Origin of the sequence: Enterococcus sp. HMSC061C05 (assembly GCF_001814765.1) — a bacterium.
GTDB classification, from domain to species: Bacteria; Bacillota; Bacilli; order Lactobacillales; family Enterococcaceae; genus Enterococcus_B; species Enterococcus_B lactis.
Genome location: NZ_KV817733.1, coordinates 74,707 through 132,377, shown reverse-complemented (window position 1 = coordinate 132,377; position 57,671 = coordinate 74,707). Strand labels below are relative to the sequence as shown.

Genomic DNA, 57,671 nt, shown 5'->3' with positions numbered 1-57,671 from the left:
ACGATCGTATCAAAGTCTATGTTTCTAGAGTAGAAAATACGTCTAAAGGTCCGCAAGTATTTGTTAGCCGCAGCCATCCGGATCTATTGCGTCGCTTATTTGAGCAAGAAGTCCCAGAAGTTTATGATGGAATCGTTGAAATCGTCAGCATTGCTCGTGAAGCCGGCGATCGATCAAAAGTAGCTGTCCGTTCAAACGATCAGAACATCGACGCAGTCGGTACATGTGTTGGACCAAAAGGACAACGTGTCCAAGCAATCGTCAATGAATTAAAAGGCGAAAACATGGATATCGTTGAATGGAATGAAGATCCAGCTGTATTCATTGCAAATGCATTGAATCCTGCACAAGTCATGGATGTGATTTTTGATGAAACCAATCCTAAAGCTTGCACAGTTGTCGTTCCAGACTATCAATTATCGTTAGCAATCGGTAAACGTGGACAAAACGCACGTTTAGCTGCTAAATTGACTAACCATAAAATCGATATCAAATCAGAATCTGATATGGCGGAATTTTATGAAAAACAAGAACAACAAAACGAAACAGAAGAATTGCATGACGAAGCAATCGTTCAGTCAGATTTGACAGACGATGAGTATGAAACAATTGCGTTCAATAATGAAACGGTCGAAGAAAAGCCAGAAGCTTAACTTTAGTAAGGAGGCAAAGAGATGAAACAAAGGAAAATTCCTTTACGCAAATCCGTGGTTTCAGGTGAAATGAAACCTAAAAAAGAGATGGTCCGAATCACCCGTTCAAAAGAAGGGGAAGTATCGATCGATCCAACTGGAAAAATGCCTGGACGAGGAGCGTATGTCTCACTTGAGCCGGAAGAAGTACAACAAGCTTGGGATAAAAAAATTCTCGATCGAGTACTCGAAACAACTTTAACAGATGAGTTTTATCAAGAACTACTTGACTATGTCACTCACCAAAAAGCACGTAAAGAGTTATTTGGAAAATGAACACAGTCAATCGGCAAAAAGCCATGAATCTCATGGGTCTGGCGATGCGCGCGGGAAAACTGATCACGGGCGAAGAACTGACCATTGCTGAAATCCGCAAACAAAAAGCAAAATTGGTGTTTGTGGCAACAGATGCAAGTGAGAATACAAGAAAAAAGATAAAAGATAAGAGTTCATACTATGAAGTTCCTTGCTTTGAGCTATTTTCTGAAGCAGAAATCACGCAGATGATCGGAAAACCTCGCAAGGTATTCGGAATAATGGATGCCGGATTTGCGAAGAAGACCAAGGAGCTAATTGAAGGTTAGGAAGGTGATTGCATGGGCAATAAAAGAATCTATGAATTAGCAAAAGAACTCAAAAAATCTAGTAAAGATGTCGTGGAAAAAGCACAACAACTTGGCATCGATGTGAAAAACCATATGGGTGCGATTACTAGCAGTGATGAGAAGAAATTGCAACAAGCGTTCAAAAACCCAAGCACGAAACAACAAGCTGCACAACAAGCAAGCAGAAAACCAGCCAATCAACAGCCGAACGATCAACGTAAAAAAGAAGCAACAAATAATCAACAAAAAAATAAAAATAACCGCAGTTATCAAGATCGCGGTCAAGGGAGCGGTCAAGTGAATCAAGGAAAAAAACCAACAACAAACCAAAATAATACGGGGAATACTAGCAGTCAAAATCGTCCAGGAACGAGCCAAGGCGGCAATCAAAACCGTACCAACAACAAACCAAACAATAACAATCGCGGCAAATTTAATAATAACAACCGTAATCGTTATAATAAAAAGGGTAAAAAAGGCAAACAGCAACAATCAACTAAGCCAGCTGTACCACCACGCAAATTCCGTGAATTGCCAGATGTATTAGAGTATACTGAAGGCATGAACGTAGCAGACATCGCGAAAAAAATTCATCGTGAGCCAGCAGAAATCATTAAAAAATTATTTATGCTTGGCGTCATGGTCAATCAAAACCAAGCACTGGATAAAGATACGATTGAACTGTTAGCCACGGACTATGGTATGGAACCACAAGAAAAAGTCCAAGTTGATATTGCAGATATCGATAAATTCTTCGAGTCAGAAGAAGTTGATCCAGACAAATTAGTCTCACGTCCGCCAGTAGTAACGATTATGGGACACGTAGACCACGGGAAAACAACCTTATTGGATACATTGCGCCATTCACGTGTAACAAGCGGCGAAGCCGGCGGAATCACACAGCATATCGGTGCCTATCAGATTGATATTGATGGCAAACCAATCACTTTCTTGGATACACCAGGACATGCGGCCTTTACAAGTATGCGTGCACGTGGAGCAAGTATCACAGATATCACGATTTTAGTTGTCGCTGCAGATGACGGTGTCATGCCGCAAACCGTTGAAGCAATCAACCATGCCAAAGCAGCAGGCGTTCCAATTATCGTCGCTGTAAACAAAATTGATAAACCAGGTGCAAACCCTCAACATGTTATGCAAGAATTAAGTGAGTATGAGTTAATTCCTGAAGCATGGGGTGGCGAAACGATCTTTGTTGAGATCTCAGCGAAATTCGGCCAAAACATCGAAGAATTGCTGGAAATGATCCTGTTAGTCGCAGAAGTAGAAGATTTAAAAGCAGATCCAACACAACGCGCAATCGGAACAGTGATCGAAGCACGTCTTGATAAAGGTAAAGGTCCTGTGTCAACCTTACTTGTCCAAGAAGGAACACTTCATGTGGGTGACCCAATCGTTGTCGGTAATACTTACGGACGTGTCCGTGTAATGACAAACGATCTTGGCCGTCGCGATAAAGAAGCAGGACCTGCAACGCCAGTAGAAATCACTGGCTTGAATGATGTACCTCAAGCAGGTGACCGTTTCGTAGTCTTCGAAGACGAAAAGACAGCACGTGCAGCGGGTGAAGAACGCGCAAAACGTGCATTATTGGAAAACCGTGCTGCAAGCAGCCGTGTAACCTTGGACAACTTGTTTGAAAGCTTGAAAGAAGGCGAGTTGAAAGAAGTTAACGTCATTATCAAAGCCGACGTTCAAGGTTCAGCAGAAGCATTAGCTGCCTCGCTGAAAAAAATCGAAGTTGAAGGCGTACGTGTGAAAATCGTCCATTCAGCGGTAGGTGCAATCAATGAAAGTGACGTAACACTTGCAGCAGCAAGTAATGCGATCATCATTGGATTTAACGTCCGTCCTACACCTCAAGCAAAAGCGCAAGCAGAAGCTGAAGAAGTAGACATTCGTTTACACCGTATCATTTACAAAGCTATTGATGAAATCGAAACAGCGATGAAAGGAATGCTAGATCCTGAATTTGAAGAAAAAATCACTGGTCAAATGATTGTACGTGAAACATTCAAAGTATCCAAAGTCGGCACGATCGCTGGTGCATATGTAACAGAAGGCTATATCCGCAGAGACAGCGGTGTCCGTGTGATCCGTGACGGTATCGTTATCTACGAAGGCCAATTGGCAAGTTTGAAACGTTTCAAAGATGACGTAAAAGAAGTCAAAATGGGCTATGAATGCGGTGCTATGATTGAAAAATTCAATGACATCAAAGTAGATGACGTAATTGAAGGATTTATCATGGAAGAAGTCAAAAATGACTAAAAACTGATAAAAGGAGGCCAATCATTATGGCTAACTATCGTGACCGCCGAGTCGGTCAAGAAATCTTAAAAGAAGTCAATGCGATTCTACGTAAAAAAGTAAGAGATCCTCGTGTGCAAGATGTAACGATCACTGATGTACACGTAACAGGCGATCTTCAACAAGCAACAATCTATTACAGCATCCTTTCTGATTTAGCATCTGAAAAGAAAAAAGCACAAGAAGGATTGGATAAAGCATCAGGATTGATTCGTCGAGAGCTAGGGCACAATCTAAGTATTTACAAAACACCTGAGTTGTCCTTTGAATTAGATGAATCAGTTGTCTATGGCAACCATATCGATGAATTGCTTCGTGACTTGAACAAAGACTAATCAAAAAATCCTGCAAATCCTGTGAAATCAGGGGTTGCGGGATTTTTTTGTTTTCATTAAGACGTATTACTTAAGAGTTCCATGACTTTAGTCTTGCGGCGTGTCAGTTAACCAAAAAAGAGAAAAAGAAAAGTAAAAAATTCGACTTTCTTTTTTCTATAGTATATAAATTTTTGCATATAGATAAAGATCAAGATACCGATGACGGAAGCTAGATTGTAATCCATTGTAGTGACAGTCAGGTTATATAGCCAAGTAACTAGAAGATCAGTGGAACCTGCACCATAAAAGTTTGAATTTGTCGGTCTGCCGCCAGTTAAAAGAAAAATCACGTTGGAGTTATTGACAAGATATAAAATCCAAGCAAATGAACAGAAGTGCTTATTAGGTTTCAATTAGGAGTATCTGCGCTAGAATAAGAGTAATAATGAAAAGGAGTGTTACGTATGGATTATTCTAGTAAAGAATACTTTGATAAAATGACGGCTTGGTGGCGTGCTGCCAATTATCTTTCTGTCGGGCAAATTTATCTTAAAGATAATCCCTTACTGAGACGTACATTGAAACCAGAAGATGTCAAAAAACATCCAATCGGTCATTGGGGAACGATTCCTGGCCAAAATTTTATTTATGTCCATTTGAACCGAATCATCAATAAATATGATTTGAACATGTTTTATATCGAAGGGCCAGGACACGGCGGACAAGTCATGGTATCGAATGCTTATTTAGATGGAAGTTACACAGAGATCTATCCAGAAGTAACGGAAGATGAGACAGGAATGCAAAAATTATTCAAGCGATTTTCATTTCCTGGAGGCATTGCTTCTCATGCAGCACCAGAAACACCAGGTTCTATCCATGAAGGGGGAGAGCTTGGATACTCTCTTTCACATGGAGTCGGAGCTGTATTAGACAATCCTGAAGTAATCTCTGCTGTCGTGATTGGTGATGGTGAAGCAGAAACCGGTCCTTTAGCTGGAAGCTGGTTCTCAAATGTCTTTATCAATCCGGTGATAGATGGAGCTGTTTTACCAATCCTTCATTTAAATGGTGCTAAAATAGCCAACCCAACGATCTTGGCACGTAAATCAGATGAAGAATTAGCAAATTACTTTAACGGACTTGGCTGGGAACCTTTCTTTATTGAAGGAAATGATCCAGAAAAATTAAATCCTGTTATGGCTGAAAAAATGGATCAAGCAATCGAGAAAATCAAATCCATCCAAAAAGAAGCTCGCCTGAAGACAGCGACAGACGTCGTGATGCCAAAATGGCCAGTATTGATCGTACGCACACCAAAAGGATGGACCGGTCCAGAAGAATGGGACGGGGAGCCAATTGAAGGAACCTTCCGAGCACACCAAGTACCGATTCCTGTAGATCAAGAACATATGGATTATGCAGATGCTTTACTCCGTTGGTTGAAATCCTATGAACCAGAAAAATTATTTGATGCACAAGGACGTATTTTAGAAGAAATCAGAGAAATCGTGCCCACTGGTGACCAAAGAATGGCAAAAAATCCTATCACCAATGGCGGAATTAATCCGAAACCGCTTATTATGCCAGATTGGAAAAAATATACTTTGCAATTTGAACAACCGGGCTCCGTTAAAGCAGAAGATATGACTGAACTTGGTAAATTCGTTCGCGAGATCATTGAGAAAAATCCAGAAAATTTCCGTATATTTGGACCAGATGAAACAAAATCAAACCGATTGAATCAAGTTTTCAAAACGACAAATCGCCAATGGATGGAAAAAATCGAACCAGAAAATGATGAATGGCTTTCGCCATCTGGTCGCGTCATCGACAGTCAATTATCGGAACACCAAGATGAAGGGTTCTTAGAAGGGTACGTTCTGACTGGACGGCATGGTTTTTTTGCAAGTTACGAATCATTCTTGCGAGTGGTTGACTCTATGTTGACTCAGCACTTCAAATGGATGCGGAAATCACATGACCTTTCTTGGCGAAATGATTATCCTTCGCTGAATCTCATTGCAAGCTCAACAGTCTTCCAGCAAGATCACAATGGATATAGCCACCAAGATCCAGGAATATTGACACATTTGGCAGAAAAGAAGGCGGAGTTCATCCGTGAATATCTGCCTGCGGATGCAAATACATTGCTCGCAGTCATGGATAAAGCATTCCGCTCGTCAGAAAAAATCAATTTGATCATCTCTTCCAAACATCCGCGTGCTCAATTTTACTCAGCAGAAGAAGCAGCCGTCTTAGTGAATGAAGGCTTGAAAATCATTGATTGGGCTTCGACAGCAAAAGAGGAGGAACCTGAATTGGTCATTGCTGCTGCAGGAACGGAATCTAACTTAGAAGCATTAGCAGCTGTGACTTTGCTGCTGGAAGAATTCCCAAAACTAAAAATCCGGTTCATCAATGTCGTAGATTTATTGAAATTACGTCATCCAAGTCAAGATCCGCGTGGGTTGAGCGATGAAGAATTTGACCAATATTTTACAAAAGACAAACCGATCTTATTTGCTTTCCACGGTTATGAAACATTGGTCCGCACGATTTTCTTTGATCGTCATAACCATCATTTAATGATTCATGGCTACAAAGAAAACGGAGATATCACGACACCATTTGACATGCGTGTGGTAAATGAACTTGACCGTTATCATTTGGCAAAAGATGCAGCTTTAAAAATCAAAGGAAGTCAAGCAGAAGATTTTGCAAAAAAAATGGATCAGAAATTACAAGAACATCAAAACTATATTCGTGAAAATGGTATTGATCTGCCAGAAGTATTGGATTGGAAATGGAAAAATCTTGACCAATAAAGTGATAAAATCGACCCCGAAAAACAGATTTTTTTACATTGATCAAGAAACTGAAAAAATAAATAAAAAAAACGGAAAAAAGACTGGAAGAATGGCCAGTCTTTTTTTTTTCGTTTTTGGGAAGTGAAAACCAATCTATTTACCTGTAAGCCACCCATAAATCCAATCAAATGGTGCAAAGAAAAAATCTTCCATTCTATTCCCTCCTTTAAAAAAAGCATAACATGGTTTCTATTTACATGAGCATGAATTTTGTTACGTTTTTATTGCCGAAAAATAAAAACCGTTCATTATGATGTCAAATTCGTCAGTAATAGATGCAATGTGTTATAATAATTCAGTTAAATCAAAAATGAAATGGAGAAAAGACATGGACGGGTTATTACCTTTATGGAAAGAACGCGGAATGACAAGTCATGATTGCGTATTCAAATTAAGAAAAAACTTACATACGAAAAAAATCGGACATGGGGGTACGCTTGACCCGGATGTAGACGGTGTATTGCCTATTTGTATCGGAAAAGCCACAAAAGTTATCGAATATTTGACAGATTCTGGGAAAATTTATGTGGGCGAGATGACTCTAGGTTTCAGTACAACGACGGAAGATCGATCCGGAGAACGAGTAGAAACAAAACCAGTGGATATGTCTTTATCTGAAGAAAAAATAGATGAAGTGATGGCTTCATTTATTGGTGAGATCACCCAGATACCGCCAATGTACTCAGCGGTAAAAGTAAACGGTAAACGGTTATATGAATATGCACGGAATAATGAACCAGTGGAGCGGCCTGTTAGAAAGGCTCAAATTTACCGTTTTATCCGAACAAGTGAACTGACAAGAGACGAAGTGGCAGGAACCATTTCTTGGCGTTTCGAAGTAGAATGCGGGAAAGGAACCTATGTCCGTACATTAGCTGTGGATACAGGCAAGAAACTTGGTTACCCTGCACACATGTCTGATCTCACTCGAACAGCAAGTGCCGGTATGACCAAAAAAGAAGCGTTAACATTAGAAGAAGTAGCTCAAGCTGTAGAAAAAGGTACGATTGATGAGTATTTGCTGCCAATTGAAAAAGGAGTGGAACGGTTCAAACGAGTAGATATTACTGATGAGGTATGGCAGAAAGTAAAAAACGGTATGAGACTTGATTATACTGTATTTGCGCTCCCAGAAATGCCTTCAGAGGAAATTGCCTTGTTTTATAAAGAAAAAGTCGTAAGTATCTACCAGCCAAACCCAAAAGAAAAAAATAAACTAAAACCTAGTAAAGTATTGAGAAATGAGGAATAACGAATGAATATCATCAAGATCAGACATCCTTACCAACCAGAACAAATTCCAGAAGACGATGTCGTTTTAGTACTGGGATTTTTCGACGGCGTGCATATCGGACACCAGAAAGTCATAAAGACAGGTATGGAAATTGCACAAAAAGAAGGATTGAAATTAGCATTGATGACTTTCAATCAACATCCATCGATTGTTTTTAAGAAGATCGATCCTAGCAGTGTGAAGTATTTGACTAGCCTGAAGCAAAAAGAAGAAAAAATGGCAGCTTTGGGTATCGATTATTTATATGAAGTCGATTTTACTTCTTCTTTTGCTCATTTAGCGCCACAAGAGTTTGTTGATCAATATATCGTAGGATTACATGCGAAATATGCTGTTTCCGGTTTTGATTACACCTATGGACCAAAAGACGTTGCAGATGTCGCTCATTTTCCTGAATATGCTAAGGGAAGATTCAAAATCGTCACAGTCTCTAAAGAAGAAGAACAAGGCGAAAAAATCAGCTCTACACGTATTCGAGGATTGCTAGATAGCGGTCAAGTAAAAGAAGCGGCAAAACTATTAGGTTGCATATACGAGGTGGAAGGGGTAGTTGTTCATGGCGATGCACGAGGCAGATTATTAGGATTCCCTACAGCAAATGTCAAAGTAAAGAGCACAGTCCATTTACCTAAAGAAGGTGTTTATGTATCGGAAATAAAAATTGGGGAAACTTGGTATCCAGCCATGGGTTCAATTGGACATAACGATACATTCGGTGAAGGACGGGAGCTGACTGTAGAGCTGTATATTTTGGACTTTAATCAAGATATCTATGGCGAGCACGTCAAAGTACGTTGGAATCAATTTTTAAGAGATCAAGTGAAATTTTCAAGTGCAGAGGAATTGATTCAACAACTCAAGGAGGATGAACAAGCAACAGCTGAATATTTTTCTCAGCAATAAAATAATGTCCGTGAGAGCTAATCTTTATGCATAACTAGCAATTACAACGAAATGGTTGATAAATAAGTGCATGAAAGGGCTGTGGCAAAAGTCTTGTCACAGCCCTTTTTCCGAATAAACGGTGTTCCAGAAGTAGCTTCTTCGGAAATAAGCCGAAATTTCACAAAAATTTGAAAAGCAATTTTCGTCAATTCCTTCTTATTTCTTGAAGCTGACCACTTCTGTCACAACCTCTTTCTTTATAAAAATAGAAGGATGCTACCAATTGATGAAAACGATTACTAGAGCGTATCATTTGCTTTAGACTATATATATTGGTGTACACTCACTTTAAGGCGGAAATAAAAGTTATCCGTAATAACAGGTTTAGGTATAAAAAAGGAGTGGGTACTATGTATAAGGAATTAGAAAACAAAGTCGCAGTAGTAACTGGCGGATCAAAAGGGATTGGAACAGCGATTGCTCAACGATTCGGTAAAGAAAAAATGAATGTAGTCGTCAACTATAATTCGGATAAAGAAGGGGCAGAAAAAGCAGTCAAAGCAATCGAAGAAGCAGGCGGAAAAGCAGTCTCTGTACAAGCAGATGTCAGTTCCGAAGAAGGAATACAGCGTTTACTTGATACGGCTTTAGAAAATTTTGGGACACTGGACATTTGGGTTAATAATGCTGGGATGGAAAATCAGCATCCGACCCATGAACTTAGCCTTGAAGATTGGGAAAGAGTATTAAAAGTCAATTTGACTGGCGTTTTTATCGGAACGAAAGCAGCTTTGAATTATTTTACAGAGAATGATAAAAAAGGAAATATCATCAATATGTCTTCTGTTCATGAACAAATCCCATGGCCAACATTTGCTCATTACGCTGCTTCAAAAGGCGGGGTAAAATTATTTACCGAAACGGTAGCAATGGAGTACGCACCTAAGGGAATCAGAATCAATAGTATAGGACCTGGCGCTATCCGTACACCTATTAATGCGGCAAAATTTGATGATCCTGAACAAAAAGAACTCTTGGAAAGTATGATCCCGCTAGGACGCGTAGGTGAACCAAAAGAAATAGCAGCGGCAGCTGCATGGTTGGCTTCAGACGAATCCAGTTATGTTACAGGTATTACACTATTTGCAGATGGTGGGATGACTTTATATCCTTCTTTCCAAGGTGGAAAAGGATAAGGGTGAATAAAAATGGGTTTATTGATTGCATTGATCCCGGCAGTTGGGTGGGGGATCCAGCCACTGATTTTGAAAAAGATTGGCGGCAGACCAACAAATGAGATATTAGGAACTGGTATTGGAGCGGTGCTCGTTGGCTTACTCGTTCAATTATTCGCTTCTCCAGCTGGTATTTCAGTGACTACATTTTTGATTAGTTTACTTTCTGGTGCATTTTGGGTTATTGGACAAACAGGACAGTATACATCTTTCAACTTGATTGGTGTTTCTAAAACGATGCCTATCTCGACTGCATTACAGTTAGTCGGAACCTCGTTGATTGGTGTCTTCGCTTTTGGAGAATGGTCTGGAAGTATGGGGAAAATCATTGGTGCAGCAGCGATCATTCTTCTTGTATTTGGTTCTGCTTTAACGGCAATCAGTGATGATCCTGGAAAAAAAGGCGGTATCACAAAAGGAATCAGTCTATTAGCATCAACAAGTATTGGTTATTGGGTTTACAGTGCATTGCCCAAACTAGTTGATGCAAGCGGACTTTCCATTTTCTTTCCGCAAATGATCGGTGTCTTTTTAGGGGCAGTTATTTATGTGATTTTCCGAAAACCAACTGCATTTTCTGAAGATAAGAGTTGGAAAGCAACAATAGTTGGAGCCATCTTCAGTGTGTCAGCGTTGGCTTATATTTTTTCAGCGAATGAAAATGGGGTTGCTACTGCATATATCATTACACAGCTAAACGTAGTTATCTCTACATTAGGCGGTATGTACATCCTGCATGAAAATAAGACACCAAAAGAAAAAAAATTAACGATTATCGGCTTGTTGCTGATCGTAGTAGGAAGTATGGTCACGGTCTTTATTTGAGGACAAAGAGAGCAAAAGATTACTTATAAAACGTGCTAGAATTTCCAACACCATTGGAAATTCTAGCACGCTTAATCGTCTAAGAAACAAGTGAAATATCTGTCTGCATCAATAATTTTCCATTGATCCATTGACTAAAGTTCGTTACATAATTAAAATTACCACCTATAAGTATCTCCGCATGATTATCTTTATAAAGATCGTATTGTAAAAGACGGTCTTTTTTATTTGCGTAAACATCGTTATGGTACTGGACTAATTGTTCTCGGAATTGATTGATCGCTGTAAAATCACGATACTGAAGGTTGAAACGCATCGTGATTGGTGCATCTAGCATGAATCGCTGCATGTCTTTTGCTGCTTCATCTGCTTGATCTCCGTAAAGAAATTCAAAAAGATTACGTTCAGAAAATTTCCATTGTCCGCCGACCTTTGTTCCTTTTAGTTTTCCTTCATGAAGATAATTTCTGATAGAACGTGTAGTAACACCTAATTGTTCGGCTAATTCATTTACTGAGTAAAAATCTTTCAATGTTCACCCTCCTATGTGAATGATTCTATTGGTTTGGTTGTTAGCTGCTTTATCACGAGATGTAGAAAGAACGATCTCACTTAAAGTCATTGCAAAAAACGAATCAGAAAATTCTAACTTTTCTTTCTCTAAAGAAATTCATTCTCTTCTAAAGTGATATTATATTTAAATATACCTGAAAATAATGGATAGTATTATGAAAGATTGCTGATATTTTCTCGTATTTTTTCCTTATTCAAAAGATTTGCAGGAAAATTGCTGAAAAATAATTTTACTAAGTTGAAAATTCAAGGTCATTCGTATTAGTGATTTTTTTCAGCACAAGAAAGACTCCTTATAAAAACAGCAGATACTTTGCCAATTAAGTGTTTAACCAGTGAGGATAAAAAGGATAGAACAAAGCCTGTACAAGGTAATGGATAGATTCTTCGCCAGTACAGGTTTTGTTTGTATAAAGCTTTATCGCCAAAATTTATCATGATCTTTCTTGTCTTCAATATTAAATGCAATCAATTGGTCAATCAGTTCCCAATTGATTGCACTTTTCCAAGGAACTTTGATGACATTATCCGTATATATGTAACCAATTTCTTGGATAGTCTTTTCAAGGGCACGAATCGCTGCTTTTTCTGGTGCGATGGAAAAATGATTTTTAGCAAAACTGAATGCAATAATAAAGGTACCATGATCAGTAAAGGTAGGCTGGTTCCATTTTACAGTTGTGTCTAGCTGGGGATATGTCTTCGCTATCTTAGAGAAAAGGTCATTGATCTTTTGTTGATTTTCTTTTTCTTTTATTTGATCAATAATCAGCCGGAATTTTTCCATTCTAAAACGCCTCCATTAAGTGGTTTGATTTATTTTACCAGAAAAACAATGGTTATGTATAAAAATAAATTAGAAAACAAGCGATATTGTATCCGGTATATTTTGATGATAAGATGGCTCAAAGACCAAAATAGAAAAGAGGCATAAAAATGATTGACTTGGCAAAGAAATTCTCACACGCAAACATTTATTATGAGTTGTATCATCATCGAGCTATTTATACAAATGAAGATGCCTTGGTGGTAAAGAAAGAGCAAGGATTTACAGGCACAGAGACCAAAAGCTTATTCTTAAAAGATAAAAAAGATAATAACTATGTATATCTGACTTTTACTACGAAACAAACGGATTTCAAGGCATTAGGAAAGATCATCGGTAAAAGGCTTTCTATTGTTTCATCAGAACATATGGAAGAACAAACGGGACAAAAACAGGGCGCTGTTTCTCCATTTGGTTACGAAGAACAGATACCGATTATTATTGACGAAGAACTATTGTCAAAAGAAAAACTTGTTTTTGCACCAGGGAGACCAGATCAAACGATGGTCATCAAAACGATTGACTTAAACAAAATCATCCAGCTACTTAAAATACCGATGTTTTTGATGCCAGCAAATGAAAACAACGACTAAACAAACAAAATAGTGCTTATTAGGAGTGGAAGCATTATGATAAGATATCCGTCATTAGGAAAAAGTACAACGATAGGGATTACTGCACCATCATCGGGCGTACCAGAAGAACACCACCTGTTACTAGAAATGGCTATAAAGAGTATGGAAGAAAAATCTTTTCATGTCGTTACTGGAAAGACGCTGTGGACGCAAGATAAAGAAAAATCAGCTCCAGCAAGAGAACGAGCAGATGAATTCAATCAAATGATGCAAGATGAGAATATCCAAATGATTCTTCCACCTTGGGGAGGAGAATTATTGATTGAGATCCTCGATTCTGTCGATTTCGATGCGCTACAGCCAAAATGGATAGTAGGTTATTCAGATATTAGTACGTTGCTACTCGCCGTCACATTAAAAACAGGGATAGCCACTGCACATGGGACCAACCTTATTGATTTAAGAGGAAATTATTCAGATAAAACGACAGCGATGTGGAAAAGTGTGCTAGAAACAGGCAAAGGAGAATCAATCTTACAGCATTCTTCTGAAAAATATCAAAAAGAATGGCATCATGAGCAACCGTCACCTTCAGTTTTCCATCTTACTGAACCAACAAATTGGCAATCAATCAGCGGAGAGGCAGTAAGGATAAAAGGCCGATTATTAGGTGGTTGTATAGATACAATCAGACATTTAATTGGTACACCTTATGGAGATGTCCAAACGTTTAAAAGAACGTATAATGATGGAAAGCCAATCTTGTGGTTTCTAGAAAACTGTGAGCTATCGTCCGTTGATTTAAGAAGATCACTTATTCAGATGAAACTAGCAGGATGGTTTGAGGACAGCTCGGGTATCATGTTCGGCAGAAGTGCAGCAGAGGATTTGCTAGATTATCGAATGAAGGATGTATATGAAGATCTTTCAAAAGAATTGAACATACCAATCTTGTATGATATTGATTGCGGTCATGTACCGCCACAACTAACATTGATCAACGGTGCCTACGCAGAAGTAGCGGTAGAAGACGGAAAAGCGACTGTTTTGCAAACGTTTATTTAGCAAAAAATATAGGGGATTTTCCACGTGAGGTTGTGAAAAAGCTCCCTTGCATCAAGTAATACGAACAGCCAAATAAAAACAGCTTCTCATGGTTTATGACTATTGTGACTTGTGGCTGAGGATTTGATAGGAGAACAGTTTTTATTTAATGATTTTTTACAAATTTAAGAAAAAATAGTTCTAATTGTGAAGCAATAAAAATAGATGTTTTGCTATCCTTATATAAGTAAGATATATTTTTGATAATGGAGTGAGATTATGGATGTAGTTAACTTGATAAATGACTTCGAAGGTTTTAGTATTTACAAAGAATTTGATCCAAAATTGTTTGCAAAAAGGTTCAATAAGTTGAAGAGACCAAGTGAATTTGAATATTATTTTAATATATTTGAGAAGCAACTCAGAGCAACTGATAACAAAAATTATCTTTTATATCATGAAAATGGATTATCTTGGACCGATGCTTTATTGAAGCTTTGCGAGAAAAAATTGAATAGCCGTGAAGAATTTGATTCTTTTCTAGAAAAATTCCGGTCACCTTACATTAATGAAGTATATATTCAGAAGAAACGTATAGATTATGGACAAGATAAACTAGAAGGGTTTAGTAGATTTGATATCAATCAAGAATATGATCCACGTCTTTTTACAAAAACATTTGGGAATGTAAAAGAATCAAGAGAATTTGTTAACCATTTTTCCGTATTCGAACAACAACTGAAGGCTTCCGCTAATAGCAAAAGTTTAGAAATCTATCATAAAAATGGGCTAGTTTGGACGCAAGCTGTTTTAAATCTATTAAAAAATAGATTAACAGTATCATCTAGATACGATACATTTTTGAAAAATTTGAATTCACCATTTATCAATGACCGCTATATTAAGCAAAAACTTGATGAATTAGTTGCTCCTGCTCTCGCTAAAAAAGAAATAGAAGATACAGGCGTAAAAAAGAAAATTCCACTTCCAGTAAGAAGAGAAAAGAAAAAACAAGTTGTTCAAGCTGCTGGATCAACAAGTCATTTTGAGAAATTTGAGAAACAAGATACAAAGAAAAATCTTTCACAGATAAAATCAATGACACTAAGTCATTCTAATGAACAGCAAGAATTAACCTATGCACAATTACAATTTGATAATAACGTTAAATGTCCTAATAATGCTAGAAGTGTTTCTGCAGAAAAGACTATCTATGCAACCATTCGACACACTAAGGACCAGCCTATCAAAGACCAGCAAAAAAACTATAGAAAAGAAAGTGAAAGAAGCTGACAAAATGCTGTCAGCTTCTTTTTGTATAACATATTAGAAAGTTTAATTATCTATAACTGTCACATCGATTAACTGTTTCACGTCATTTGGGTTGCCTGTAGGAATAACAACCACAGATGCATGATCAATGATTTCTTGAGTTGCTTTTTTAATGAATGCTGGGTCAGAGGCTTGATCTGCAGGCATTTGCCAATGTGAAGGAACTGGATAACTAGTGATCGTCCCGTCGTGGTTACTAGAATACACTAGAATTCCTTGGTAGCCGTATTTCCCAGTAAGCATAACTACGTCTTTTGGATAACCTACGCTCCCTGCATCATAGGGATCGATAGGTGTTCCTGCCGGATAATGAATAACATGTAGTTCAAAATCGCCTGATGCATCTTTAAAAGTATTACCCTTGATAGCCAACCAAATGCGTGCGTACTCAATTTGCAGATCAGAATATCCTGCTAACGGATCTACTGACTGAGAAGACTGTGAGAAGGATGTGTCTGCTGTGGAAGAAGAAAGACTCGTGTCAACCGTATCACTAGATATAGAAGAAGGGTTGGACTCTGAAAGTTTGCTGGTGGTTGAAGATGCATCCGATTCAGAAGAAGCTGATTTCTGTGTACTTGATTTTTCAGCTGAACTAGTTTGTCTGATGGAACTTTTGACTGCGGTCGCAGATGACTCACTGGTTTCTTTACTAGCAGATGTACATCCTACAAGGAATAAGGAGATCGACGCTAAAATAAACCCTAACTTTTTCATATAAAACACCTCATCACTTTAATTAATACTAGTATAGCATAATTCTAAATTTCTCTGGTTAAAGGAGAAGCGTAGACAAAAATTTCTATACATTGATTAAATCTGTCTTTTGTTTATGTATTTAGGGAAATTTCCCATTATCTGCTACCTAAGAACTATTATTGAAATCAAGTTTCTTAAAGTGTAATAGCTATTGTAACCGGTTTCTTTTGTGCTTATACTAAATCTGCGACACAAGATATGCACGGAAGGAGTTGACTTATTATTATGATGGAAAAGGTTCAACGCTTTGGTGGAGCTATGTTTACACCGGTTTTGCTTTTTTCTTTTTCGGGTATCATGGTGGCTTTATGTATCATCTTCAAAAACCCAATGTTAGTGGGGAGTATTGCTACAGAAGGAACAGCATGGTATTCGATCTGGTCAGTGGTTGAAAGTGGTGCTTGGACCGTATTCAATCAAATGGAGTTGTTGTTTGTTATTGGATTACCTATCGGATTAGCTAAAAAAGCAAGTGCTAGAGCAGTGATGGAAGCATTTGTAGTCTATATTACTTGTAATTATTTCATTTCTACTATGTTAGGCTTTTATAGCGGATTTTTTGGTGTTGATTTTTCTGCTGACCCGGGCGGTGCGAGTGGACTGAAAATGATTGCGGGTATCAAAACATTGGATACAGGAATTATAGGGGCAATCTTGATTTCAGCTGTTGTAGTGTATCTGCATAATCGATTCTTTGATAAAAAGCTGCCGGATTTTTTAGGGATCTACCAAGGGTCATCATTTGTTGTGATTATTAGTTTTTTCGTCATGTTGCCTATTGCATTTTTGATCTGCCTTATCTGGCCCAAAATCCAGTTGGCAATTAGTTCATTGCAAGGTTTCTTAGCAGGTGCTGGTATCTTTGGTGTCTGGCTTTACACTTTTTTAGAACGTATTTTGATTCCAACCGGTTTGCATCATTTTATTTATGCACCCTTTGCATTTGGTCCAGCAGTAGTAGAAGAAGGGATTGCGAGATACTGGATGACACATCTTCAGGAGTTTGCTCGCAGCGAACAGCCACTTAAGCAGCTTTTTCCAGAAGGCGGTTTTGCTTTGCACGGGAATTCAAAGATATTCGCTTCTCCAGGTATTGCCGCAGCGTTTTACTTCACTGCAAGGTCTGAGAATAAGAAAAAAGTGCTGACGATCCTGATCCCCGCCACTTTGACAGCTGTTTTGGCAGGTATCACTGAGCCGTTAGAGTTTACGTTTTTATTTATATCTCCACCATTATTTGCTGTTCATTCATTTTTGGCTGCTACAATGGCGGCAATAATGTATGGTTTTGGCGTGGTAGGGGATATTGGTGGTGGATTTATTGACTTGTTCGTGAAAGTCTGGATTCCATTATTCCAAAACCATAAAGGGATGATCTTTACTCAACTAGTGATTGGGCTAGCTTTTACAGGGATCTATTTTGTTGTGTGCCGATACCTGATTCTCAAATTTGATATTGCTACTACGGGAAGAGAAGAGAATACCGACGCTGTTAGATTATATACTAAAAAAGATTACAAAGAAAAAGAGAGGAAAACTTCAAAAACAGAAATTGAAAATGTATATGAGAATCAAGCTGCTGTTTATTTAGAAGGTTTTGGAGGGGCCGACAATATTGAAAAAGTCACAAATTGTGCTACACGCTTGAGAATAACTGTAAAAAATGAAATGTTGGTTTTAGAAGATACGATTTTTAAAGAAGGTGGAGCACACGGTGTAGTGAGAAACGGCAATGCTTTTCAAGTAATAGTTGGTTTGGACGTGCCACAAGTACGTGAACAATTTGAACGTTTATTAGAAATAGAACAATAGTTTCACAAAAGTCTTAACAGACAAATAGAAAGGGGATGTTAATATGAAAAAATTTTCAATCACGATTGCCGGCGGAGGGAGTACATTTACTCCTGGAATTGTTTTGATGCTTTTGAAACATCTGGATAGATTTCCTATCCGGCAAATCAAATTTTATGACAATCTGGAGGAAAGACAAGCACGTATTGCTTCTGCGTGTGAGATTTTATTGAAGGAAAGAGCACCAGATATTTTATTTACAGCCACTACTGATCCAGAAACAGCATTCACTGATGTTGATTTTGTTATGGCACATATTCGTGTTGGCTTATATGCGATGCGGGAAAAAGATGAAAAAATTCCGTTGAAGTATGGGGTAATTGGTCAGGAAACTTGTGGACCTGGCGGAATTGCTTATGGGATGCGTTCAATTGGCGGTGTTTTAGAGTTGATAGATTATATGGAAAAATATTCACCAAATGCGTGGATGCTCAATTACTCTAATCCAGCGGCGATCGTGGCAGAAGCGACTCGAAAATTACGTCCTAAAGCAAAAATCATCAATATATGTGATATGCCGGTGGGAATTGAAGAGCGTATGGCTCAAGCTATCGGCTTAGCTTCACGCAAAGAAATGGTCGTACGCTACTATGGCTTGAATCATTTTGGTTGGTGGACGGATATCCGAGATACAGAAGGAAATGATTTGATGCCTAAAATTCAAGAATATGTTAGTCAGTTTGGTTACGCTCTACCATCGGAATCTCAAGAATCACAACAAACCGATGCAAGTTGGAAACATACATTTATGAAAGCAAAAGAAGTATATGACATTGACCCAACTACTCTTCCTAACACTTATTTGAAATATTACTTTTATCCGCAAGATGAAGTAGCGCACACCAACCCAGAGTTTACGCGTGCAAATGAAGTGATGATTGGACGCGAAAAACAAGTATTTAATGAATGTGATCGTATCACTAATAGTGGTTCAGCAGAAAATACGATACTGGAAATCGATGAACATGCTAGCTATATCGTTGATTTAGCACGAGCAATTGCCTATAACACTCATGAAAGGATGTTGCTGATCGTACCTAATAACGGAGCTATCGAGAATTTTGATGAGTCGGCGATGGTAGAAATACCCTGTATAGTTGGCAGCAATGGACCAGAACCATTGATACAAGGAAAGATTCCACGCTTCCAAAAGGGATTGATGGAACAACAAGTAGCTGTCGAAAAATTAGTAGTCGAAGCTTGGGAAGAAAGGTCTTATCAGAAATTATGGCAAGCACTGACATTATCAAAGATTGTTCCAAACGCAAAAGTTGCAAAAGATCTATTAGATGATTTGGTGAGTGTAAACCAAGAGTACTGGCCTGAATTGAAATAGCAGTATCCCAAATACATCGTGGTCCTCCTCTATTAAAAAATAGTTTCATGTTATTGCATATACTAATAATAGAGGAGGAATCGTATGGAACTAGAAAAATTGATTCATCAACATGCAGAAAAATTAAGCGAACTAGACCGAGGAATCTTGAACTTTATTTTATCGGATCCTAGCTTGATACAAAATTTGAAAATAACTGACTTAGCGGAAAGACTTTATGTCTCAAAATCTTCCATTATGAGAACAACTAAGAAATTGGGGTTTTCTGGTTATTCTGAGTTCAAATATTTTTTACGACATGTAAAAAACAAAGAAAATGGACTTAGAACACAAGAAGACATTTTTGAAAAACAACTGGAAGATATCCAGCAGACGCTTCATTATATGAAGGCTGTCAACTTAAAGCCAATCCTTCAATGCTTAGACCGAAGTAAGATGATCTATTGCTATGCAACGGGATTTTCACAAAAGAAAGTAATTGATGAGTTTTATAAAATGATGCTAGGTATTGGAAAGAGAGTAATGGTGTTGCCAAATAAGACGGAGTTTGATATGGCCATGCCACTGATAACATTAGAAGATATGGTCATTATTGTTTCTTTGAGCGGTGAAACACATGAGGTCAAAGAAAATCTGACTGTCTTTGAATTACAGAAGATTCCAGTTTTGACCATTACTGTAGCTGGAGATAATTATTTCGCACGCCATAGTACTTATCATTTAAATTATTATTGTAATCGATTTATCCTCGGAAAAGAAAATAAACCATTTCAATCATTGATCAGCTTGAGTTGCTTAGCGGATTATTTAGTTCGTGCTTATGGTGTATATACGCTGAGAGAGGAGAGCTAGATGAGAAGAGACAGGATAGAAGAACTCTGGAAACACATTTTACTTGGTTATTGGATAACTGCAGCTTTCCTTTTTTATTTCTATGCTATATTAATGACTATCAGAATGAATGGAATGATACACGAAGCTTTTTTCCATAATCCATATATCGCTCTTGGTTCTTTATTTCCTTTTTTAATGTTATTTCAAGCAAGTATTCTTTATTTTTTAGAAAAAAGAACAATTGAAACCAGCTTGTTAAGAATATACCTACAATTTACTGTTGTCCAACAAGTTATAACAGGAAATCTAATAGGAGCTCTTTTAGCTTTTCTCTATGTAAGAAATTTAAAAAAATGTGGGAAGAAGTCAACTATATACAGCAAAGTACTAGTTTTATCTAGCACAATTTTTATAGGAACCATTAGTCTACTAGCAATATTTTTGCTTTTACGAATGAGTTAAGAAGTTGGTTCTCCATTTTTAATTTAAAATAGAAAAATAAGAGAAAAAGTTTAACACGATATATAAATTTGTAAATTAATGGGATCTTCTATAGTGAACATAAATAGAGTGTATCTTCTTTAATAAATACCATAAAAAAGTGTGACAAGCAATCATTGTTAGATTGCTTGTCACAACATTGATAAGAGTATCCAATTGAAGAGAATGTTTAGGAGAAAGGGTCTCCGTACTTTTTATAGTAATCATAGTATCCAAGTTTGTATAGACGAATCGTTTTTTGTCTTATTTCTTCTGTTTCAAAATGGACTGCTTGAAGAATCAAATCTGTGAATTCTATAGGAGCTGTTCCATTCGCGGTAATCAAGTTATGATCTTTTACAGCTTGTTGTTCTATAAAATCTTCTTTATTATGATAATTTTCCGACTCTAACCAAGGTAATTGCGCATTTCCGGTGTGTTTGTAACCTTGCAATAATCCGCTCTGTGCTAAATAATCAACTGCCCCACAAATAGCAGCTACTGGTACGCCTGTTTTTAAAAATTTATCGATTATTAAATATAAATGGTGGTTTTCTATGTCCCATGAATTGCCACCGATCATAATAAAGAGGTCAATTTTTTCAGGTATTTGTTCGATTAAATAATCTATTTTTGTTTTTAGTCCTCCAATGGAAGTGACCTCTGATTGGATAGAAGCAGTTTTATTTTGCCATCCCTCATTTTGGTTTAGTGTGCTAGTAATGTAAGCCCCTTCCCAATCGGCATATTCCTCTAATAGAAACGTAATCGCAGTTTTCATTTTCAAGCTCTCCTTTATTATCTATGACAAGGACAACAGTTTTAATATACAGACATTCATTAAATTTGGATAGCGACAGAGGAAACAACAATTCTTAAGTTTTAGACAGAGTACATAGGCAGCCAACTTTATTTACTAGCATTATAACATTTTGCATACGTAGATGACAAAGAACCAGCTGCCTCAACGTTACTATCTATGAAAGAATCTTAGATTGAGTCAGAAAGTCTACTATTGATTCTATTCTGCGAATCTATTCGAATTAAGAAGAATACTGTCGGAAAGTTTCTTTGATTGATGGAAAAATTGAGTACCAAAAGAGAAAAAATAACTGGTCTTCTAGGTAGCGGCTCTGACTAGCTTCTCTATTTATTAGAATACAATCTAAAAAGAAACTGGAAGGTAAAAAGTATTTATAAAAACGAAACAATAAAACGTGTCAAACACTCAGCATGATGTATATAACCATGTAACCAGTTCATTAAGAAAATAGTGAAAGCCACAGAAAATAAAGTTTCTGCGTACATTCATATCCCATTTTGCGAGCATATCTGCTATTACTGTGACTTAAATGTTAATATGGTTAAAATGACCGTTATATTTTTTATATAAATATCGTATAATTAGTATGAATATAGAAGAAGGAAAGAAGGTGCAATCTTGGAATCTAAAGACAAGTATTTAGATTACGCTAGGGTCAATAAAGATAAATTTATTGAAACAATTATCAAGGGGAAAATCCCTGACGATGAAAAAGACGCGGTATTCATGGCCGGAAGCCCAGGAGCAGGTAAAACAGAGGTTGCACTAGGTTTAGCTGAAAATTATGACAACCATGTTGTGATTGATGCGGACTATTTTAGAACACAGTTTCCAGAATACAATGGAAAGAACTCAAGTGTTTTTCAGAAAGCTTCTTCTTGGTTAGTTGAACAATCATTAAAATATGTACTGGAACATGGCTATTCTTTCATATTAGATGCTACTTTTGCTATCCTTAGTGCAGAGAAAAATATTATTCGAGCCCTTAAAAATAACTTTCGCGTTACGATTTTCTATGTTTACCAAGATCCCAAAGTTGCCTGGGATTTCACTCGAAAACGTGAACTAGCTGAGGGACGTCATGTGCCAAAAGAAACGTTTATCAATGCGTTTATTAAGTCAAGAGAGAATATTGAAAAAGTCAAAGATAGACATCCTGAAGTAGTCCTTCACATAATGATTAAGGATTATCAAAATAATATTTCTGAAGTACACTATGCAGCAGATAATATTCAATTAGTACTACCCATACAATATACTTCAAAAGAGTTGGAGGAGGAATTACATGACTGAGAAAGAACAAGTACAACAAATCGTGAAGAAGTATAATAAAAGTATCGCTGATTTATCAGAAAACGCCTCAGCGAAAGAATTTAAAACAGTAATGAAGTACGTAGCAGATGAGGCAAATCGTAAACAGCGGAAATTAGTGGGGTTGGATAAGTAAATTTTTTAAACCAAATCCTTGTAAAGTTGAGTTTTTTATTTTAATGAACTAAGACTATTAAATAGATAATTATTGTAACTTAAAAACACAGCTAAAAATTAGTTGTGTTTTTTTATTAGGTTTACTTTTCTGGTATAAAAGGAACTAGCTACTTTTTCAAAATTTCTAAACCTTTCCATATGTAACGTTTACCAAGTTATTCGCCATAAAATTTTATAATTGGATCACCTATTGTTTTACATAAGTCGTATTTAAGTAATAACCGGCGTTTTTTACATAAGAAGACTTCGGATATTTTTTAGTTTGATTGGCTCTGATATACCTATAAAGAATATGCTAAGATAGGAATAGTAAAAATTAACATAGATGAGGTATAATAATGATGTTTTTATATATTACAGATAACTTGAACATAAAATGAGATTTTTCGATTTTCAAGTTATCTAATGCCAATTATATTGATATCATTAGGAGCTGCATTGCTATGAATCCAACATTGATTACTAAGAAAGAATTACTAAAAAAATTAGATATTTCTACTGGTGTATTAGCTGATTTAATTAGAAATGGCATGCCAAAAGAGGGAGAAATGTTTAATCTTGATAAGATTATCGCATGGCGAGAAAATTGGTCTAAAAACATATTAGGTGAGTTAGAAGTTGGTAGAGTATATACTAATAAAGAAATTTCAGAGAAGTTTAAATGTTCTAAACAGGGTGGAATGAGAAGATCTCATCAAACTAATACTCTTGTATTGTTTAGTGATCAGACAGGAAGTAATGTTTATAAAGATAAGTGGTTAAATGGTATTTTACAATATACCGGTATGGGGCTAAAAGGGGATCAAGTATTGGACAAGAATCAAAATAAAGTTTTAGCCAATTCAAAAAGTAATTTTGTAAAGATTCATTTATTTGAAACATTTAAACCAAAAGAACACACGTATTTGGGAGAAGTATATTTAGCAGGACAAATATATACTGATAATGAAAAAGATAGTTCGGGTAACAGAAGAAAAGTATATAAATTTCCTTTAGCTTTAATAAATCAAGAGCAATTGATTGAAGATAAAGACATATATAATCAGGAAAAAAGCCAAACTAGGCATGTTCATAATTTATCTGATACTAAATTAGAAGAAGAAGCAAGAAAAATTAGTAGTTATAACAAAAAAATGGCTGCAAAATATGTTAACAAAGAGGAGTTTTTCTTCTCAAAAACAAAAGTATATAAACGTAATCCCTTCGTATCTGAATATGTTAAACGACTTGCAAAAGGTATTTGTCAACTTTGCCAAGAAAAAGGACCATTTATAAAAGACGGTGTACCTTATTTACATTGTCACCACATAGAATATTTGTCGCAAGGTGGAAAAGATGTGATTGAAAACTGTATCGCGTTATGCCCCAATTGTCATGCTAGAATTCATGAACTTGAGTTACCTGATGATAAAGAAAAATTGCTGAAGATCGTTGAAAAAAGAGAAAATAGCTTTTCTAAAATACCGTAATTTATTTTTATGGGACAAATAAGCTAATGGGAGCTATGCCTTCTATGTGAAACTTAGTTCTATGACAAGTAACAAAGTATTTCTAGTTCATTTCTCCAGTAAATTCCAAATACTAGAGGATTCTTTTTTGTAGTGCTGCCTTTCTCAGGAAAAAGTAGTTGGCTACTTCGTCAAAATTTCTAAATTTTTTTAACGCATAAGGAAGTGCTCGAACATTCGCCATGAGGATGCTGACACTTACATTTGCACGAAGTTCTTTTTCACAGTTTTCTAGCAAGTAAATTTTTTTAAATTTCATATCAAAAAAAGCATGAGATTCTTCAAGGGTGCATCCCTATAAAGTGGAGTGTCTCATGCATTTTTATATTGTTCGAAAGTTCAATCTTCCTTTCACAAAAAAATAATTTTTTTATGATCAAACAAATTAATACTCTTGTTATTAATTTACAATAAAAAGTGATATATAACTTTGTGAAGGGAGACAATAAATTGGTTCTAAAATTTTTACAGAAGTTAAATGGAAAATCGAGTCAGCCAGAAGATGAAACAGAGATTCAAGAAATTATCCCAGAAGAAAAAAAGGGATTGGAAGAAGTATCATTTGCACTAAATAATGATGAAAAAATTGTCGTAGATTTCGTAAGCGATATGGATAGGGATTTTGGAAGTAGTATTCGAGATCGAGTGAGACAAGGGGATCATTTTGAGAGATTTTTAGCCGCGGTGTTTCGGTTGGCTGGATATGAAGTTGAAATTACTAAAAAAAGGTATAAAAAAGACAAGCGTGTCTATACTGGCGATGGTGGTGTAGATTTGATTTTAACTAAAGAAAATGAGCGTATAGCGGTTCAAGCAAAATCAAAGCGCTTAAATAGCACGAAAGAGGAGCGATTGATCACTGATAATGACGTAAAAATTTTTGCAGGAATATCTGATAAAAACTGGACTAAAAAGATGTTTATCACTTCGTCTTTTTTTAATAGTTATGCTTATAAACAAATAGCTGAAAATGAAAAAGCACATAAAATCGAGTGGTATGGCAGATATGAACTTTTAAAACTGTTAAATCAGTTGATTCCAGAGACGATGCTGAAATATCAAGTATTGAGTTCTTTGCCTAAAAATATAAAAATTTGTCCTAAATGTAACAAAGGTGTTATGATACTACGGCAGAATGGGACAACCGGACAATACTTTAATGCTTGTGCAGCTTATTGTGGTCATACAGAAAGTATCAAGAAGTATTAAAATGAAAACACTATAACTTAAAGTACTCAAGTCCTACTCTAAATATTGAAGTATTTCTAGTTCATTCCTATAGTAATAATTTTTAAATAATTTATACGCCTCGTCGGATGTATAGCCTCCAGTAAATTCCAAGTACTGGAGGATTCTTTTTCTTAGTGCTGCCTTGCTCATGAAAAAGTAGTTGGCTACTTCGTTAAAATTTCTGAACTTTTTTAACGCATAGGGTAGTGCTCGATCATTCGCCATGAGGATGCTGGCACCTATATTTGCTCGAAGTTCTTTTTCGTAGTCCTCTGGCAGGTAAGTATCTTCTAAAATCATATCAGAAAATGCATGAGCTTCTCCAAGATAGGGGACGTCCCTATAATAATGGATGATCTCATGCATTTTTGTAAAATTTTTGCGTTCGAGCATTAAATGTTGATTGGTGGTAATAATGATTTCGCCATGAACTTTTGTAATAGAACCAAGCATTTTCTTACTTAAGTTATCTTTGAAGTCGTAATCGATGAATTCTACATCTTCTACTTCATTCAGATAATTCTCAATGTCGTAGCATTTTACATGTTCCATTTTCTTTGAACAGTAATAACTAACTTCTTCTGAGAGTTCATTTGCAAGGTCTGCAGCTTCAAAATAAAGTTCTTCAGAAATCACATTCAATCCGATAATTCTCCTGGCTATTTTTTATTTTTCTTTGCTTTTGCACGTTGAACTAAAAAGTCCATATATTCATTTAATTCTTCTTCCAGTTCTTCAATATCTTCTACTTCAATATCTTCTACTTCCATATCTGCAGTATTCAATCTGAAGTGAGAAAGGATACTGTCTCCAAGCTGATCTTCTTCGCTGCGTTTTGGAGGAGTTGGATCAGAGGTTCTATTTAGTAGAAAATCTGTAGAAACATTGAAGAAATCTGCTATTACTGTGACTAGCTGATAATTCGACAACAAGGTAATTAAATTTGAATTTTTTAAAATTTAAACTGTTTTTTTATAGAATATAAAAATAGTAACGATTATGAGTCTAAAACATCTTTTTAAGATGCTATAAAATATTAAACTTGTTATTAATTTATAGTTATGTTGTCTTTATAAGGCAAATTTAAATTTTGGAGGATTCATAATGAAAAAGAAATATTTGGACTTAAAAATGTGGATTAGTGTAATAGCAGTAACTTTTGTTTTGTCCGTAGTAGCAACAAGTGGGAGTATGATTATTTCAGCTAATGAGTTGATTCTAGATGAAACTCAGAATAGTGAAAGCAATTTTAGTTCTGAAGACTTGTCAGTTTATTACTCGGAAGAAAAAAAGAATTCCGAACTAGCCCTTGAAAAAATCAAGGAAGAATATGGAGATGTTCAACCTAAATTTAACGAAAACGGAGAAATATTATTAACACCTGAAGATGAATTAAGAATGGAACAAGCAATCAATCAGTATTTAGCAATGATTGGATTCAATCCAAGAATGCGAGGCGTAGGGAAAAATTGGTGGAACTCAACTGGTTTTGTGGCTGGTGTCATTGATGTAGGGTTAATAGCGATTGGACTATGGACGACTGGTGGGAGTGTCTCAGCCGTTAGAACATTATTAAGAAACAATAGAACAAATATAACTAGAATGGTTGAAAGACAAATTTTAGCTAAAATTGGTATTGGAGTAAGTGGTCTATTAAATAGTATGTTCAATATTGCACTTACAATTGCAAGTACATCAGTCGGGGGAGTCTTAGCAGAAGGGTTGGACCGTGCTGATGGAAAGAACGACAATTATATTTTAGCATAACAGGAGTATACTTGGATGCGAAGAAAAACAAAAGAAAAAATCAATCATTTGATCAATATTGGCATATTCTGTTCGATTATTATGGCTATTTTCTCGGTCATTTTACTTCTTCAAAAAAGATATTTTTGGGCATTTTTGAGTATGATTGGAATGATGGTTGGTATTGCTTCTTTTTGGAATTTAAAAAAAGAAATGAAGTCGATTGAAGAAGCTGGTTTTCATGATAATAATTGAATGCTTCGTTAAGCAAAAACAGGATTTGTTGTTATAAGCGATGACCTTGATCGAGTAGATGGAAGAAATGATAATTATCTTTGGGCATAGCGCTAGACAAGTTTAAAATTCAAATGGATGAGGAGCTATAAGTGACAATAGGAGAAAATTTGAATTTTTTAGGTAGAATACTGCTAGGAGTATTGAGTGTGTACTGCTTTATCAGTGGCACACGATTTCTCTTGAAAGTAAAAACAATTGTTCGTTTCAATTTAGGAAAAGAAATGTCAAAAACAGATTATATAAAGGTAGAAACATATTTAAAAAAGTACAAGCTATTTGTTTTTTGGGGCTTTGTGTTTCTTGCGATAAGTTTAATTTTGGTGTGTTTAAAAAAACTACCCTTCTTCTGAGAGTTCATTTGCAAGGTCTGCAGCTTCAAAATAAAGTTCTTCAGAAATCACATTCAATCCAATAATTCTCCTGACTTTTTTTATTGGTTAAAAAAATGGAAAAATCTCAAAATAAGCTAAGTAAATCATACAAAATTGACATCTTGTCCCTTTTGTATTACAATGTGATACAAAAGGGAGGCGATAATATGGCTATGATTACGGTTCGTGTGAGTGATGCCGAAAAAGAATGGCTTTCTTATATGGCGGAATTTTATGGGATTACTTTATCTGAGCTTCTAAAAACCTATTCGATGGAACAACTAGAAGATGAATACGATCGTCAAACGGCTGAAATTGCCCATAAACATTGGGTAGAAAGTGGAAAAACAACAGTATCTATGGAAGAAATCCTTCATGAATTTGGAAGGCTGGAATGACCTACCGTTTAGAATTCACGCCTGAAATTCAGAAACAACTTCGTAAAATGGATAAGCATCAAGCGATGCTGATCGTTCGATGGCTGTATCAACATATTGATGGTATTGACGATCCGAGAAAATTCGGAAAAGGATTGACCGCTAATCGTTCAGGACAATGGCGTTATCGAATTGGCAAATATCGTGTGTTGGTAGAGATAGAAGATAAACAATTGGTTGTTATCGCTATTCAAGTAGGACACCGAAGAAATATCTATGATTAAGATACTGTTTATTTTTACAAAAAAATAATAATTGGATTCTAGTTAAACCTCTTGAAGTGAGAGATTTAACTAGATTTTTTTATGAATAAAATAAGGACAAGATTGTTTAGGGGAATCATGAACGTAAAAAAATCATCCAAGAAGTCGATTCTTGGATTTTTTAGTGGATTTGTTCGTCAAATACGTTTAGTATGCGTATATGAGAGGTTGTAAGCAAAGCGTTGTGACCTGAGCACTTAAGGAGGAATCTGTGAAAATAGCTTTTCATATTTTTGCAGATTTTGAGTTAATGCCGAAAGTCAGCTTTGTGAACACCGTTTAAAGAAGGTCGAAAATCGGTACGACTTTTCGACGTAAGGAGAAAGAAATTCAATGATAGAAACAATAAATCCCGCAGAAAACAAGGTTTCTGCGTACATCCATATCCCATTTTGCGAGCATATCTGTTATTACTGTGACTTTAATAAAGTTTTTTTAGAAGGGCAACCGGTAGATGAGTATGTGGAAATGCTGCTGAATGAAATGAGATTAATGCTGGAAAGTCATCCGACAGCGAATTTGGAAACACTTTATGTAGGGGGTGGAACACCAACCTCTTTATCTGCTAAACAACTTGATCGATTGTTATCAGGAGCTAGAGAGATCTTGCCTTTCCAGGATGGTAAAGAGTTTACTGTAGAAGCGAATCCTGGCGATTTGACCCGTGAAAAGCTTCAAGTGATGAAAAACTATGGCGTCAATCGGTTATCCATGGGAGTTCAGACATTTGACAATCGCTTATTGAAAAAAATTGGACGTAAACACACCGCAGAAGATGTGTATCAAACGATGCAATTTTTAGAAGCAGAAAATTTTACCAATGTAAGCATCGATTTGATTTATGCGTTACCGGGACAAACACTAGAAGGGTATCGGGATACTTTGGAAAAAGCTTTGGCTTTGGATCTGCCTCACTATTCTTTGTACTCATTGATCCTAGAAAACAAAACAATGTTCATGAACTGGGTACGACAAGGAAGACTCGAATTGCCTGATCAGGAAACGGAAACTAGAATGTTTGAAGAGACCATTGAAGCAATGGAAAAGCATGGACGTCACCAATATGAAATAAGTAACTTTGGGCTTTCCGGACACGAGTCGCAGCATAACTTGATGTATTGGAACAATGACCATTATTTTGGGTTTGGAGCAGGAGCTAGCGGTTATCTTGGAAATATTCGTTACCGCAACAAAGGACCAATCCAACACTATTTACGTCCATTACGAGTCAATGAACGCCCGGTATTGGAAGAAGAAAAGTTGACACGAAAAAATCAAATAGAAGAAGAAATGTTCTTGGGTCTAAGAAAAAAAACTGGGATTGCTAAAAAACACTTCTATGATCGCTATCAACAAACGATTGAATCGGTATACGGAGATGTGTTGATGAAGTTAGAGGAAGAAGGGTTACTTGTTAATGAAGAATACCGTATTTATTTGACACCTAGAGGGACTTTTTTGGGAAACAATGTGTTTGAGCGTTTTTTGTTTGAAAAATAGTTTAAAGAATATTTGTTTTTTATCGGAATTTAAATAAAAAAAGTTCAAAAATACAATAAAGAACTATTGAAACGTTGATATAACTGGATTTATAGCGATTGCTTAGAGTTAGCACTCTGAACGATAGAGTGCTAAAAAATGAAGTCTTTCTCTTGACAGGAGAAGGGCTTCTTGCTATATTTATAAGTGGATTAGCACTTAGAATCTATGAGTGCTAATGAGAGGTGAGGAAGATGTTAACAAAGCGACAAAACGACATTTTACGTCTGATCATCCAACACTATACGAGTAGTGGCGTGCCCGTTGGTTCCAAAACATTGATGTCTGAGGGAGTCAAGGCCAGTTCAGCAACGATTCGCAATGATATGAAGGCATTAGAAGATGAAGGGTTGCTGTTGAAGACTCACTCTTCTTCTGGGCGGATTCCATCTGCTTTAGGCTATCGTTATTATGTGGATCATTTGTTAAAACCTGCTCGCGTAGCAGAAGATGATCTGCTGCTGATACGTCAGTCTTTAGGTAGAGAATTTCACGAGATCAATGAGATCATTAAGCAATCTGCTGAGATCTTATCTGAGCTGACAAGTTATACGACTTTTTCGTTGGGACCTGAAATAAAAGACCGCCGATTAACAGGCTTTCGTATCGTACCCTTGAATAATCGACAGATCATTGCGATTGTCGTGACAGATATGGGAAATGTAGAAAGCCAAGTGTTCACTCTTCCCGAATACATGGGAAGTCAGGAACTAGAAAAAATGGTGCAAATTGTAAACGACCGTCTAGTCGGGGATCCTCTGATGACGGTGTACCATAAACTACGTACAGAGATTCCGATGATTCTTCATAAATATTTCCAGACGACAGAAGGGATGTCCCAGTTGTTTGACACCGTTCTTGGTCATGTATTTGAAGAAAAAGTTTATGTCAGTGGACAAATGAATCTCTTGGATTATGAGCCCCGTCAAGATCTTGATCAGTTTAAATCGATGTTTTCTTTTATGAAAGACTCCGATGGACTTACACAAATGATCACTCCGATGGATAGTAATATTCATATCAAGATCGGTGCTGAATTAGGTAATGATTTATTGCAGAATATGAGCATGATTCAAGCAAGTTACGAGATAGATGGTCATGGAAGAGGTACAATAGCCTTGTTGGGGCCGACTAGTATGCCTTATTCTCGGATGTTTGGTCTAGTGGATGTTTATCGAAGAGAACTAGCAGCTAAGCTTGCTGATTACTATCGATCACTTGACTTGTCAAACTCGTAATGTGAATAACGAAGCTATTTGCAGCTGATCGTTCTCTCTTTCTTAATAAGAGCAATCAAACAGCTGACTGAATAATGAAAGGAAGACTGTATCGTGAAAGAAAATCAAGAAGAACTAGATAAAGAAATGACAGATGCTCAACCAGAACCGGAAATCGATGTCGAAGCTGCAGAAGATTCAGGCATTTCAGAAGTTGAAGCGGAAGAATTCGAATCAGCAAAATTAAAAGCTGAATTAGAAGAAATGGAAGATAAATATTTGCGAGCTCGTGCGGAAATCGCAAATATGGCAAATCGAGGAAAAAATGAACGTGAGCAATTACAAAAATACCGTTCACAAGATTTAGCCAAAAAATTGCTTCCATCAATTGACAATCTGGAACGTGCATTAGCCACAGAAGTGTCAGATGATCAAGGAGCAAGCTTGAAAAAAGGCGTGGAAATGGTCTTGGAAAGTTTACGTAACGCACTGGAAGAAGAAGGAATCGAGAAAATCCCTGCTAAAGGAGAATCCTTTGATCCTAATCTTCATCAAGCAGTACAAACTGTTCCGGCGACTGAAGATACACCAGCCGATACGATTGTAGAAGTACTACAAGAAGGCTATAAATTACATGATCGCGTGTTAAGACCAACTATGGTCATTGTTGCACAATAATTGTGCGGATATAAAACTTACACTTTCAATTAAAGAAGGAGACGTTAATTATGAGTAAAATTATCGGTATTGACTTAGGTACGACTAACTCTGCAGTAGCAGTACTAGAAGGAAACGAAGCAAAAATCATCGCTAACCCAGAAGGAAACCGTACAACACCTTCTGTTGTATCATTCAAAAATGGAGAAATCCAAGTAGGGGAAGTGGCAAAACGTCAAGCTGTGACAAACCCAAATACGATTTCATCAATCAAACGCCATATCGGTGAAGCTGGTTACAAAGTAGATGTAGAAGGCAAATCATACACACCTCAAGAAATCTCAGCAATGATTCTTCAATATATCAAAGGATTTGCAGAAGATTACTTAGGTGAAAAAGTCGAAAAAGCAGTTATTACTGTACCAGCTTACTTTAACGATGCACAACGTCAAGCAACAAAAGATGCTGGTAAAATCGCTGGTTTAGAAGTAGAACGTATCGTCAATGAACCAACTGCAGCTGCTCTTGCTTATGGTTTGGATAAAACAGATCGTGACGAAAAAATCTTAGTATTCGACCTTGGTGGTGGTACTTTTGACGTATCAATCCTTGAATTAGGAGACGGTGTCTTTGATGTATTGTCAACAGCTGGTGACAACCATCTAGGTGGGGATGACTTTGATAACAAAATCATCGACTACATGGTAGCAGAATTCAAAAAAGAAAACAGCATTGACTTATCTCAAGACAAAATGGCGTTACAACGCTTGAAAGATGCTGCTGAAAAAGCGAAAAAAGATTTATCTGGCGTATCAAGCACACAAATCAGCTTACCATTTATCACAGCTGGTGAATCTGGACCATTGCACTTGGAAATGACATTGACACGTGCAAAATTTGATGAATTAACAGCTGACTTAGTAGAACGTACGAAAGTACCAGTACGTCAAGCACTAAAAGATGCAGGTCTATCACAATCAGAAATCGACGAAGTTATTTTGGTCGGTGGATCTACTCGTATCCCTGCAGTTGTAGAAGCAGTACGTAAAGAAACAGGAAAAGAACCAAACAAATCAGTTAACCCTGATGAAGTAGTTGCGATGGGTGCTGCTATCCAAGGCGGCGTGATCACTGGTGATGTAAAAGATGTTGTTTTACTTGACGTTACGCCATTGTCATTAGGTATCGAAACAATGGGCGGTGTATTCACTAAATTGATTGACCGCAATACAACGATCCCAACAAGTAAATCACAAGTGTTCTCAACTGCAGCAGATAATCAACCAGCAGTAGATATCCATGTATTACAAGGTGAACGCCCAATGGCTGCTGACAACAAAACACTAGGAAGATTCCAATTGACAGATATTCCAGCAGCTCCTCGTGGTATCCCACAAATCGAAGTAACATTCGATATTGATAAAAACGGGATTGTAAATGTATCTGCGAAAGATCTAGGTACACAAAAAGAACAAAAAATCACGATTAAATCTTCTTCAGGTCTAACAGACGAAGAAATCGAACGTATGGTAAAAGATGCAGAAGCAAACGCTGAAGCAGATAAAGCTCGTAAAGAGGAAGTTGACCTACGTAATGATGTAGACGCATTGCTATTCTCTGTGGACAAAACATTGAAAGAATTAGAAGGCAAAGTGGACGAAGAAGAAGTGAAAAAAGCAGAAACAGCTCGCGATGAATTGAAAGCCGCTGTTGAAGCAAACAACATCGAAGAAATGAAAACTAAACGCGATGCATTGAACGAAATCGTTCAAAACTTGACTGTTAAACTATACGAACAAGCGGCACAACAACAAGCTCAAGAAAACCCAGAAGCAGCTCAAGGCGGAGCAGATGATGTCGTTGATGCTGATTTTGAAGAAGTCGATGGCGACGATAAATAATCAGTTCACTGAATTTCGAGAGAAGGCCAAAGTTGCTACTTTGGCTTTTTCTTTTGAAAAATAGTTTGAAGTATCGGTTTTTGTTTCAAACAAAATATGATATGATAACAAGCGACGTGAAAATGATGAGAACCAATAGGAGGAAAGCCTATGGCAACAAAACGTGATTATTATGAAGTCTTAGGGCTCTCAAAAGGAGCATCAGAAGATGAAATAAAGAAAGCTTATCGTAAGCTTTCAAAAAAATACCATCCTGATATCAATAAAGAACCTGATGCGGAAGAAAAATTCAAAGAAGTATCAGAAGCTTATGAAATTTTAAGTGATCCGCAAAAACGCGCTGCATATGACCAATACGGGCATGCAGGTACAGATCCAAATTACGGTGCTGGTGGAGCTGGTGGCGGATTTGGTGGATTCGGCGGCTTCTCTGGCGGCGGATTCGGTGGTTTTGAAGATATATTCGATTCTTTCTTTGGAGGGGGAGGTCGTTCAGTCGATCCCAATGCGCCTCGTCAAGGTGCTGATTTGCAATATACGATCGACTTATCTTTTGAAGAAGCAATTTTTGGCGTAGAGAAAGAAATCAAGTACAATCGGGAAGAAATCTGTCATACTTGTGGCGGAAATGGGGCAAAACCAGGTACGCAACCAACTACTTGTCATAAATGCCATGGTGCAGGTACGATCAATGTAGAACGCCAAACACCGCTTGGACGAGTGATGAGCCGTCAAACTTGTGATGTTTGTCATGGGACAGGAAAAGAAATCAAAGAACCTTGTCCAACCTGTCATGGCTCAGGGCATGAGAAGAAAGCTCACTCAGTCAAAGTGAATGTACCAGCTGGGGTAGAAGAAGGACAACAAATGCGTTTAGCTGGTCAAGGAGAAGCCGGAGAAAACGGCGGACCATTTGGTGATTTGTATGTGGTCTTCCGTGTAGAAGAAAGTGATATCTTTGACCGTGAAGGTTCTGAAATTTACTATGAATTACCTTTAAGTTTTGTACAAGCAGCTTTGGGCGATGAAGTGCAAGTACCAACTGTCCATGGAGATGTGAAACTGAAGATTCCTGCTGGTACACAGACAGGTACGAACTTCCGCTTACGTGGAAAAGGTGCACCGAAGTTACGTGGTGGTGCAACAGGCGACCAACATGTCAAAGTAAAACTGATCACGCCGAAAAATCTAAATGAACAACAAAGAGAAGCGTTACGTGCATTCGCTGAAGCTGGCGGCATCAAAGTAGAAGAACAACAAGAAGATGGTTTCTTCGATAAATTCAAAGATGCTTTTGGCGGGAAAAAGCGGAAGTAGCTTTTCTAGTAAAAAACACAAGTGTCAAAAAGACTTACCAAAATTTTCTATTTCTAGAAAAAATTGGTAAGTCTTTTATTTTTTTATGTATTAACACTTAGTAATCCTAGTTTTCAATAGCGTTTATTAGGGGGGGAAAAAGGGATCTAGGAAATGAAATAAGGAGATGGCTATCACTTTCTATATTGATAAAAAGTTGATAATGAGCCATTACTATATTTTGGTAAAATATAAATAAATAAAAAAGTCGATTGATTGAATTAGTTCATTTTGATTGAAAAAGTTAAAAAAGTATATGGTAGGAGTACATGGTAATGGTGGTTCTACATAGTACTAATCTATTCAAGAGTTTGTCTATGAAACTTATTGATTTTTCTAAACGATTTGGGCAAAAAATCTTATTTGATCATCTGTCATTCACATTTGATCAAAATAAAATCTATTATCTTTATGGGGATAATGGCATTGGCAAAACCACTTTATTTCGCTGCATTGTCGGTATTGATAGCTACTCTGGAACGATTGAAAAAACAGGTAGTTGTTTTTGTGTTTTTGACTCCACCCCGTTTTACTTGAATCTAACTGGATTAGATAATCTGATTTTACTGACAAGAAATCGGCAAATAAAAGAACTAATCTCTAAACAAAAAATCGATTTTTTACCCCTTTCATTTTTATCGTATGTGAAAGTTAAGAACTATTCTCTGGGAGAAAAAAAGATACTTTCGCTGCTATTGCTATTGTTGCTTGCGCCCCGAGTTGTTTTATTAGATGAAGTGTTGAATGGATTAGATCAAAAGAATCGAAAAGTGCTACTTTATTGCTTGGTTCAGCTGAAAAAAGAAGCTACAGTCATCTTAAGTGGTCATGAAGAATATTACTTGGAAATGGCTGATGAGTTATTAAATGTAAAAAACGGAAAAATAGAACCTATCACGTCCGAGGATCTACGCAGCTTTTTTATTTCAACAAAAAGGAGGTAAAAATGCTTTTTGAATTTTATTATCAAAGACGTTCGAAAATATTTTACCTTTTTCTTTCAATAATATTGTTGCTTTCTACTTTGATGTTCGTTTCTCAAGTAATGCTCATTCAAAGTCATCTTCGTCATTTCCAATATTATGTAGAGGAAGCCTTGGCAAGGGGTGAAACGATCCAAGAAATACTTGAACAACCTTTTTCTATCAGTATGAACCAAAATACTGAAATAGTTGACAATCCGTTGAAATATCATTACGTTGCTTATCATTCCAGTTTTGCTGCTTTAAATGTCCAAAACGGGGTCAATCAATTATTGTCTTCTTCGTTTTTTGTTCTCTTTCCTTTTTTTTCGGGGGTATACGGGATAGTAATAGCAAATGCAGATATCAAATACCATACAATGAAAATCAGGCGCTGTTTGGATTCTCAATGGCAAATCAATCGTCATAAGATAGGAGCGGGGTTTCTTAGTTTGACTATTTTTATACTTGCTTCTCTCAGTTTATTTTTGACGTTGCAGTCTTTTTCAAGATTTTTTGTTCAGGCTGACAAATCGACACAAATCGATGAAGCGTTAATTAGGCAAATATCTTATCTTGAGAAAGCGCCGCTTCAATTGAGTGTCCTATTGGGGTTCGCATTTCTTTCCTTTTTAGTTTGTTATTATTTTACAACAGTCGTAAAGAATTCTTTCATCACCCTATGTCTCTTAGGAAGCTATTTTCTTTTTTTGCCACCACTAGGAAAATATGATCTCAAGAATATTTTGTTATATCTATATCCTAAAATATTTAATACAAATGCTTCAACTTTTAGGATCAATTCGGGTACGAGGGCTGAGTTTGGTATGTTCCATGTGTGCATTCTATGTGGAATGATTGTTCTATATGTATACTTGATGGAATTCGTGCAACAAAAATATAGTGTTATCACGGAAAAATAAAAAGGCTGAAACATAAGTCAAGTAAATAGGTCTCCAAGAGATAGATGTATTTCTTTGTAACTTCATACATCAATCTTTTGGAGGTACCTGTTTTCAGTGACTTTGTCTCAGTCTATAGAAGTAAATTTAAATATTTAATACTTTGTTCAAGAAATCTTTTGTCCGTTCATTTTGCGGATTTTCAAAGATTTGTTGAGGCGTTCCATCTTCTAAAAAGTTTCCGTCGTCAATGAACATGACGCGATTGGCTACTTCTTTAGCGAACCCCATTTCGTGCGTAACGATAACCATCGTCATACCTTGTTCTGCCAATTTTTTCATGACGTTCAAGACATCACCGACCATTTCAGGGTCGAGTGCAGAAGTAGGCTCATCAAAAAGCATGATGTCAGGATTCATCGCTAGAGCACGAGCGATAGCTACACGCTGTTTTTGTCCACCGGAAAGCATTTCAGGATACATATCTTTTTTATCTTCTAGACCAACTGTCTGTAGCAATTTGATTGCTTTTTTCTCTGCTTCTTCTCTGGATTCTTTCTTCAGATCCATCGGTGCTAAAATGATGTTTTCCAAAATAGAAAGATGAGGGAATAGGTTAAAGTGCTGGAATACCATTCCAATATGTTGTCTCACCAAGTTGATATCTGTGCTTTTATCCATCAAGTGGGCGCCGTCAATAATGATCTCACCGTCAGAAGGTTCTTCTAAACGATTCAAGCAACGCAAGAATGTACTTTTTCCTGAACCCGAAGGGCCGATGATACAGACGACATCTCCTTCGTTGATGGATACGTTGATGTCGTTTAATACTGTGTTATCGCCGTATTTTTTGACTAGATGCTCAACTAAGATTTTTTCTGCCATCTTACTTCACCTTCTTTTCTAAAACTTTCGCTAATTTTGTCAATGCTGTGATCAAGATCAAGTACATGATCGCGATGATCAAATAAACATACGTACTTTGTGTCGTACGTGCAACGATGATCTTACCAGTTTGTAGCAATTCGACTACACCGATTGCGGAAATGATCGTTGTATCTTTCAATGAGATAACGAACTGATTCACGAATGATGGAATCATGATGCGTATCGCTTGTGGTAAAATGATTTTTTGCATCGTCCGATTATAAGAAAGACCCAGACTTCTAGAAGCTTCCATTTGTCCGACAGGAACGGCATTGATTCCGCCTCGAACAATCTCTGCGATATAAGCACTTGCGTTAAGAGTCAAAGTGATAACACCAGCGATGAAGTCGGGGATCGTAAATCCAACGATACCAGGCAATCCAAAGAAAATAAAGAATGCAAGAACCATCATCGGAATCCCACGGATGATATCGACATAAATGCTAGCAACCGTGCGAAGCGCGCGTATTGGTGCTACACTGAATAATCCAAAAATCACACCGATCACTATAGCTAAAGCAAAGGAGATCAAAGTCAAGAGAATCGTTCGCCAAAGTCCTTTTAACAATGCTTGATAGTTGTTTTGGATAAGTCCAAGAAATGTCGATTCATCAGCTGCGGAAGAATCGCTAGAAGATTCTGAACCATTTGCTACATATTCTTTGATGATCTTATCGTACTCGCCTGTTCTTTTTAATTCTTTCAATCCTTCATTGAACATATTAAGAAGTTCAGGGTTTTGTCCTTTTTTGACGGCAAATGCATACTTTCCGCCAGATTCTTTTTCAATCGGTGTTTCCAATTCTTGTCCTTGTTTGATCGCATAACCAATTACTGGATAATCATCCATCATGGCATCGATTGCGCCAACTTTCAACCCGTCATACAATTGATCGGCAGCATCAAAATATTTGATAGAATAGCCGTATTCAGATTCATGATCGCTTAAAAATTCTGCACTTTCGGTTCCAACTTTTGCTCCGACTGTTTTTCCTTTCAAATCTTCATAAGACTTGATCGAAGTGTCGCCTTTTTTGACAGCTAATTGAATTCCGCTGTCAAAGTAAGAATCAGAAAAATCGTAGCTTTTCTTTCTTTCGTCCGTTACCGTCATTCCGGCAATCATCCCGTCTGCTTGTCCTGATTCTAAAGCTTGCAAAGCAGCGGAGAATCCACGATAGTCCATTCGGATGTTGAATCCTTGCAGCTTGGCGATGCTTTCCATCAATTTTACATCGATGCCCTCGTACTCACCGTTTGCGTTTTGAAATTCAAATGGAGCAAAAGCAGAGTCGCTGGCAATTACGTATACGTCTTTTTTGGGCTCTATTTTTTGCATTGTCTCGCTTGTGCTTGACTCTGCCGTTGTAGTGTTGTCAGCTTGTGCAACATGACCAAACGCAAGTGTCACAAGTCCTGTCATTAAGAAAACAAATGAGTGAAATAAATGCTTTCTTTTCATAATCAACCTCCTAAATTTCCAATATTTTATTATTATAGGCGAAAAGTGCTGAATCAGACAAGACTGTAAGCTTGAAAAAATGAAAAAAATGCGAATTTCTAACATTCTATGTTATAAAACGTAACATGGATAATGAGAGAAAAAAGTGGCGAAAGTATGTTCGGTGTGGTATAATTTTTTAGTAAGGAATGCCTTTGCTTTCCTTTTCTTTTTATTGGTCGTAAAATGAAAAGGAATGAATGAAAAGGAGGACAAAGAATGATTGAAAGAGATACCTCCCGACGCTTTGAGCTTGTCTCGAAATACCAACCGGCTGGTGATCAGCCTGAAGCGATTAACCAATTAGTGGATGGCGTAGTCGGCGGGAAAAAAGCACAAATTTTATTAGGTGCGACTGGAACAGGGAAAACATATACGATTTCCAATCTTATTGAGAAAGTGAATAAACCAACACTGATTATTGCCCATAACAAAACATTGGCTGGTCAGCTGTACGGGGAATTCAAGGAATTTTTCCCTAACAATGCTGTTGAATATTTTGTTTCTTATTATGATTATTATCAGCCTGAAGCTTATGTGCCTTCAAGCGATACGTATATCGAAAAAGATTCAAGTGTAAATGATGAGATCGATAAATTACGACATTCGGCTACTAGTTCATTATTAGAAAGAAATGATGTGATCGTCATTGCATCCGTTTCATGTATTTTTGGATTAGGTTCGCCTTTTGAGTATCAAAAACAAGTCGTTTCGATTCGACAAGGAGCAGAATTAGATCGCAACCAGTTGATTCGTGACTTAGTCAGTATCCAGTTCGAAAGAAATGATATAGATTTTCAGCGCGGTCGTTTTCGAGTGCGTGGTGATGTCGTGGAGATTTTCCCGGCTTCAAGAGATGAACGTGCCTTACGAGTGGAGTTTTTTGGAGATGAAGTCGAACGTATCCGAGAAGTCAATGCGCTGACAGGTGAAGTTTTAGGAGAAACGGAACATGTAGCAATCTTTCCGGCAACTCACTTTGTGACGAATGACGAACATATGGAGCATGCCGTAGCGAATATCAAAGCAGAATTAGAGCAGCGTTTATCTGTTTTACGAAATGAAAACAAACTTCTAGAAGCTCAACGTTTAGAACAGCGAACCAATTACGATATTGAAATGATGTTAGAAATGGGCTACACTTCAGGAATCGAAAATTATTCCCGGCATATGGACGGACGTAAAGAAGGCGAACCGCCTTATACGCTATTGGATTTCTTTCCTGAAGATTTTTTGATCGTGGCTGACGAATCGCACGTGACCATGCCTCAAATCAGAGGAATGTATAATGGCGACCGAGCGAGAAAACAGATGCTAGTAGATTACGGTTTCCGTTTGCCATCTGCTTTAGATAATCGGCCGCTTCGTCTAGAAGAATTTGAAAAACATGTCAATCAGATCATTTATGTCTCTGCGACACCAGGACCATATGAATATGAACAAACAGATACCGTTATCCAACAAATCATCCGTCCGACAGGGCTGCTTGATCCAGTAATCGAAGTCCGCCCAATCATGGGACAAATCGATGATCTAGTAGGCGAAATAAATGAACGGGTCGAAAAAGATCAACGGGTGTTTGTAACGACATTGACGAAAAAAATGGCAGAAGACCTCACAGATTATTTCAAAGAATTAGGAATCAAAGTCAAATATCTGCATAGCGACATCAAAACGTTGGAACGAACAGAGATCATTCGAGATCTACGATTAGGCGAATTTGATGTGTTAGTCGGAATCAATTTGCTTCGTGAGGGATTAGATGTACCTGAAGTTTCCCTTGTTGCTATCTTGGATGCAGATAAAGAAGGCTTTTTACGTAGCGAACGTTCCTTAGTCCAAACGATTGGGCGAGCTGCTCGTAATGAAGAAGGTAAAGTAATCATGTACGCAGACAAGGTGACGGATTCTATGCGTTTAGCGATGGATGAAACGTCAAGACGTCGTACAATTCAGCAGAAGTACAATGAAGAACATGGGATCGTTCCAAAAACGATCATTAAAGAAATCCGAGATTTGATTTCTATTACGAAAGAATCGGAAGATGATACAAAAGAAGCGGTACAAGTCTCGTACGAAGAAATGACGAAGGAAGAAAAAGACACATTATTGATGAAATTAGAAAAAGAAATGAAAGATGCGGCAAAAGCTTTGGATTTTGAAACAGCCGCTAATGTACGAGATATGATTTTAGAATTAAAAGCTTCGAAGTAGGAGGACAACATGGCTAACGATAAAATTACGATTCATGGTGCACGTGCCCATAACTTGAAAAATATAGATGTCACGATTCCACGAGACAAATTCGTGGTCGTTACAGGTTTGTCCGGTTCTGGAAAAAGTTCCTTAGCATTTGATACACTGTATGCCGAAGGACAGCGGAGATACGTAGAAAGTCTTTCTGCGTATGCCCGCCAGTTTTTAGGTCAAATGGATAAACCAGATGTAGACAGCATCGACGGATTGAGTCCGGCGATTTCTATTGATCAGAAAACAACAAGTAAAAACCCTCGTTCGACAGTAGGTACTGTGACGGAAATCAATGACTATTTACGCTTGTTGTTTGCTCGTGTAGGACATCCGATTTGTCCCAACGATCATATCGAGATTACCAGTCAATCAGTAGATCAAATGGCAGATCAAGTAATGGATTTGCCTGAGCGCACAAAGATCCAAGTATTGGCACCGATCGTGGTAAAGAAAAAAGGACAACATAAAAAAATATTCGAAAGAATCCAAAAAGAGGGATACGTCCGCGTTCGAGTCGATGGTGAAATCTATGATTTAAGTGAAGTGCCTGAGCTGGAGAAAAATAAAAAACATGATATCGCGATCGTCATCGACCGGATCATTGTGAAAGAAGGGATTCGTTCTCGTCTATTTGATTCTTTAGAGGCAGCCTTGCGACTGGCAGATGGCTATGCTTTGGTTGATGTGATTGGCGAAGAAGAAATGTTGTTTAGTGAACACTATGCTTGTCCTTATTGCGGATTTACTGTTGGTGAACTAGAACCAAGACTGTTCTCCTTCAATGCGCCTTTTGGAGCTTGTCCAGACTGTGACGGTTTAGGCGTCAAATTAGAAGTCGATCAAGATTTAGTCATTCCAGATAGAACGAAGACGCTTAGTCAAGGTGCAATCGTTCCATGGAACCCAATCAGCTCTCAATATTATCCTCAAATGTTAGCGCAGGCTTGCGAAAGTTTCGGTATCGATTTGGATACACCATTCGAAGAATTACCGGAAGAACATCAGGAGATCATCTTAAATGGGACAGATGAACTTTTCCATTTCCATTATGAAAATGATTTTGGTGGCGTTCGCGATGTAGAAACAACTTTCGAAGGAGTATTGAAAAATATCGAACGTCGTTATCATGATACGAACAGTGATTTCACGCGTGAGCAAATGCGTCTTTATATGACCGAATTGACTTGTCAGACGTGTAAAGGTTATCGTTTGAATCCTCAAGCATTATCTGTTCAAATCAATGGAACGAATATTGGGCAAACAAATGAATTGTCTATCCAAAAAGCAGTAGACTTCTTCTCAAACCTTACATTATCTGAACAAGAAAAAGTGATTGCCAAACCGATTTTAAAAGAAGTAAATGACAGACTTTCATTCTTAGAAAATGTCGGATTAGACTATCTAACCTTGAGTCGTGCTTCTGGAACGTTATCTGGAGGAGAAGCACAGCGAATCAGATTGGCTACGCAAATTGGATCGAATCTTTCTGGAGTTCTGTATATTTTAGATGAACCATCGATCGGATTGCATCAACGCGATAATGATCGACTGATTGGCTCATTGAAGAAAATGCGTGATCTTGGCAATACACTCGTTGTGGTCGAACATGATGAAGATACGATGTGGGCAGCAGATTATCTGATTGACGTCGGACCTGGAGCAGGGGAACAAGGCGGACAAATCGTTGCTGCAGGTACTCCTGAAGAAGTAGCTAATGATGAAAATTCTTTGACAGGGAAATATCTTTCAGGGAAAAAATCGATCCCGGTGCCAAAAGAACGCCGTAAAGGTAATGGGAAAGCAATCAAGATTACTGGTGCTTCAGAAAACAATCTGAAAAATATCAGTGTCGAATTTCCTTTAGGAGAATTTGTAGCAGTAACAGGTGTGTCAGGTTCTGGAAAGAGTACATTGGTCAATAGTATCTTAAAGAAATCATTAGCGCAGAAATTAAATAAGAATTCTGCCAAGCCAGGTAAATTCAAGACAATTTCCGGCTACGAAAGTATCGAAAAGATCATCGACATCGATCAAAGCCCAATCGGACGGACGCCGAGAAGTAATCCAGCGACTTATACGAGTGTCTTTGATGATATCCGTGGGTTATTTGCTCAAACAAACGAGGCAAAAATGCGGGGATATAAGAAAGGTCGTTTTAGTTTCAACGTAAAAGGCGGTCGTTGTGAAGCGTGTCGCGGGGATGGGATTATTAAGATCGAAATGCACTTTTTGCCTGATGTCTATGTTCCTTGTGAAGTATGTCATGGCAAACGATATAACTCTGAAACATTAGAAGTGCATTACAAAGGAAAAAGCATTGCAGATGTTTTGGAAATGACGGTAGAAGATGCTGTAGAATTCTTCAAGCATATTCCAAAGATCCATCGCAAACTGCAAACGATCGTTGATGTTGGCTTAGGGTATGTGACGATGGGACAACCAGCAACGACATTGTCCGGCGGCGAGGCGCAACGGATGAAACTTGCCAGTGAATTACACAAAATCTCTAATGGAAAGAATTTCTATATTTTAGATGAACCAACGACTGGTCTTCATAGCGACGATATCGCCCGTTTGCTGCAAGTGTTACAAAGATTAGTAGACGCTGGTAACACAGTTTTAGTGATCGAACACAATCTAGATGTAATCAAAACAGCCGATCATATCATTGATTTAGGACCAGAAGGCGGAGAAGGCGGAGGAACGATCCTTGCGACTGGAACTCCAGAAGAAATCATTGATGTAAAAGAAAGCTATACAGGTCACTATTTGAAAAAAATAATGGTATAAAGAAGAAAGATCGCTGAGATAGTTAAAAAAACATAAAAAAATGAATTTTTGCTTGTTTTCTTAATACCAGTGTTCTAGAATCATTACATGGTAGTTCTTTCTACACTGATTGGTATAGATAAAAACTTCCTATAAGTTCAATCCGTTCAAAAAAGAATTGAGCAATCGGAGGAGTTTCCTTTGATTGCTTTTTTCTTTATGGTATGATATTCCTTGTGTAGTTAGAAAAGAAAAACAAGAGATTATGAGTAAGTGAGAGATAATGATGAACAGTATTGAAAATGAAGAATTTATCCCTATATTATTAGGAAGCGACATGAACGTTTATGGTATGGCACGTTCTTTTAATGAAGCATACGGCAAAGTCTGCCAAGCATATGCTTCTGATCAATTAGCCCCTACCCGCTACAGTAAAATCGTCAATGTAGAAGTCATTCCAGGATTTGATAAAGACCCTGTATTTATCGAAACGATGCTTCGTTTGGCAAAAGAAAGATATTCTGATAAGAGTAAAAAATATCTTTTGATCGCTTGTGGTGATGGGTATGCAGAATTGATCTCTCAACATAAGCAAGAGCTGTCAGAATATTTTATCTGTCCGTATATTGATTATTCTTTATTTGAAAGACTGATCAATAAAGTAAGCTTTTATGAAGTTTGTGAAGAATATGATCTTCCGTATCCTAAAACATTGATTGTCAGAGAAGAAATGTTAGTAAATGGACGCTTAGAACAGGAATTGCCTTTTGAATTCCCGGTTGCTTTGAAACCCGCAAACAGTGTGGAATACCTTTCTGTTCAATTTGAAGGAAGAAAAAAAGCGTTTATTCTAGAAACGAGAGAAGAGTTTGATTTGATCTTAGGTCGGATCTATGAAGCCGGTTATACTAGTGAAATGATCGTACAAGATTTTATCCCGGGTGATGATAGTAATATGCGTGTGCTAAATGCGTATGTAGATGAAGATCATCAAGTTCGGATGATGTGTCTTGGTCATCCACTGTTAGAAGATCCTACACCAGCATCGATTGGAAATTACGTTGTGATCATGCCAGATTATAACGAAAAAATCTATCAAACCATTAAAGCATTTTTGGAAAAAATCGAATATACCGGCTTTGCCAATTTCGATATGAAGTATGATCCTAGAGATGGAGAATATAAATTATTTGAAATCAATTTGAGACAAGGACGTAGCAGTTTCTTTGTGACATTGAACGGCTTGAATCTGGCTCGTTTCGTCACAGAAGATCGAGTGTTCAACAAACCCTTTGTTGAAACGACCTATGGAACGAATCAATCAGATAAAGCAAGATTATGGATGGGTGTGCCCAAAAAAATCTTTTTAGAATATGCTCGGGAAAATGAAGACAAAAAACTAGCTGAGCAAATGATCAAAGAAAATCGTTACGGCACTACTGTATTTTATGAAAAAGATTGGTCAATCAAGCGCTGGATGTTGATGAAATATATGTTCCATAACTATATTCCAAGATTCAAAAAGTATTTTCATGTGAAAGAAGGCTAGTTCATGGAGAATTTTTTCAGTATTTTAGGCGGAATGGGCACGATGGCGACAGAAAGTTTTGTTCGCTTGATCAACCACCGAACGAAAGCTACAAAAGATCAAGAATATTTGAATTATGTCTTATTCAATCATGCAACAGTTCCTGATCGTACAGCTTATATTTTAGATCGATCAGAAGAAAATCCAATGCCGTTTCTGCTGGATGATATTGAGAAACAAAATTTATTGCGACCAAACTTCATTGTGTTGACTTGTAACACAGCACATTACTTTTTTGAAGAATTACAAGCGGCAACGGATATTCCTATCCTGCATATGCCAAGAGAAGCAGCAAATGAACTTGTCCGTCAGCATACGACAGGGAGAGTAGCGATTCTAGGAACAGAAGGAAGTATGAAAGCTGGAATCTATGAACGCGAAGTCAAAAATCTTGGATTCGAAACAGTGATTCCTGATACTGCGCTTCAAGAAAAAATCAATTATTTGATCTATCATGAAATCAAAGAGTCAGATCACTTGAATCAAGAACTCTACTATGAGATTTTGGAGGAAGCGGTAGAGCGATTAAACTGTGAAAAAGTTATCCTAGGTTGCACGGAATTATCTTTGATGCATGAATTTGCCGAAGATAACCATTACCCAGTGATCGATGCTCAATCTATTTTAGCGGATCGGACGATCGAACGTGCATTAGCTGAAAGAAATGAAGCATTAAATACAGTATCTGAAAAGTAGAAAAATCTTGGATTTGGGGCAAATATCCTAAAAGATATTTGGTCCAAATCTTTTTGTAAAAGAGAAAGAAAGCTGGTAATGATACGCCCGGAATGATATAATTTTATTATGTACAATGTGAGAGGGGTTCGTAAATATGACAGATAATTTGCAATTAGTCATCATAACAGGTATGAGCGGTGCAGGAAAAACAGTAGCTATCCAAAGTTTTGAGGATATGGGCTATTTTTGTATCGATAATATGCCACCTCGATTGATTCCAAAATTCTGGGAATTGATCAAAGAATCAGGTAAAGTCACAAAAATGGCTTTAGGAGTAGATTTACGTTCTCGTTCCTTCTTTGAAGAAATTCAAAACATGCTGATTGAAATCGAAAATACGAACTTCATCGACACTTCTATCTTGTTTTTAGATGCTTCGGACGAAGAACTAGTTGCTCGTTACAAAGAAACAAGACGAGCGCATCCGATGGCAATGGACGGTTTGATCACTGAAGGAATCCGTAAAGAGCGGGCAATATTAGACGACTTGAAAGCACAAGCTTCCGTGATCATTGACACCACGACATTGACACCACGACAATTACGCGAAAAAATCAACGAGTCTTTCAAGTCAAAGGGAGACCAAGGATTTCGAATTGAATTTGTATCATTTGGCTTTAAATATGGGTTGCCGATTGACTCTGATATCGTGATGGATGTACGTTTTTTGCCAAATCCTCATTATATTCCAGAACTAAGACCACTAACCGGTAAAGACCAACCAGTCTATGATTATGTAATGTCCTTTGATGAAACACAATCTTTCTATCATAAATTCTTGGATCTTCTGGAAACTGTATTGCCTGGATATATCAAAGAAGGAAAAAGCAGCTTGACAGTTGCAATCGGCTGTACAGGCGGCCAACACCGTTCTGTGGCGTTGACTGAACGTTTGGCAAATGCTTTAGGAAAAACATATAAAGTTAATGTGACACATCGGGACAAGGATAAAAGGAAAGAGACGGTGAACCGGTCGTGAAAATGAAAACCTACCGGATAAGGAAACCAAAGATCGTAGTGGTTGGCGGTGGCACGGGTCTGCCGGTTATTCTAAAAAGTTTACGAAATCAGGGAGCAGATATCACGGCAGTAGTGACTGTTGCGGATGATGGTGGAAGCAGCGGCGCAATCAGAGAATCGATCGCTATGGCTCCTCCTGGTGACTTGAGAAATGTCTTAGTAGCGTTATCGGATATGCCGCAATTCTATGAAGATATTTTCCAATATCGTTTTAAAAAAGAAGATCAGTTCTTAGCGAATCATACGATCGGTAACCTGATCATTGCTGCAGTTTCCGAAATGCGAGGAAGCACATACGAGGCGATTCAATTATTAGCGAAAATGATGCATGTAGATGGACACGTCTACCCTTCTTCAGAAACGCCTTTGACCTTGCATGCGGTCTTTAAAGACGGAACGACTGCAGTAGGAGAATCTAAAATCGCGATTGATCGCAAAACGATCGATCATGTCTATGTTTGCAACACGAATGATAAAAGTGAAGCTAAAGCGGCACGAAAAGTCGTTTCAGCAATTATGGATGCCGACATGGTCGTTTTAGGTCCCGGCAGTTTATTCACTAGCATCCTTCCCAATTTAGTGATACCAGAAATTGGCGAAGCTATGATTAATACAACTGCTGAAACCGTGTATATCTGTAATATCATGACCCAAAAAGGGGAAACTGAACACTTCACCGATGCCGATCATATACGTGTCTTACACAAACATTTGAAGCAGCCCTTTATTGACACGGTACTAGTTAATACGGAAAAAGTACCAGAAGATTATATGGACCCGGAAATCTATGATGAGTACTTAGTACAAGTTGCACATGATTTCCATGGATTGAGAAATGAAGGCTGTCGAGTGATTTCTACCGATTTCTTAGAATTGAAAGACGGTGGTGTCTTCCATGATGGAGACAAAGTGGTAGAAGAATTGTTCCGATTAGTTTTCGGTTCAAAATATTAAGCAATTTATTGTTGGAGAAAGGAGGAGAATAGGATGTCATTTGCTGCAGATGTGAAGAAAGAACTAACTGGTTTGGAAGTTCATCGAGAACATGCGAAAGCAGAATTAGCTGCTTTGTTGCGAATGAACGGCTCTTTAGGTATTGTGAACCAGCAGTTTATTTTGAACGTCCAAACAGAAAATGCTGCAATTGCCAGACGTATCTATTCTCTTTTGAAAGATCATTATCAGGTACGAAGTGAGCTACTCGTTCGTAAAAAAATGAAATTAAAAAAGAACAATGTCTATATCGTCCGCTTGAAGCAAGGCACAAAAGATGTGTTGATGGATCTTGATATTATGGATGGTATGATGCTCAATGGACACGTTTCGGACGAGATCATGGGGAATTCGCAAAAAATGCGTTCGTATTTACGTGGGGCTTTTATGGCCTCGGGTTCAGTCAATAATCCAGAAACAAGCCGTTATCATTTAGAGATATTTTCCATTTATGAACAGCATAACCAAGACATTTGCGATATGTTGAATTATTACGGACTGCATGCTCGAACGCTTGAACGACGCAATGGCTATATTTCCTATTTAAAAGGTGCAGAAAAGATTGCTGATTTCTTGACACTGATTGGTGCAACCAATTCGATGCTACGATTTGAAGACGTACGGATTGTACGGGATATGAGAAATTCGGTCAATCGCCTAGTTAATTGTGAGACAGCAAATTTGAATAAGACGATCGATGCGGCTTCTAAACAAATTGAAAACATCGAATTGATCGAAGCAAAGGTCGGTCTGCATGCCCTTCCTGAAAAACTTCAGGAAATTGCTGAACTCCGGCTTCAGCATCCAGAAGTCAGTTTGAAAGAGTTAGGGGAAATGATCCCCTCAGGTGCGATATCCAAATCGGGAATCAATCACCGCATACGCAAAATCAATGAATTTGCGGAAAAACTACGTGAAGAAGCAGTGTAATCCAATGTAAAAACTGATACATGAAGCAGAGATGCGGATGTATCAGTTTTTTTATTTGACAAAATATTACTTGCTTTTCTTTTCTTCTTCTGTCAAACTATAAATCCCTATTACTGCCCGTTGTTCGCCATAGATTTGTTTAAAAATCGATTTTAAAGGAGAAACAAGGATGACAGAGTATATTGAATTGATTCATGCACGAGAAAACAACTTGAAAAACATTGATTTGCGTATCCCAAAAAATAAAATTACTATCTTTACTGGCGTATCAGGATCTGGCAAATCTTCTATCGTTTTTGATACGATTGCACAGGAGGCAGGCAGACAGCTGAATGAGACTTTTAGTAGTTTTGCACGTAATTTTTTGCCTAAATATAGCAGACCTGATATTGATGAGATCAAGCATTTATCGACAGCTGTATTGATCAACCAGAAGAAACTGGGAGGAAATGCTCGATCCACTTTAGGTACTGCAACGGATATCCAGGCACTTTTTCGAATTTTATTTTCACGCTTTGCTGAACCGTCATTGGGTTATGCCAATGCGTATTCATTTAATGATCCTCAAGGTATGTGCCCTGTCTGCCAAGGAATTGGAAAAACGATAACATTGAATATCGATGCCGCGGTAGATGCGACACGCTCACTAAATGAAGGAGCAATCTTGCTTCCGAATTTCACGGTAGGGACTTGGTATTGGAAAATGTATGCAGAGACTGGTTTATTCGATCCAAACAAACCAATCTCCGAATACACATCAGAAGAATACGATCGATTATTGTATGGAAAAGCAGAGAGAATCAATATACCAGGTGCGGGAGATATGAATGTGACTTATGAAGGGATTGTCACTCGATTCATGCGAACCAATGTCCATACTGAAAAAGAAACAACGAAAAAAACAGCAAAGGTTCTGGAGACGTATACCAAGATGGACACTTGTCCAGAATGCCAAGGAAAACGTTTCTCACACGAAGTCCTAAACTCTAAAATAAACGGTTATAATATATACGATTTGACAGCAAAAGAATTATCTTCACTATTACAAATACTAGAAACGTTAGATAACAAAGAGCGTCATCCGTTGATTGCCAGTATCAAAAAACGTATCCAAGATTTGATTGATATTGGATTAGGCTATATGACATTGACACGCGAGACCTCGAGTTTATCTGGAGGGGAATCACAGCGAGTAAAAATGGTGAAGCAATTAGCTAGCAGTTTGACTAATATGATGTATATTTTTGATGAGCCAAGTACAGGATTGCATCCTAGAGATGTCCACCTACTTAATGATTTATTGAAAAAAATCCGGGATGAGGGGAATACAGTTCTGGTAGTCGAACATGATCCTGATGTCATCAAGGTGGCCGATCATATCGTGGATGTAGGACCTTATGCTGGAAGTCACGGCGGTGAGATCATGTATACTGGGGATTATGATGGATTACTGGAATCTGGTACGTTAACGGGAAACTATTTGCGACATCAATTACCAATCAAAAAAGAAGTACGGACATTTTCAGAAACCTTCATTAGCCGCCAGAGCTCTTTGCATAATTTAAAAAATATTCGTTTAGAAATCCCTAAAGGTGTATTTACCGTTGTTTCAGGGGTAGCTGGTTCTGGCAAGAGTACATTGGTCAATCAAGTATTTGTAAAAGACTTTCCAGAAAGCCTACTTATTGATCAAAATCCAATCCATACGAACAAACGGTCAAATCCAGCCACATTCAGTGGGATCATGAATAACATTCGGAAAGCTTTTGGTAAAGAAAATCAAGTTGATGCTGGATATTTCAGCTACAATTCTAAAGGGGCTTGTCCAGAATGCAAAGGAACGGGTGTAATCGAGCTTAATCTATCCTTTATGGACAAATCAGAGGTAGTTTGTTCAAATTGCCATGGGAAACGTTATGATCCAGCTGTTTTGGATTATCGTTATCGTGGAAAAAATATCGTAGAAGTTATGGATATGACCATAGAAGAAGCACTTGAATTTTTTGATGAGAAAGAGATCCAGCGAAAGCTTGAGAATCTAAAAGAAGTTGGTATTGGTTATCTGACTCTTGGACAGCCGATGGATACCTTGTCTGGCGGAGAAGCACAAAGGCTGAAATTAGCTAATGAATTGAAAACAAATGGACAAATATACATTCTAGATGAGCCAACAACAGGACTGCATATGTCAGATGTCGAAAATGTGATTCGAATTATCAATAACTTAGTGGATAAAGGGAACACGGTCATTGTTATTGAACACAATCTAGATGTGATCCGAAGTGCTGATTGGATCATTGATCTTGGACCAGAAGGTGGATCTGGTGGTGGAAATATTCTTTATGAAGGGATTCCAGGAGGATTAAAGAACGCACAAACGATCACTGGAAACTATATCTGATTGAATACTGTTTAGTGGAGAGGTTGTGACATAAGCTACTTCTGGAACACCGTTTATTCGGAAAAAACATACTAGGAAAGGGCTGTGACAAGACTTTTGTCACAGCCCCCTTGTTGTTTTATTTTGCTTGGATCAATTCTTTTAGTTTTTCTTTTGAAATAGATTCATCAAAGATTTCTTTATCCAAGATGACAGTTGGAACAAATCGAATATGTGCTTGCTCAGCTTCGTTGATGATAGCTTGGCTCAGCTGTTCGTCTTTTTGTTCTGCCAGCCCTAATTTATCTGCTGCAAAATCCGCTACTCCTTGGAGCGAAAGATGTTTCCACTCGTCTTGAGTATCGAATATTTGTTTGATCTCTTTGATTGCTTGTTGTCCATCGCTGATCGTGATATACCGGTGCATCACGTTTCCTCGCTGCAAGCTTTCTTTTTCTTTATCGAATAATTTGATCACTCTCTGTAATTGACCGCTTTGGACGGCTTCTTCCAATAGCTCATGAGATTCTTCAAACCATTGTCGGCAATATGGGCAAGCTAAGTTGATGAATTCGATCATTTTTTTAGGAGCATCTGATGAACCATAAGTAATACCTTTTTCTGTAGTTGTTTTTGTTGCATCAATCACTGATATATCCATGTAAAAACACCTCTTTCGGTTATAGTTTACACATGTCTGACAAAAAAAGGCAACGATTTAGATTGTTTTTCTAAAAAAATGATTGAAATAGACGTATGTGAAATATTTTTCTAAATAAAAGAAAAAATGGAATATTTTACGTTATAATGGAACAGATAATAAGAGAGAATATGAACAAGGATGATGAATCATGCGAAAAATGAAAACAATGGACGGCAATACGGCAGCCGCGTATATTTCTTATGCTTTTACCGAGATTGCTGCAATATATCCGATAACGCCAAGTTCGACCATGGCTGAATTAGTCGATCAATGGTCAGCAGCAGGAAAAGAAAATGTATTTGGTCAACCAGTAAAAGTAGTGGAAATGCAGTCCGAAGCAGGAGCAGCTGGCGTGGTTCACGGTTCACTGAAAACTGGTGCGCTGACAACTACATATACCGCCTCACAAGGGTTGCTTTTGATGATACCGAATATGTATAAAATTGCTGGGGAACTGCTGCCAAGTGTTTTTCACGTTGCTAGTCGGGCAGTGACGACGAATGCTTTAAATATATTTGGAGATCATGGAGACGTGATGGCTGCAAGACAAACAGGGTTTGCGATGCTAGCTGAAAGCAGTGTGCAAGAAGTGATGGATTTGGCACCTGTTGCCCATCTTGCTTCCATTGAAGGCGAATTGCCTTTTTTGAATTTCTTTGATGGGTTCCGTACGAGTCACGAAATTCAAAAAATCGAAGTTTTGGAATATGAAGAATTAGCTCCTTTGATCAATCAGGAGAAATTAGCTTCTTTTCGTAAACGAGGGATGAATCCCAATCATCCGACAGTTAGTGGCACGAACCAGAATCCAGATATTCATTTTCAACAACGGGAAACAATCAATCCGTATTATGATAAGTTACCTGCAATCGTACAAAAATATATGAAAGAGATCAATCGATTACGAGGTACTTCTTATGATCTAGTGACTTATTACGGAGCAGCTGATGCAGAAGAGGTCATTGTTTCGATGGGATCAGTTGCACAGACGATTGAGCAAACAGTTGATTATTTGAATGCAAACGGACGGAAAACAGGTTTTTTGAATATCCATCTTTATCGACCTTTTCCAGTGGAAACATTTGTGCAAAAGTTACCTCATACAGTAAAAGCAATCGCTGTTCTTGATCGAAGTAAAGAGCCAGGAGCAGGGGGAGAACCCCTTTTATTAGACGTTCAAAGTGCGTTATATGATTCTGAATTTCGCCCGGCTATTATTGGTGGTCGCTACGGATTAGGTTCGAAAGATGTGACGCCCGATCAAATATCGGTAGTTTTTGATGAATTGCAAAAAGATCCAAGTATACGCAAAAAACGGTTCACCATAGGGATCGTGGATGATGTGACTTATCAATCTTTGGAAACAAAAGAAAGTCTAGATTTAACAGAACCGCAAACATTCCAGGCAAAGTTTTGGGGATTTGGATCTGACGGAACAGTTGGTGCAAATAAATCAGCCATCAAGATTATCGGGGATCACACAGACAAATATGCTCAAGGCTATTTTTATTATGACTCGAAAAAATCTGGCGGTCTAACTGTCTCTCATCTTCGTTTTGGAGATAAGCCGATACGTTCAGCGTATCTTGTCGAGCATGCGGACCTTGTTGCTTGTCACACACCAGCTTACCTGCATAGCTATGACTTGGTCAAAGGATTGAAGCCAGGTGGAATCTTTTTACTGAATACTCTTTGGAGTGACGAACAATTAGAAACGCATCTGCCGATAAAATTAAAACGTTACTTGGCTGAAAATAACATTCGGTTCTATACGATCAATGCCATGAGATTGGCCCAAGAAGTTGGTTTGGGACGCCGAATCAATACGGCAATGGAAACAGCATTTTTTAAATTAGCTGACATCATTCCATTTGATGAAGTGATCCCGTTGCTAAAAGAAGAAGCGCTAAAAAGCTACGGGCATAAATCAATGGCTATCGTAGAAAAAAACATACAGGCAATCGATCGGACAATCGAACTGTTTCATGAAGTTGTGATTCCAGAAAATTGGAAAACATTGGAGATGCCTGAAAAAATCAATAAAAGAAACAGGGGGTATGTACAAGAAATCCTTGAGCCGGTGAATGCACAGGAAGGGAATCATCTCTCTGTTGGTACGCTTGTAGCAAATGGAATGACAACTGGCGAAATGCCTTTAGGAACGGCTTCTGTTGAAAAGCGAGGTGTCGCTTTAGAAGTACCTGAGTGGATTAGTGATCGCTGTACGATGTGTAATGAATGTGCCTTTGTTTGTCCTCATGCTGCCATCCGTCCATTTTTAGCAGATGAAGAGGAAATGGAAGAAGCGCCAGAAGGATTTATCGTGAGAGAAATGCGAGGCGCAGACGGCGTAAAATACCGTATCCAAGTTTCAGTGGAAGACTGTACAGGTTGTGGTCTGTGTGTAGAGGCTTGTCCCGCAAAAGGCAAAGCTTTAGTAATGAAACCTTATGAAGAACAGAAAGAACAAGCTATGAATTGGGCTTTTGCAATGACGCTAAGACAAAAAGAAAATCCAGTGAAAGGGAAAAACACGGTTTTATCGACACAATTCAACCAACCGCTTCTTGAATTCTCAGGCGCTTGCTCAGGCTGTGGCGAAACACCTTATGTAAAATTATTGACACAAATGTTCGGCGATCGAATGATGATCGCGAATGCGACAGGCTGTTCTTCTATTTGGGGCGGTGCCTCTCCAGCTTCGCCTTATACGACAAACGAATGTGGTCAAGGGCCTGCATGGTCAAATTCTTTATTGGAAGATAATGCTGAATTTGGTTATGGTATGCTTCTGGCGGCACAGACTCGTCGTGAGGCTTTGGCAAATTCAATCAAAGAAGTATTGCCAAAAGTATCAGAAGAACTGCGAGAATTGATGGAAGACTGGTTGGAACATCTCTTTGAGAGTGAAGGAACGCAGCAAAGAGCAGCAAAACTGCAAGCAGCGATCGAAAACGAACGATCAATTGTCCCTGAATTGGAAGGTATATACAAGAGAAGAGATCTATTCGTAAAAAACAGCCAATGGATGATTGGCGGAGACGGATGGGCTTATGACATTGGTTTTGGCGGGATCGATCATGTACTTGCTAGCGGAGCAGATGTAAATATCCTTGTTTTGGATAACGAAGTCTATTCCAATACTGGCGGTCAAACCTCAAAAGCAACACCAGCTTCGGCAATCGCTAAATTTTCAGCTAGTGGAAAATATGCTTCAAAGAAAGACTTAGGGATGATGGCGATGACATATGGGAATGTCTATGTAGCACAAATCGCTTCAGGTGCCAATCAAATGCAGACAATCAAAGCATTTGAAGAAGCAGAAAAGTATCCTGGTCCTTCTCTGATTATTGCCTATACACCTTGTATCACACATGGTTTGCTTGGTGGAATGAAAGAATCGCTTAAAGAAGCAAAAGAAGCTGTTTCTTCTGGTTATTGGTCATTATATCGATATAACCCTACAATGGTCGAAAAAAACAAAAAACCAATGACTTTGGACTACAAAAAACCTGATTTCTCTGCTATGCCTGATTTCATGAGGAAACAAGTTCGCTTTTCCTCGCTAGAGAACGCAAATCCAAATCTTGCAAAAGCTTTATTTGAAAAGACTGTCCAAGATGCTAAAACACGTTTTTACAACTATGCTGCACTGTCAGGAGAATTAGAAAAAATCAAGAAAAGACTTGAACCAGAAGAGTCTATTGATGTAGTCGTTAAGACGAGAAAAGAAAAAACGACGAATCTTGAAGCGGAAGAAAGAAGAGCAGCCCGAAGAGCCGCCAGAGCAGAACGACGTAAAAAAATGGAACACGTTACAGAAGAAAAAAGTGAAAAATAACAGAAAAAATATAATGAATAATTCTCTGAGGTTTAAAAATTTTTATTCTAGAGAAAAATAAAACGCATACTTGTAATTTTCTTGAAAATTATGTGTTTTTCTCAAGAAAAATACGAGCAGATCAGCCTCTAAAATTAAAACATATGATATACTAGAGAGGAAATCTCAAAAGAGAAGAGAGGCTTTTTATGTCATTTCAAATCGGGGAACTTTTTAATTTGGACTATTGGCAGCAAATGTTTTCCGGTGACTTGTTCTCTCTGAATTTTTTGGTGAACATACTTGATATTCTGGTTGTCTGGTATCTTGTATACAAACTGATCCAACTGCTGCGAGGCACAAAAGCGATTCAGCTTCTGAAAGGTGTAGCTATTTTTATTGTTATCCGAATCGTAGCGGAAATCATTGGTCTGCACACCTTGTCTTGGTTGATGAACCAAGTCATCACGTACGGGGTGATAGCTGCTATCGTGATTTTTCAGCCGGAAATCCGGAGAGGACTGGAACATCTTGGACGCAGTTCGCTTTTCAAACAATCAAAAAGCGAACAGCAGGAAGATGAGAAGATGATCTTGTCTTTTGACAAAGCCATCCAATATATGTCCAAGCGAAAAATCGGTGCGCTGATCACTATCGAACGTCATACTGGATTAGATGAGTATATTGAGAC

At 37.7% G+C, this 57,671-nt stretch carries 51 protein-coding genes and 1 pseudogene (1 of these 52 running past the window's edge); 42 read left to right on the top strand and 10 right to left on the bottom strand.

Translation table 11 applies throughout. The features are described 5' to 3' along the window. The 5 genes in view from nusA to rbfA are tightly spaced (at most 26 nt apart) and all read left to right on the top strand, a layout consistent with a single transcriptional unit that may run on beyond the window. Positions 1 to 653, top strand: the 3' portion of a protein-coding gene (nusA, locus tag HMPREF2988_RS04570) for a transcription termination factor NusA (protein ID WP_002329343.1). It extends 523 nt beyond the left edge of the window; 653 of the gene's 1,176 nt are visible here — the last part of the coding sequence; its start codon lies beyond the left edge, outside the window; the stop codon is at positions 651 to 653. A gap of 21 nt (positions 654 to 674) precedes the next feature. Then, positions 675 to 968, top strand: coding sequence for an RNase P modulator RnpM (rnpM, locus tag HMPREF2988_RS04565; protein ID WP_002288501.1), 294 nt, complete (start codon positions 675 to 677; stop codon positions 966 to 968). Then, entirely contained in the window at positions 965 to 1,276 is a 312-nt protein-coding gene (locus tag HMPREF2988_RS04560; RefSeq protein ID WP_002314812.1) for a YlxQ-related RNA-binding protein, read from the top strand. The genes rnpM and HMPREF2988_RS04560 overlap by 4 nt, the downstream gene beginning before the upstream one ends. A gap of 12 nt (positions 1,277 to 1,288) precedes the next feature. Continuing rightward, entirely contained in the window at positions 1,289 to 3,589 is a 2,301-nt protein-coding gene (gene infB / locus HMPREF2988_RS04555; protein WP_002314813.1) for a translation initiation factor IF-2, read from the top strand. A 26-nt stretch (positions 3,590 to 3,615) separates the two neighbouring features. Then, on the top strand, positions 3,616 to 3,963 hold the full coding sequence (gene rbfA / locus HMPREF2988_RS04550; protein WP_002308906.1) for a 30S ribosome-binding factor RbfA: 348 nt from the start codon (positions 3,616 to 3,618) through the stop codon (positions 3,961 to 3,963). A gap of 107 nt (positions 3,964 to 4,070) precedes the next feature. Here rbfA and HMPREF2988_RS13970 read toward each other — a convergent pair whose 3' ends face one another. Continuing rightward, on the bottom strand, positions 4,071 to 4,295 hold the full coding sequence (locus HMPREF2988_RS13970; protein WP_002314814.1) for a hypothetical protein: 225 nt from the start codon (positions 4,293 to 4,295) through the stop codon (positions 4,071 to 4,073). A gap of 114 nt (positions 4,296 to 4,409) precedes the next feature. Here HMPREF2988_RS13970 and HMPREF2988_RS04545 point away from each other — a divergent pair, with 114 nt between their 5' ends. From HMPREF2988_RS04545 to HMPREF2988_RS04520, 5 genes are all read left to right on the top strand, one after another. Next, positions 4,410 to 6,773: a phosphoketolase family protein gene (locus HMPREF2988_RS04545; RefSeq protein WP_070770075.1), complete on the top strand. Its 2,364-nt coding sequence runs from the start codon at positions 4,410 to 4,412 to the stop codon at positions 6,771 to 6,773. A 370-nt stretch (positions 6,774 to 7,143) separates the two neighbouring features. Then, the gene (gene truB / locus HMPREF2988_RS04535) at positions 7,144 to 8,067 is read left to right on the top strand and encodes a tRNA pseudouridine(55) synthase TruB (protein ID WP_070770074.1); all 924 of its coding nucleotides are present in this window, start codon (positions 7,144 to 7,146) and stop codon (positions 8,065 to 8,067) included. 3 nt (positions 8,068 to 8,070) lie between these two features. Then, positions 8,071 to 9,012, top strand: coding sequence for a riboflavin biosynthesis protein RibF (gene ribF / locus HMPREF2988_RS04530; protein WP_070770073.1), 942 nt, complete (start codon positions 8,071 to 8,073; stop codon positions 9,010 to 9,012). Between the two features lie 392 nt (positions 9,013 to 9,404). Then, the gene (locus HMPREF2988_RS04525; protein WP_002308914.1) at positions 9,405 to 10,190 is read left to right on the top strand and encodes a glucose-1-dehydrogenase; all 786 of its coding nucleotides are present in this window, start codon (positions 9,405 to 9,407) and stop codon (positions 10,188 to 10,190) included. A 12-nt stretch (positions 10,191 to 10,202) separates the two neighbouring features. Continuing rightward, positions 10,203 to 11,054 (top strand): GRP family sugar transporter, encoded by an 852-nt coding sequence (locus tag HMPREF2988_RS04520; protein WP_002288523.1) that lies wholly within the window; start codon positions 10,203 to 10,205, stop codon positions 11,052 to 11,054. 79 nt (positions 11,055 to 11,133) lie between these two features. Here HMPREF2988_RS04520 and HMPREF2988_RS04515 read toward each other — a convergent pair whose 3' ends face one another. After that, positions 11,134 to 11,586: a helix-turn-helix domain-containing protein gene (locus HMPREF2988_RS04515; RefSeq protein WP_002329339.1), complete on the bottom strand. Its 453-nt coding sequence runs from the start codon at positions 11,584 to 11,586 to the stop codon at positions 11,134 to 11,136. Between the two features lie 459 nt (positions 11,587 to 12,045). Beyond that, positions 12,046 to 12,414, bottom strand: a complete 369-nt coding sequence (locus HMPREF2988_RS04510; protein WP_070770072.1) for an iron chaperone — start codon at positions 12,412 to 12,414, stop codon at positions 12,046 to 12,048. 149 nt (positions 12,415 to 12,563) lie between these two features. Between HMPREF2988_RS04510 and HMPREF2988_RS04505 the strand changes: the two genes are divergently transcribed. The 3 genes from HMPREF2988_RS04505 to HMPREF2988_RS04495 all read left to right on the top strand — a co-directional run bounded on the left by HMPREF2988_RS04505 (position 12,564) and on the right by HMPREF2988_RS04495 (position 15,365). Then, positions 12,564 to 13,046 carry a YbaK/EbsC family protein gene (locus HMPREF2988_RS04505; protein ID WP_070770071.1) on the top strand — a complete coding sequence of 161 codons (483 nt, stop codon included), beginning with the start codon at positions 12,564 to 12,566 and terminating at the stop codon, positions 13,044 to 13,046. 36 nt (positions 13,047 to 13,082) lie between these two features. Then, a complete protein-coding gene (locus tag HMPREF2988_RS04500; protein ID WP_070770070.1) occupies positions 13,083 to 14,093 on the top strand; it encodes a S66 family peptidase in 1,011 nt (336 codons plus the stop codon). A 258-nt stretch (positions 14,094 to 14,351) separates the two neighbouring features. After that, the gene (locus HMPREF2988_RS04495) at positions 14,352 to 15,365 is read left to right on the top strand and encodes a hypothetical protein (protein ID WP_070770069.1); all 1,014 of its coding nucleotides are present in this window, start codon (positions 14,352 to 14,354) and stop codon (positions 15,363 to 15,365) included. 42 nt (positions 15,366 to 15,407) lie between these two features. Here the strand turns inward: HMPREF2988_RS04495 and HMPREF2988_RS04490 are convergent, their stop codons facing one another. Then, positions 15,408 to 16,121: a hypothetical protein gene (locus HMPREF2988_RS04490; protein WP_070770068.1), complete on the bottom strand. Its 714-nt coding sequence runs from the start codon at positions 16,119 to 16,121 to the stop codon at positions 15,408 to 15,410. 267 nt (positions 16,122 to 16,388) lie between these two features. Here HMPREF2988_RS04490 and HMPREF2988_RS04485 point away from each other — a divergent pair, with 267 nt between their 5' ends. The 4 genes from HMPREF2988_RS04485 (at position 16,389) to HMPREF2988_RS04470 (ending at position 20,646) form a co-directional block, all read left to right on the top strand. Beyond that, complete coding sequence (locus HMPREF2988_RS04485; RefSeq protein WP_070770067.1) at positions 16,389 to 17,975, top strand: alpha-glucoside-specific PTS transporter subunit IIBC; 1,587 nt, start codon at positions 16,389 to 16,391, stop codon at positions 17,973 to 17,975. 43 nt (positions 17,976 to 18,018) lie between these two features. After that, on the top strand, positions 18,019 to 19,350 hold the full coding sequence (locus HMPREF2988_RS04480) for a 6-phospho-alpha-glucosidase (RefSeq protein WP_070770066.1): 1,332 nt from the start codon (positions 18,019 to 18,021) through the stop codon (positions 19,348 to 19,350). 84 nt (positions 19,351 to 19,434) lie between these two features. Continuing rightward, entirely contained in the window at positions 19,435 to 20,202 is a 768-nt protein-coding gene (locus HMPREF2988_RS04475; RefSeq protein ID WP_070770065.1) for a MurR/RpiR family transcriptional regulator, read from the top strand. Further along, positions 20,203 to 20,646 (top strand): hypothetical protein, encoded by a 444-nt coding sequence (locus HMPREF2988_RS04470; protein WP_070770064.1) that lies wholly within the window; start codon positions 20,203 to 20,205, stop codon positions 20,644 to 20,646. It abuts the gene before it with no gap. 208 nt (positions 20,647 to 20,854) lie between these two features. On the opposite strand, the gene HMPREF2988_RS04465 is transcribed toward HMPREF2988_RS04470, so the two are convergent. Continuing rightward, a complete protein-coding gene (locus HMPREF2988_RS04465) occupies positions 20,855 to 21,445 on the bottom strand; it encodes a type 1 glutamine amidotransferase family protein (RefSeq protein ID WP_070770063.1) in 591 nt (196 codons plus the stop codon). A 660-nt stretch (positions 21,446 to 22,105) separates the two neighbouring features. Here HMPREF2988_RS04465 and HMPREF2988_RS04460 point away from each other — a divergent pair. From HMPREF2988_RS04460 to HMPREF2988_RS04445, 4 genes are all read left to right on the top strand, one after another. After that, positions 22,106 to 22,780 (top strand): zeta toxin family protein, encoded by a 675-nt coding sequence (locus HMPREF2988_RS04460; RefSeq protein WP_070770062.1) that lies wholly within the window; start codon positions 22,106 to 22,108, stop codon positions 22,778 to 22,780. Then, the gene (locus HMPREF2988_RS13745; protein ID WP_002294460.1) at positions 22,773 to 22,934 is read left to right on the top strand and encodes a hypothetical protein; all 162 of its coding nucleotides are present in this window, start codon (positions 22,773 to 22,775) and stop codon (positions 22,932 to 22,934) included. The genes HMPREF2988_RS04460 and HMPREF2988_RS13745 overlap by 8 nt, the downstream gene beginning before the upstream one ends. Before the next feature lie 484 nt (positions 22,935 to 23,418). Further along, positions 23,419 to 24,444: an HNH endonuclease gene (locus HMPREF2988_RS04455; protein WP_070770061.1), complete on the top strand. Its 1,026-nt coding sequence runs from the start codon at positions 23,419 to 23,421 to the stop codon at positions 24,442 to 24,444. Between the two features lie 489 nt (positions 24,445 to 24,933). After that, positions 24,934 to 25,692 (top strand): restriction endonuclease, encoded by a 759-nt coding sequence (locus HMPREF2988_RS04445; protein ID WP_070770059.1) that lies wholly within the window; start codon positions 24,934 to 24,936, stop codon positions 25,690 to 25,692. Between the two features lie 33 nt (positions 25,693 to 25,725). On the opposite strand, the gene HMPREF2988_RS04440 is transcribed toward HMPREF2988_RS04445, so the two are convergent. Together HMPREF2988_RS04440 and HMPREF2988_RS04435 are read right to left on the bottom strand one after the other, a co-directional pair. After that, a complete protein-coding gene (locus tag HMPREF2988_RS04440; protein ID WP_070770058.1) occupies positions 25,726 to 26,364 on the bottom strand; it encodes an ImmA/IrrE family metallo-endopeptidase in 639 nt (212 codons plus the stop codon). An 8-nt stretch (positions 26,365 to 26,372) separates the two neighbouring features. Further along, positions 26,373 to 26,642, bottom strand: a complete 270-nt coding sequence (locus HMPREF2988_RS04435; protein ID WP_257243299.1) for a Cro/Cl family transcriptional regulator — start codon at positions 26,640 to 26,642, stop codon at positions 26,373 to 26,375. A gap of 175 nt (positions 26,643 to 26,817) precedes the next feature. Between HMPREF2988_RS04435 and HMPREF2988_RS04430 the strand changes: the two genes are divergently transcribed. From HMPREF2988_RS04430 to HMPREF2988_RS04370, 11 genes are all read left to right on the top strand, one after another. Next, positions 26,818 to 27,480, top strand: a complete 663-nt coding sequence (locus HMPREF2988_RS04430; protein ID WP_010732436.1) for a hypothetical protein — start codon at positions 26,818 to 26,820, stop codon at positions 27,478 to 27,480. 15 nt (positions 27,481 to 27,495) lie between these two features. Beyond that, entirely contained in the window at positions 27,496 to 27,714 is a 219-nt protein-coding gene (locus tag HMPREF2988_RS04425) for a hypothetical protein (protein WP_010732437.1), read from the top strand. 580 nt (positions 27,715 to 28,294) lie between these two features. Continuing rightward, the gene (relB, locus tag HMPREF2988_RS04415) at positions 28,295 to 28,525 is read left to right on the top strand and encodes a type II toxin-antitoxin system RelB family antitoxin (RefSeq protein ID WP_070770056.1); all 231 of its coding nucleotides are present in this window, start codon (positions 28,295 to 28,297) and stop codon (positions 28,523 to 28,525) included. Further along, on the top strand, positions 28,522 to 28,788 hold the full coding sequence (locus tag HMPREF2988_RS04410; RefSeq protein WP_002400299.1) for a type II toxin-antitoxin system RelE family toxin: 267 nt from the start codon (positions 28,522 to 28,524) through the stop codon (positions 28,786 to 28,788). Before relB ends, HMPREF2988_RS04410 begins: the two co-directional genes overlap by 4 nt. 372 nt (positions 28,789 to 29,160) lie before the next feature. Further along, positions 29,161 to 30,327 carry a radical SAM family heme chaperone HemW gene (gene hemW / locus HMPREF2988_RS04400; RefSeq protein ID WP_070770055.1) on the top strand — a complete coding sequence of 389 codons (1,167 nt, stop codon included), beginning with the start codon at positions 29,161 to 29,163 and terminating at the stop codon, positions 30,325 to 30,327. Positions 30,328 to 30,560: 233 nt separating this feature from the next. After that, a complete protein-coding gene (gene hrcA, locus HMPREF2988_RS04395) occupies positions 30,561 to 31,604 on the top strand; it encodes a heat-inducible transcriptional repressor HrcA (protein WP_002294449.1) in 1,044 nt (347 codons plus the stop codon). Between the two features lie 93 nt (positions 31,605 to 31,697). Further along, positions 31,698 to 32,261: a nucleotide exchange factor GrpE gene (grpE, locus tag HMPREF2988_RS04390; RefSeq protein ID WP_002292135.1), complete on the top strand. Its 564-nt coding sequence runs from the start codon at positions 31,698 to 31,700 to the stop codon at positions 32,259 to 32,261. Positions 32,262 to 32,311: 50 nt separating this feature from the next. Continuing rightward, the gene (gene dnaK, locus HMPREF2988_RS04385; RefSeq protein WP_002292134.1) at positions 32,312 to 34,141 is read left to right on the top strand and encodes a molecular chaperone DnaK; all 1,830 of its coding nucleotides are present in this window, start codon (positions 32,312 to 32,314) and stop codon (positions 34,139 to 34,141) included. A gap of 150 nt (positions 34,142 to 34,291) precedes the next feature. Then, positions 34,292 to 35,458 (top strand): molecular chaperone DnaJ, encoded by a 1,167-nt coding sequence (gene dnaJ / locus HMPREF2988_RS04380; RefSeq protein ID WP_002292130.1) that lies wholly within the window; start codon positions 34,292 to 34,294, stop codon positions 35,456 to 35,458. Positions 35,459 to 35,814: 356 nt separating this feature from the next. Then, a complete protein-coding gene (locus HMPREF2988_RS04375; protein ID WP_025477231.1) occupies positions 35,815 to 36,441 on the top strand; it encodes an ATP-binding cassette domain-containing protein in 627 nt (208 codons plus the stop codon). A gap of 2 nt (positions 36,442 to 36,443) precedes the next feature. Then, positions 36,444 to 37,382: a hypothetical protein gene (locus tag HMPREF2988_RS04370; protein ID WP_070770053.1), complete on the top strand. Its 939-nt coding sequence runs from the start codon at positions 36,444 to 36,446 to the stop codon at positions 37,380 to 37,382. A gap of 126 nt (positions 37,383 to 37,508) precedes the next feature. On the opposite strand, the gene HMPREF2988_RS04365 is transcribed toward HMPREF2988_RS04370, so the two are convergent. After that, entirely contained in the window at positions 37,509 to 38,246 is a 738-nt protein-coding gene (locus HMPREF2988_RS04365) for an amino acid ABC transporter ATP-binding protein (protein ID WP_002292113.1), read from the bottom strand. Between the two features lies 1 nt (position 38,247). Beyond that, a complete protein-coding gene (locus HMPREF2988_RS04360; protein WP_083314597.1) occupies positions 38,248 to 39,750 on the bottom strand; it encodes an amino acid ABC transporter substrate-binding protein/permease in 1,503 nt (500 codons plus the stop codon). 258 nt (positions 39,751 to 40,008) lie between these two features. Between HMPREF2988_RS04360 and uvrB the strand changes: the two genes are divergently transcribed. From uvrB to HMPREF2988_RS04320, 8 genes are all read left to right on the top strand, one after another. Then, complete coding sequence (gene uvrB, locus HMPREF2988_RS04355; protein WP_070770052.1) at positions 40,009 to 42,003, top strand: excinuclease ABC subunit UvrB; 1,995 nt, start codon at positions 40,009 to 40,011, stop codon at positions 42,001 to 42,003. A 9-nt stretch (positions 42,004 to 42,012) separates the two neighbouring features. Continuing rightward, a complete protein-coding gene (gene uvrA / locus HMPREF2988_RS04350; protein ID WP_002314835.1) occupies positions 42,013 to 44,829 on the top strand; it encodes an excinuclease ABC subunit UvrA in 2,817 nt (938 codons plus the stop codon). 262 nt (positions 44,830 to 45,091) lie between these two features. Next, a complete protein-coding gene (locus tag HMPREF2988_RS04345; protein WP_070770051.1) occupies positions 45,092 to 46,357 on the top strand; it encodes a D-aspartate ligase in 1,266 nt (421 codons plus the stop codon). 3 nt (positions 46,358 to 46,360) lie between these two features. After that, positions 46,361 to 47,092, top strand: a complete 732-nt coding sequence (locus HMPREF2988_RS04340) for an aspartate racemase (RefSeq protein ID WP_002329316.1) — start codon at positions 46,361 to 46,363, stop codon at positions 47,090 to 47,092. A 136-nt stretch (positions 47,093 to 47,228) separates the two neighbouring features. Further along, positions 47,229 to 48,113, top strand: coding sequence for an RNase adapter RapZ (gene rapZ, locus HMPREF2988_RS04335; protein ID WP_002292102.1), 885 nt, complete (start codon positions 47,229 to 47,231; stop codon positions 48,111 to 48,113). Further along, a complete protein-coding gene (gene yvcK, locus HMPREF2988_RS04330) occupies positions 48,110 to 49,108 on the top strand; it encodes a gluconeogenesis factor YvcK family protein (RefSeq protein ID WP_002316327.1) in 999 nt (332 codons plus the stop codon). The genes rapZ and yvcK overlap by 4 nt, the downstream gene beginning before the upstream one ends. A gap of 33 nt (positions 49,109 to 49,141) precedes the next feature. Continuing rightward, entirely contained in the window at positions 49,142 to 50,077 is a 936-nt protein-coding gene (gene whiA / locus HMPREF2988_RS04325) for a DNA-binding protein WhiA (RefSeq protein WP_070770050.1), read from the top strand. Positions 50,078 to 50,246: 169 nt separating this feature from the next. Further along, positions 50,247 to 52,478: an ATP-binding cassette domain-containing protein gene (locus tag HMPREF2988_RS04320; RefSeq protein ID WP_070770049.1), complete on the top strand. Its 2,232-nt coding sequence runs from the start codon at positions 50,247 to 50,249 to the stop codon at positions 52,476 to 52,478. A 118-nt stretch (positions 52,479 to 52,596) separates the two neighbouring features. Here HMPREF2988_RS04320 and HMPREF2988_RS04315 read toward each other — a convergent pair whose 3' ends face one another. Next, a complete protein-coding gene (locus HMPREF2988_RS04315) occupies positions 52,597 to 53,118 on the bottom strand; it encodes a DsbA family protein (RefSeq protein WP_070770048.1) in 522 nt (173 codons plus the stop codon). 190 nt (positions 53,119 to 53,308) lie between these two features. On the opposite strand from HMPREF2988_RS04315, the gene nifJ reads away from it, so the two are divergent. Further along, complete coding sequence (gene nifJ / locus HMPREF2988_RS04310; RefSeq protein WP_070770047.1) at positions 53,309 to 57,001, top strand: pyruvate:ferredoxin (flavodoxin) oxidoreductase; 3,693 nt, start codon at positions 53,309 to 53,311, stop codon at positions 56,999 to 57,001. Between the two features lie 188 nt (positions 57,002 to 57,189). Continuing rightward, positions 57,190 to 57,671 (top strand): annotated as a pseudogene (locus tag HMPREF2988_RS04305) (diadenylate cyclase); the annotation flags it as partial.

Bases quoted from the DNA above. Each gene is read 5' to 3' on its own strand.
- rnpM (WP_002288501.1), top strand. From the start codon at position 675: ATGAAACAAAGGAAAATTCCTTTACGCAAATCCGTGGTTTCAGGTGAA.
- HMPREF2988_RS04560 (WP_002314812.1), top strand. From the start codon at position 965: ATGAACACAGTCAATCGGCAAAAAGCCATGAATCTCATGGGTCTGGCG.
- infB (WP_002314813.1), top strand. From the start codon at position 1,289: ATGGGCAATAAAAGAATCTATGAATTAGCAAAAGAACTCAAAAAATCT.
- rbfA (WP_002308906.1), top strand. From the start codon at position 3,616: ATGGCTAACTATCGTGACCGCCGAGTCGGTCAAGAAATCTTAAAAGAA.
- HMPREF2988_RS04545 (WP_070770075.1), top strand. From the start codon at position 4,410: ATGGATTATTCTAGTAAAGAATACTTTGATAAAATGACGGCTTGGTGG.
- truB (WP_070770074.1), top strand. From the start codon at position 7,144: ATGGACGGGTTATTACCTTTATGGAAAGAACGCGGAATGACAAGTCAT.
- ribF (WP_070770073.1), top strand. From the start codon at position 8,071: ATGAATATCATCAAGATCAGACATCCTTACCAACCAGAACAAATTCCA.
- HMPREF2988_RS04525 (WP_002308914.1), top strand. From the start codon at position 9,405: ATGTATAAGGAATTAGAAAACAAAGTCGCAGTAGTAACTGGCGGATCA.
- HMPREF2988_RS04520 (WP_002288523.1), top strand. From the start codon at position 10,203: ATGGGTTTATTGATTGCATTGATCCCGGCAGTTGGGTGGGGGATCCAG.
- HMPREF2988_RS04510 (WP_070770072.1), bottom strand. From the start codon at position 12,414: ATGGAAAAATTCCGGCTGATTATTGATCAAATAAAAGAAAAAGAAAAT.
- HMPREF2988_RS04505 (WP_070770071.1), top strand. From the start codon at position 12,564: ATGATTGACTTGGCAAAGAAATTCTCACACGCAAACATTTATTATGAG.
- HMPREF2988_RS04500 (WP_070770070.1), top strand. From the start codon at position 13,083: ATGATAAGATATCCGTCATTAGGAAAAAGTACAACGATAGGGATTACT.
- HMPREF2988_RS04495 (WP_070770069.1), top strand. From the start codon at position 14,352: ATGGATGTAGTTAACTTGATAAATGACTTCGAAGGTTTTAGTATTTAC.
- HMPREF2988_RS04490 (WP_070770068.1), bottom strand. From the start codon at position 16,121: ATGAAAAAGTTAGGGTTTATTTTAGCGTCGATCTCCTTATTCCTTGTA.
- HMPREF2988_RS04485 (WP_070770067.1), top strand. From the start codon at position 16,389: ATGATGGAAAAGGTTCAACGCTTTGGTGGAGCTATGTTTACACCGGTT.
- HMPREF2988_RS04480 (WP_070770066.1), top strand. From the start codon at position 18,019: ATGAAAAAATTTTCAATCACGATTGCCGGCGGAGGGAGTACATTTACT.
- HMPREF2988_RS04475 (WP_070770065.1), top strand. From the start codon at position 19,435: ATGGAACTAGAAAAATTGATTCATCAACATGCAGAAAAATTAAGCGAA.
- HMPREF2988_RS04470 (WP_070770064.1), top strand. From the start codon at position 20,203: ATGAGAAGAGACAGGATAGAAGAACTCTGGAAACACATTTTACTTGGT.
- HMPREF2988_RS04465 (WP_070770063.1), bottom strand. From the start codon at position 21,445: ATGAAAACTGCGATTACGTTTCTATTAGAGGAATATGCCGATTGGGAA.
- HMPREF2988_RS13745 (WP_002294460.1), top strand. From the start codon at position 22,773: ATGACTGAGAAAGAACAAGTACAACAAATCGTGAAGAAGTATAATAAA.
- HMPREF2988_RS04455 (WP_070770061.1), top strand. From the start codon at position 23,419: ATGAATCCAACATTGATTACTAAGAAAGAATTACTAAAAAAATTAGAT.
- HMPREF2988_RS04430 (WP_010732436.1), top strand. From the start codon at position 26,818: ATGAAAAAGAAATATTTGGACTTAAAAATGTGGATTAGTGTAATAGCA.
- HMPREF2988_RS04425 (WP_010732437.1), top strand. From the start codon at position 27,496: ATGCGAAGAAAAACAAAAGAAAAAATCAATCATTTGATCAATATTGGC.
- relB (WP_070770056.1), top strand. From the start codon at position 28,295: ATGGCTATGATTACGGTTCGTGTGAGTGATGCCGAAAAAGAATGGCTT.
- HMPREF2988_RS04410 (WP_002400299.1), top strand. From the start codon at position 28,522: ATGACCTACCGTTTAGAATTCACGCCTGAAATTCAGAAACAACTTCGT.
- hemW (WP_070770055.1), top strand. From the start codon at position 29,161: ATGATAGAAACAATAAATCCCGCAGAAAACAAGGTTTCTGCGTACATC.
- hrcA (WP_002294449.1), top strand. From the start codon at position 30,561: ATGTTAACAAAGCGACAAAACGACATTTTACGTCTGATCATCCAACAC.
- dnaK (WP_002292134.1), top strand. From the start codon at position 32,312: ATGAGTAAAATTATCGGTATTGACTTAGGTACGACTAACTCTGCAGTA.
- dnaJ (WP_002292130.1), top strand. From the start codon at position 34,292: ATGGCAACAAAACGTGATTATTATGAAGTCTTAGGGCTCTCAAAAGGA.
- HMPREF2988_RS04375 (WP_025477231.1), top strand. From the start codon at position 35,815: ATGAAACTTATTGATTTTTCTAAACGATTTGGGCAAAAAATCTTATTT.
- HMPREF2988_RS04370 (WP_070770053.1), top strand. From the start codon at position 36,444: ATGCTTTTTGAATTTTATTATCAAAGACGTTCGAAAATATTTTACCTT.
- HMPREF2988_RS04365 (WP_002292113.1), bottom strand. From the start codon at position 38,246: ATGGCAGAAAAAATCTTAGTTGAGCATCTAGTCAAAAAATACGGCGAT.
- HMPREF2988_RS04360 (WP_083314597.1), bottom strand. From the start codon at position 39,750: ATGAAAAGAAAGCATTTATTTCACTCATTTGTTTTCTTAATGACAGGA.
- uvrB (WP_070770052.1), top strand. From the start codon at position 40,009: ATGATTGAAAGAGATACCTCCCGACGCTTTGAGCTTGTCTCGAAATAC.
- uvrA (WP_002314835.1), top strand. From the start codon at position 42,013: ATGGCTAACGATAAAATTACGATTCATGGTGCACGTGCCCATAACTTG.
- HMPREF2988_RS04345 (WP_070770051.1), top strand. From the start codon at position 45,092: ATGATGAACAGTATTGAAAATGAAGAATTTATCCCTATATTATTAGGA.
- HMPREF2988_RS04340 (WP_002329316.1), top strand. From the start codon at position 46,361: ATGGAGAATTTTTTCAGTATTTTAGGCGGAATGGGCACGATGGCGACA.
- rapZ (WP_002292102.1), top strand. From the start codon at position 47,229: ATGACAGATAATTTGCAATTAGTCATCATAACAGGTATGAGCGGTGCA.
- whiA (WP_070770050.1), top strand. From the start codon at position 49,142: ATGTCATTTGCTGCAGATGTGAAGAAAGAACTAACTGGTTTGGAAGTT.
- HMPREF2988_RS04320 (WP_070770049.1), top strand. From the start codon at position 50,247: ATGACAGAGTATATTGAATTGATTCATGCACGAGAAAACAACTTGAAA.
- HMPREF2988_RS04315 (WP_070770048.1), bottom strand. From the start codon at position 53,118: ATGGATATATCAGTGATTGATGCAACAAAAACAACTACAGAAAAAGGT.
- nifJ (WP_070770047.1), top strand. From the start codon at position 53,309: ATGCGAAAAATGAAAACAATGGACGGCAATACGGCAGCCGCGTATATT.